At 70.9% G+C, this 41,633-nt stretch carries 14 protein-coding genes (1 of these 14 only partly in view); 11 read left to right on the forward strand and 3 right to left on the reverse strand.

Annotated features, from left to right (window positions below):
• The 3 genes from QMO76_RS31585 to QMO76_RS31595 form a co-directional block, all read left to right on the forward strand.
• Positions 1-4,022, forward strand: the 3' portion of a protein-coding gene (locus QMO76_RS31585) for a non-ribosomal peptide synthase/polyketide synthase (protein ID WP_306365015.1). Its footprint begins 14,380 nt before the window's first position; only the last 4,022 of its 18,402 coding nucleotides appear in the window; its start codon lies off the left edge, out of view; the stop codon is at positions 4,020-4,022.
• Positions 4,022-29,527, forward strand: a complete 25,506-nt coding sequence (locus QMO76_RS31590; protein WP_306365016.1) for a non-ribosomal peptide synthetase — start codon at positions 4,022-4,024, stop codon at positions 29,525-29,527. Before QMO76_RS31585 ends, QMO76_RS31590 begins: the two co-directional genes overlap by 1 nt.
• Positions 29,528-29,609: 82 nt before the next feature.
• On the forward strand, positions 29,610-29,825 hold the full coding sequence (locus tag QMO76_RS31595; RefSeq protein ID WP_306365017.1) for an MbtH family protein: 216 nt from the start codon (positions 29,610-29,612) through the stop codon (positions 29,823-29,825).
• Between the two features lie 477 nt (positions 29,826-30,302).
• Here the strand turns inward: QMO76_RS31595 and QMO76_RS31600 are convergent, their stop codons facing one another.
• On the reverse strand, positions 30,303-31,301 hold the full coding sequence (locus QMO76_RS31600; protein WP_306365018.1) for a diiron oxygenase: 999 nt from the start codon (positions 31,299-31,301) through the stop codon (positions 30,303-30,305).
• Positions 31,302-31,750: 449 nt separating this feature from the next.
• Here QMO76_RS31600 and QMO76_RS31605 point away from each other — a divergent pair, with 449 nt between their 5' ends.
• Positions 31,751-32,053, forward strand: a complete 303-nt coding sequence (locus QMO76_RS31605) for a hypothetical protein (RefSeq protein WP_306365019.1) — start codon at positions 31,751-31,753, stop codon at positions 32,051-32,053.
• Between the two features lie 77 nt (positions 32,054-32,130).
• Here the strand turns inward: QMO76_RS31605 and QMO76_RS31610 are convergent, their stop codons facing one another.
• Complete coding sequence (locus QMO76_RS31610) at positions 32,131-33,393, reverse strand: TetR/AcrR family transcriptional regulator (protein WP_306365020.1); 1,263 nt, start codon at positions 33,391-33,393, stop codon at positions 32,131-32,133.
• 144 nt (positions 33,394-33,537) lie between these two features.
• On the opposite strand from QMO76_RS31610, the gene QMO76_RS31615 reads away from it, so the two are divergent.
• Positions 33,538-33,978 carry an SRPBCC family protein gene (locus QMO76_RS31615; protein WP_306365021.1) on the forward strand — a complete coding sequence of 147 codons (441 nt, stop codon included), beginning with the start codon at positions 33,538-33,540 and terminating at the stop codon, positions 33,976-33,978.
• Between the two features lie 91 nt (positions 33,979-34,069).
• Here QMO76_RS31615 and QMO76_RS31620 read toward each other — a convergent pair whose 3' ends face one another.
• Positions 34,070-34,663 carry a TetR/AcrR family transcriptional regulator gene (locus QMO76_RS31620; RefSeq protein ID WP_306365022.1) on the reverse strand — a complete coding sequence of 198 codons (594 nt, stop codon included), beginning with the start codon at positions 34,661-34,663 and terminating at the stop codon, positions 34,070-34,072.
• Between the two features lie 95 nt (positions 34,664-34,758).
• Here QMO76_RS31620 and QMO76_RS31625 point away from each other — a divergent pair, with 95 nt between their 5' ends.
• The 6 genes from QMO76_RS31625 to QMO76_RS31650 form a co-directional block, all read left to right on the forward strand.
• Positions 34,759-36,345: a carboxyl transferase domain-containing protein gene (locus QMO76_RS31625; RefSeq protein WP_306365023.1), complete on the forward strand. Its 1,587-nt coding sequence runs from the start codon at positions 34,759-34,761 to the stop codon at positions 36,343-36,345.
• A gap of 5 nt (positions 36,346-36,350) precedes the next feature.
• A complete protein-coding gene (locus tag QMO76_RS31630; protein WP_306365024.1) occupies positions 36,351-38,390 on the forward strand; it encodes an acetyl/propionyl/methylcrotonyl-CoA carboxylase subunit alpha in 2,040 nt (679 codons plus the stop codon).
• Positions 38,387-39,547: an acyl-CoA dehydrogenase family protein gene (locus tag QMO76_RS31635; RefSeq protein WP_306365025.1), complete on the forward strand. Its 1,161-nt coding sequence runs from the start codon at positions 38,387-38,389 to the stop codon at positions 39,545-39,547. The genes QMO76_RS31630 and QMO76_RS31635 overlap by 4 nt, the downstream gene beginning before the upstream one ends.
• Positions 39,544-40,029, forward strand: a complete 486-nt coding sequence (locus tag QMO76_RS31640) for a MaoC family dehydratase (protein WP_306365026.1) — start codon at positions 39,544-39,546, stop codon at positions 40,027-40,029. Before QMO76_RS31635 ends, QMO76_RS31640 begins: the two co-directional genes overlap by 4 nt.
• Positions 40,026-40,874 (forward strand): CoA ester lyase, encoded by an 849-nt coding sequence (locus QMO76_RS31645; protein WP_306365027.1) that lies wholly within the window; start codon positions 40,026-40,028, stop codon positions 40,872-40,874. The genes QMO76_RS31640 and QMO76_RS31645 overlap by 4 nt, the downstream gene beginning before the upstream one ends.
• A gap of 6 nt (positions 40,875-40,880) precedes the next feature.
• Positions 40,881-41,633 (forward strand): AMP-binding protein (locus QMO76_RS31650; protein ID WP_306365028.1); only part of this gene is annotated, 753 nt, incomplete at its 3' end.

Here is a 41,633-nt window from a genome sequence, read left to right on the forward strand (position 1 = left end):
TGACCGTCTCCGAGGTCGAATTCGACAACGACATAGCGCAATTCGATCTGCATTTGTTCGCCGTCGACGAATACGGCGAGGCCGGATCGCCCGCCGGTATGGCCATGACCCTCGGCTACGCCACCGACCTGTTCACCGCGGACACCGCCCGGCGGGTGGTGGACGCACTGACCCGGATGCTGGCGGCGGTCGCGGCCGTACCGGACACCGCCGTCGGCGCTGTCGACCTACTGGGACCCGAGCTGCGCCAACGGATGCTGCGGGACTGGAACGACACCGCGCATCCGGTGCCCGCGACCACGCTCCCCGCTCTGGTCGACGCCCGGGTGGCGGTCGCCCCGCGCGCGCTCGCGCTGGTGGACGCCGACGGGAACTCGCTGGACTACGCCGCATTCGACGCGCGTGTGAACCGGCTGGCCCGCTACCTCATCGCCCGCGGCGTCGCTCCCGAGCGCACCGTGGCGCTGGCCATGCGGCGCGGCGTCGATCTGGTGGTCGCCATGTACGCGGTGGTCAAGGCCGGCGGCGCGTACGTGCCGATAGACCCCGACCATCCGGGCGACCGCATCGCCGACATCATCGACACCGCCGCACCGGTGTGCCTGCTCACCACCGCCGCCGATGGGCTGCCCTTCGACACGGATCGCCCGGTGCACGAGGTCGACGCGCTCGACCTCACCGCGCTGTCGCCCGAGCCGGTCCGCGACCACGAGCGGGTGCGCCCGCTGCGTGCGCACAACCCGGCGTACCTCATCTTCACCTCCGGCTCCACCGGCAAGCCCAAGGGCGTCACCGTGTCGCACGCGGCGATCAGCAACCAATTGCACTGGCTGCGGCACACTTTCGAGCTCGGTCCCGGCGATCGGGCGCTGCTCAAGACGCCCGCCACCTTCGACCTGTCGGTGTGGGAGTTCTGGTCGCCGCTGGTCACCGGCGGCAGCCTGGTGGTGTCCGCGCCCGGCGACGAACGCGATCCGGACCGGTTGCGCGACCTGATCGAGCGGCACGGCGTCACGGTGCTGTACCCGGTGCCGTCACTGCTCGCCATGCTGTCGGCGGGTGGACCGCTGCCCGCCCCGGTGCGCGCCGTGCTCACCATCGGTGAGACCCTGCCCGTCGCCACCGCCGCCGAATTCCTGGCGAAGTCCGGCGGCGCGAGGCTGTTCAACCTGTACGGCCCGACCGAGGCCGCGGTCTCGATCACCGCGCACGAGGTCCGGGCAGCGACCGGGCAGCGCGTGCCGATCGGCGGACCGGCGTGGAACAGCCGCGGGTACGTACTCGACGGCCGCCTGCGGCCCGTGCCGGTGGGCGTACCCGGCGAGCTGTACCTCGCGGGCGATCAGCTGGCCCGCGGTTATCACGGCCTGCCCGCTCGCACCGCCGACCGCTTCGTCGCCGACCCGTTCTCCGGCGGCCGCATGTACCGCACCGGCGATATCGTGCGCTGGCGCACCGACGGCGAACTGGAGTACCTGGACCGTGCCGACTTCCAGGTGAAGATCGGCGGCCACCGCATCGAACTCGGCGAGGTGGAGACGGTGCTGCGCCGCTGCGACGGGGTGCGTGCCGCCGTGGCGGTGGCCCGCCCGGTCGCGGCCGGAAACCGACTCGTCGCCTATGCGGCCGTGCCGCAGGCGCTTCCGGAGCAGCGCGACGAGAAGGCCGCGGCGCTGCGGTCGGCCCTCGCCGGTGCGCTGCCCAGCTATATGGTCCCGGCCGCCGTGGTCGTGCTGGACAGCCTGCCGCTCAATCCCAACGGCAAGGTCGACCGGGCCGCGCTGCCCGATCCGGCGCTGCCGGAAGCGGAGCACCGCGATCCGGCGACCGTCACCGAGAAACTGGTGGCCGCCGCGTTCGCGGAGGTGATCGCCACCGACGCGCGCATCGGGCTGGATACCGACTTCTTCGCGCTGGGCGGCAATTCGCTGATGGCGACCCGGCTGGCCGCTCGCCTCCGCGAGGACCTGGACGTGCGGGTGCCGGTGGCCGCGGTATTCGAGGCTCCGACGGTCCGCGGCCTCGCCGACCGGCTGAGCACCGCCGAACCGGGCGCGGCCCGCCCGCTGCCGACACGGCGCGTCGGCAGCGGCCCCGCACCGCTGTCGCTCGCCCAGCAGCGCATGTGGGTGCTCAACCGTTTGCGGCCGAACGCCGCGGCCTACAACGTGCCCGTCGCCATCCGGCTGACCGGCGCCTTGGACGGGCGGGCGCTGACCGCGGCCGTGCGGGATGTGCTGGGCCGCCACGAGATTCTGCGCACCCGCTACCCGGAGATCGGCGGCGAGCCGGTGCAAGAGGTGCTCGCCGTGACCGACGTCGCATTCGATCTCACGCCGATTCCGTTGGCGCACGACGAGCTCGACGCGCGGCTGGCCGAGTTCGTCGGCGAGGGCTTCGATGTCACCGCGGCCGTGCCGGTGCGGGCTCGTCTGTGGCGGATCGCGCCGACCGAGCACGTGCTCGTCGTGGTCCTGCACCACATCAGCGCCGACGGCTACTCGGTCGCGCCCATGACCCGCGATCTGGTGCTCGCCTACACCGCGCGTCTGGGCGACGCCGCTCCCGCGTGGGAACCGCTGGCGATCCAGTACGGCGACTTCAGCGCCTGGCAGCGGGAGCTGCTCGGCTCGGACACCGATCCCGACAGCCTGCTGTCCCGGCAGCTGGCGTTCTGGACGGCCGAATTGGCCGGTGTGCCGGAACAGTTGCCGCTGCCCACCGACCGTCCCCGCCCGGCGCGGCGCGAGATGCACGGCGACGCGCTCGAGATCGAGGCCGGGACGGATCTCACCGCCCGCCTGGCGGTGGTGGCGCGCGATCACGGCGCGACCCTGTTCGGCGTGGTGCACACCGCCTTCGCGGTGCTGCTGTCGAAGCTGTCCGGCGTGCGCGACATCGCCATCGGCGCACCGGTCGCGGGCCGCGGTGAACGGGCGCTCGACGACCTCATCGGCATGTTCGTCAATACGGTCGTACTGCGCACCGAGGTGGACGCCGCGCTGCCGGTGGGCGAGCTGCTGCGGCGGGTGCGCGACCGCGATCTCGCGGCGTTCGCCCACGCCGATGTGCCGTTCGAACGGGTGGTGGAGGCCATGGGCCGCACCCGGTCCAGCTCATCCTCGCCGCTGTTCCAGGTGATGCTGACCTTCCAGAACATGCCCACCGGGAAGGTCGCCCTGCCCGGTGTGGAGGTGGAGGTGCTGGAACCCGAACTCGGCGAGACCAAGTTCGACCTGCATCTCACCGGCATGGAGCGCTACGACGTGCGCGGCCGGGTGACCGGATTGCGGCTGCGGTTCGCCTACGCCACCGACATCTTCGACGCCGCCACCGTCCGGCTCCTCGCCGACCGCCTGCTGCTCGTACTGCGGGCCATCGCCGACGATCCCGCCGCCCCCGTGCGGGCCGTCGATATCCGCACCGCGGCGGAGCGCGAGAGCCGTACCGCTGTGGAGCGCAAGAGGCGTACCGCGGCGGGCCGCGAGAGCGGTGCTGTGGCGGGCCGCGAGAGCGGTGCTGTGGCGCGGCGCGAGAGCGGTACTGCGGTGGGCCACGAGAGCGGTACTGCGGCGGAGCGGAATCGGCGCGGGGCGAATGCCGCCGCCGTGGCCGACGCGGAGTCCGGAAGGCAACGCGCGGAGTATCCGGCGGAGCTCCCGGCGCTCGTCGCGGCCGCCGCCGCGCTCGCACCCGATGCCATCGCGCTCGCCCACGGCGAGCACCGCATCACCTATCGCGCCCTCGACACCAAGGTCGCCGCCGTGGTCCGCGCCATGGGCGCGGCGGCGAAGCCGGAGGCAGTGGTACAGGTCGCCCTCGCCGGACTGGCACCCGGCATCGTGGCCGCCCTCGGTGCGGGCGGCCTCACCCAGGCTCTGCACACCCTCGCCGGGGATGCGCGCGGTCTGGTCCTTCGCTCGGCAGGTCCGCCAGCGGTCGCGTCAGGCCCGGAGGCGGCAGCCCGCGTAACCACGCAGGGTCCCGCGAGCGCTGAGATCGATACGGAAGGAAACGTCTGATGCAACACGCGGAGTCGGTAGCCCTGAGCCGGTGCGGCAGTCACGCGGCGCTGCGCAGCGCCTATGGCACAGCGGACCTGCCGAATCTCATCGAAACGGTCGCCGCGCTCGAACCCGAGCGCACCGCCCTGCGGCACGGCGACACCACCGTCAGCTACGCGGCCCTGGCCGCCGAGGTCGGGGTGCTGGCCGAGGCCATGGGGGGTGCGCTCGAACCCGACGCCCTGGTCCAGGTGGTGGTCTCCGGCCAGCTGCCCGGCCTGATGGAGGGTGCGGAAGGCGCGTTGGCCGCCGTGCTGGAGGATCTGCTCGCCGACGCCGTCGACGCGGCCGCCGGGGTGCTGGTCCCGAACCTCGCCCCCGTCGAGACCCTGGTGACCCTGTTCCAGGAGCAGGTGCACCGCACCCCCGACGCGGTGGCGCTGCGCTGCGGCGACCAGAGCCTCACCTATGCCGAATTCGCCGCCCGCGTGCACGCACTCGCACGGCGGCTGCTGGACTACGGCGTCGGTCCCGATGTGTTGGTGGGGTTGTCGGTGCGCCGCTCCTTCGAGCTGCTGGTCGGCATGTACGCCATTCTCGAGGCGGGCGGCGCGTATGTGCCGATCGATCCGGAGCACCCCGCCGATCGCATCGCCTACGTGCTGGATGTCGCGGCCCCCGCGCTGGTGCTCACCACCACCGGCGACCGGCCGGATATCGACGCGGACGTGCCGGTGCTGTGCATCGACGAATTCGAGCGCACCGCCGGCGACACCGAATCCGATACCACCGCGCTCAGCGCGAGCCCCTATCGATCGCAGCCGGTGGGGAACAACACCGCCTACGTCATCTTCACTTCCGGCTCCACCGGCCGCCCCAAGGGCGTGGCGGTGTCGCACCGGGCCATCGTCGCCAATCTCCGTTGGCGGCAACGGCTCTACCGGCTCGACGACAGCGATGTGGTGCTCCAGAAGACGCCCTTCACCTTCGATGTGTCGGTGTGGGAGTTCTTCTGGCCGTTGCAGACCGGTGCGACGCTGGTGATCGCGGCGCCCGACGGTCACCGCGACCCCGCCTACCTGCTGCGCACCATCGCCGAACACGGCGTCACCATCACGCATTTCGTGCCGTCCATGCTGGCGGTCTTCGTCGCTGCGATCCAGTCGGCGAGCACGGACCCCTCCGCGGCCGATTCGTTGCGTGCCGTCTTCTCCTCCGGTGAGGCGCTGCCCGCCGCGACCGCAGCCGCCTTCCGCGATGTGAGCGGCGCCTGCCTGCACAACCTCTACGGTCCCACCGAGGCCGCCGTGGACGTCACCGCGCACGAGGTCACCGCCGCCGACATCGATATGGTGCCCATCGGCTCCGCCGCCGACGACACCGAATTGCTGGTGCTGGACGACGATCTGCGCCCGGTGCCATCCGGGGTGGTCGGCGAGCTGTACCTGGCGGGGGTGCAGCTGGCCCGCGGCTACGTGGCGCGGCCCGGCCTGACCGCGGAGCGGTTCGTGGCCAATCCCGAAGGCGCGCCGGGTGACCGGATGTATCGCACCGGCGATCTGGTGCGCTGGACACGCGCCGTGGACGGCGGTCCGGACGAACTGGAATATCTGGGCCGCAGTGATTTCCAGGTGAAGCTGCGCGGCCTGCGCGTCGAACTCGGCGAGGTCGAGGCCGCGCTGCTGCGGCACGCCGCGGTGGCGCAGGCGGCGGTGGTCCTGCACCGGCACGTCAGCGGAGACCATCTGGTCGGCTATGTGGTCGGTGAACGGGATATGGACACCGCGGCGGTGCTCGCGTCGACCCGAGAACTGCTGCCGGAGTACATGGTGCCGTCGCTGCTGACAGTGCTCGACGCCATGCCGGTGAACGCCAACGGCAAGCTGGACCGCCGCGCCCTGCCGGAACCCGTGTTCACCGACAGCGTCACCGCGTACCGCGAGCCGGAGACGGCCGCCGAACTCACCGTGGCCGCGATCTTCGCCGATCTGCTCGGGGTCGAGCAGATCGGGGCGGACGATGATTTCTTCGCCCTGGGCGGTAATTCGCTGATTGCCACCCGGGCCATCGCCCGTACCGCCGAGGCGCTGGGCATCGCCATCGATGTGCGCGACTTCTTCGACCGTCCCACGGTGGCGGCGGTGGCCGCGCTCGCCGCCACCGTCGCTCCGGCATCGGCCCTGCCCGCCCTGGTGGCGCGACCGCGGCCCGATCGGGTGCCGCTGTCGCCCGCGCAGCAGCGCATGTGGTTCCTCAACCGCCTCGCGCACACCGAATCGGACCGCGCCGCGGACGGTTTCGATGCGGCGGCGGTCGACAACATCGTGGTGGCACTGCGCTTGCGCGGCGAACTCGATACGGCGGCATTGCGCGCCGCCGTCGCCGATCTGGTCGCACGCCACGAGATCCTGCGCACCTACTACCCGCAGACGGCCGCCGAGCCGGTCCAAGTCGTCCGGGACGATATCGCCTTCGACCTCACCCCGCGCGATATCGCCGCCGAGCTGTTGAGCGATGCGGTGCGGGCGGCGGCCGGGCGCGGTTTCGACGTGGCGGGCGCGGTGCCGGTGCGCGTCGAACTGCTCCGGATCGGACCCGCCGACCACGCCCTCGTCCTGGTGGTGCACCACATCGCCGCCGACGGTGTCTCCCTCGCCCCGCTGGTGCGCGATCTGGTGCTGGCCTACGGCGCGCGCCGCGACGGCGGCGATCCCGGCTGGGAGCCGTTGCCCGTGCAGTACGCCGACTACGCCCTGTGGCAGCGTGAACTGCTCGGCGACGAGAACGACCCCGACTCCACCGCCGCCCGCCAGCTGGCCTTCTGGACCGCCGAACTCGACGACCTGCCCGCGCAGCTGGATCTGCCCGCCGACCGGCCGCGCCCGGCCGTATCCAGCTATCGGGGCGCCACGCTGGAGTTCGCCATCGACGCCGAGCTGCGTGCGGCGATCGACCGCCTGGCCGCCGACGGCGGTGCGACCCCGTTCATGGTGCTGCACGCCGCGCTGGCCGCACTGTTGGCACGACTATCGGGGACCACCGATATCGCCATCGGCACCCCGGTCGCCGGGCGGGGCGACCGGGCGCTCGACGACTTGGTCGGCATGTTCGTCAACACCCTGGTGCTGCGCACCCGGGTGGCGGCGGGGTCGTCCTTCACAGATCTGGTCGCGCACGCGCGGGAGCGGGATCTGCGCGCCTTCGCCCACCGCGACGTGCCGTTCGAGCGTCTGGTCGAAGTGCTCAATCCGGCCCGCGCCCGCAACCGCCACCCGCTGTTCCAGGTGGCGCTGTTCATGCAGAATCTCGGCGCGGCCACACCCGTGCTGCCCGGCCTGGACACCGCGCCGGTCGAATTCGACTCCGATTTCGCGAAATTCGACCTGAACCTCACCGTCTCCGAGCGCGATGCCGGATACCGTGCCGAATTCACCTATGCCACAGATCTTTTCGACCGCGCGACGGTGCGGGAGTTCGCGGCCAAGTTCCTCCGCCTGCTGCGTGCCGCCGCCGCGCATCCGGATCGCTCCATCGGTGACATCGACATCCTGGACGCGGGCGAGCTCGACTATGTCACCTCGAGCTGGAATGCCACCGGGCACAAGGTCACCGAACGGTTCCTGCACGAGGGCTTCGAGGCCCAGCTGCGCCGCACCCCCGCCGCGGTCGCCGTGATCTCCGGCGACACCGAGCTCACCTACACCGAGCTCACCTACACCGAACTGTCCGAGCGGGCCAACCGCCTGGCCCGGCTGCTCATCGAGGCGGGGGTCGGACCGGAATCGCTGGTCGTCCTCGCCATGGCCCGTTCGGTCGAACTCGTCATCGCCATGTACGCGGTGCTGCGCGCGGGTGGCGCGTACGTGCCCGTCGATCCGAGCCACCCGGCCGACCGCATCGCCCATATCCTCGCCACCGCCCGCCCGCGCGTGGTGCTGACCACCACCACCGACGACTTCATCCTCCCCGAGGGTCTCGAGGCTCCGCTGTACCGCGTCGACGACCTCGACCCCCGGGCGCACTCGGCCGCACGGATCACCGACGCCGAACGCCGCGCCCCCCTGCACCCGGACCATCCGGCCTACGTTCTGTTCACCTCCGGCTCCACCGGAGCGCCCAAGGGCGTGGCCGTGAGCCACCGCGCCATCGCCAACCAGATGGCGTGGATGCACGCCGAGTACCGAGTACACGCCGCCGACCGCTACCTCCAGAAGACCGCCGCCACCTTCGACGTCTCGCTGTGGGGCTACTTCCTGCCGCTGCGCGCGGGCGCGACCGTGGTGCTCGCCGATCCCGACGGGCATCGCGACGCCCGCTATCTCGCCGAAACCATCGCCCGGTACGGCATTACGCTCACCGACTTCGTCCCGTCCATGCTCGCGGTCTTCGCCACCCACGCGCATCCGGGCGAACTCGATTCGCTGCGCGAGGTCTTCGTCGCGGGTGAGGCGTTCCCGCCGGAGACCGTCGCCGCCTTCCGCGCGGTGAGCGACGCCGGACTGCACAACCTGTACGGCCCCACCGAGGCCGCCGTCACCGTCACCCATCGTGAGGTGGACGAGCCGGGCGACCAGCCGGTGCCCATGGGTGAGCCGGAGTGGAACACCCGGGTCTATGTGCTGGACGCCCGGCTGCGTCCCGCGCCGATCGGCGTACCCGGCGAGCTGTATCTAGCCGGTGCGCAATTGGCGCGCGGCTATCACGGGCGGGTCGATTTGACCGCGGATCGCTTCGTGGCCAACCCCTTCGGCAGCGGCGAGCGCATGTACCGCACCGGCGACCTGGTGAAGTGGTCCACCGCGGGGGAGCTGATCTACCTGGGCCGCACCGACTTCCAGGTCAAGTTCCGCGGCCAGCGCATCGAACTCGCCGATATCGAGACCGCGCTCGCCGCCGCACCCGAGGTCGCCCAGGCGGCGGTCCGGTTGGTCGGCGCCGATTCCGGCGACTATCTGGCGGGCTATGTCGTGCGCACCCCCGGGGCCGAGCTCGATGTCGACCGGCTGCGCGCCGGCCTGACCCGGCGACTGCCCGCGTACATGGTCCCCACCGTCATCCGGGAACTCGATGCCCTGCCGCTGGGCGCGAGCGGAAAACTGGACCGCCGGGCACTGCCGATTCCGGTATTGGCGGCCGAGCGTTTCCGCGCTCCCGTCGACGCCGTCCAGCGTCTGGTGGCGGATGTCTTCGCGGAGGTGCTGGGGCTCGAGCGCGTCGGCCTGGACGACGACTTCTTCGCTCTGGGTGGCAGTTCACTCACCGCCACCCGGGTGACCGCGCGGATCGGTGCCGAACTGGATGCGCGGATACCGGTCCGCGTTCTCTTCGAGGCCCCCGCGGTGGGCGAGTTCGCCACCGCCGTCGGTGCGCTCGCCGAGACCGCGTCACGGCCCGCTCTCACGCCCCGCGCCCGTCCCGATCGGGTGCCGCTCTCCCTGGCGCAACAGCGGCTGTGGTTCCTCAACCGCCTGGAGAGCGAACAGGGCGGGTCCGGTCTCTACAACCTCCCCGTGGTGTTGCGCCTGCGCGGCCGCCTGGACGTCGTGGCGCTGGAGCGCGCCGCCCTCGATGTGCTGACCCGTCACGAATCGCTGCGCACCTGCTACCCCGACAGCGAATCCGGTCCGTACCAGAGCGTGCTGGCCGTCGCGGAGGTGGGGCTGAGCCTGAGTCCGGTACCGGTGGCCGCCGCCGAGGTGTCCGAGGCCGTGGCCGCCCTCGTGCGGGCCCCGTTCGATGTCACCCGCGAGCCGCCGTCTCGCGTCGCACTGCTGCTGGTCGACCGGGCCGAGGACACCGCATCGGCCGACGAGTACATCCTCGTCGTGGTGCTGCACCACATCGCCGGTGACGCGCTGTCGATGCCGCCCCTGATCCGAGATCTGGTGCGCGCCTACACCACTCGACGCGCGAACCAGGCTCCCGATTGGGAACCGCTCGCCATCCAGTACGCCGACTACACGCTCTGGCAGCGCGAATTGCTCGGCTCCGACACCACCCCGGGCGACCTCGCCCACGAGCAGCTGGGCTTCTGGCGCGACACCCTCGCCGACCTGCCCGCCCAGCTGCCGCTGCCGACCGACCGACCGCGACCAGCGCAACCGCGAAACACCGGGGGAGCGGTCGAGTTCGAGGCGGGGGGCGACGTGCTGTCCGGGCTTCGGGACATCGCCCGCGCCCACGGCGCGACCCTGTTCATGGTGGTGCACGCCGCCTTCGCCGCCACCCTGTCCCGACTCGCGGACACCGGTGACGTGGTCGTCGGCGCGCCGGTCGGCGGGCGCGGTGACCGTGCACTCGACGACCTGGTGGGCATGTTCGTCAATACCGTGGTGCTGCGCACCCGGGTGGATGCCGCGATGCCGTTCGCGGACTTCCTGACTCGGGTGCGCGATACCGATCTGTCCGCCTTCGCACATGCCGACCTGCCGTTCGAACGCCTGGTGGACGATCTCGTCACCGACCGTTCCACCGGCGCGCATCCGCTGTTCCAGGTCATGCTCAGCGTCACCGACGACGACGCGGCGGCGCGGCCGGTCCTGCCCGATCTGACCGTCACCCCCGTCGAGATCGCCGATGCCACGGCGAAATTCGATCTGCACCTGGTGGCGGGCGAACGCTCCGGCGGCTTCGGCGGCAGCCTGCGCTACGCCGCCGAACTCTTCGACGCCGAGACCGCGGCGTCCTTCGCCACCCGCTTCGTCCGGGTGCTGCGGGCCGTGATCGCCGACCCGCGAGTCCGGATCGGCGATATCGACCTGCTCGGCACCGCCGAACGCGCCCTGGTGTTGGCGCAGTGGAACGACACCGCGCACCCGCTGCCCGATGGTGCGACCCTGCTGTCGCCGTTCGAGGCGCGGGCCGCCCGCAGCCCCTTCGCCACCGCGGTCGTCCACCAGGGCATCAGTCTGACCTACGGCGACTTCGCCGCCCGGGTTCACCGCCTGGCGCGCCACCTGGTCGCTCGCGGCGTCGGACCGGAAACCCTGGTCGCCCTGGACCTGCGGCGCTCCGTCGACCTGGTCATCGGCATGTACGCGGTGCTGGCCGCCGGCGGCGGCTATGTGCCGCTGGACCCCGACCACCCGGCCGAGCGCCGAGCCCATGTGATCGAGACCGCGGCACCCGTCTGCGTGCTCAGCGCCGACGACGGTCCCGGTTTCCCCGGTGTGCCCCGTCTCCGCATCGACGAACTCGACACCACCGGCTACGACGACGCGCCGCTGACCGACGCGGACCGGCTGGCCCCGCTGCGCCCGCACCACGTCGCCTACGTCATCTTCACCTCGGGCTCGACCGGCCGCCCGAAGGGCGTGGCCGTCCCGCATGCCGCCGCGCTCAACCAGATTCGCTGGATCACCACCGAATACCGGCTCGGTATCCACGATGTGGTGCTGCTCAAGACCCCCGCTACCTTCGACGTCTCGGTGTGGGAGCTGTTCGGCCCCTTGGCGACCGGAGCCCGGCTGGTCGTGGCCGCGCCCGACGGCCACCGCGACCCCCGCTACCTGGCCGAGGTGATCGCGGCCGAGCGGGTCACCATCACCTCCTTCGTCCCGTCCATGCTCCGGGCCTTCGCCGAGGAGGCCCCGCCGCGCGCGGTCGACTCCGTGCGCGCCCTGCTGGTCGCGGGTGAGGCGTTGACCGCCGACACCGTCGCCGCCCTCCGCCGCCTCGGCGCCACCCCGCTGCACAACCTGTACGGCCCCACCGAATTCACCGTGCACGCCACGTCCGCGCCGGTCCCCGCCGAGGTGGACGGTCCGATCACGATCGGCGGCCCGGTCTGGAATGCCCGTGTCTACGTGCTGGATTCCCGTCTGCGGCCCGTCGCCCCCGGGCTCGTCGGCGAGCTCTACCTCGCGGGGACCCAGCTCGCCCGCGGTTACCTCGGCCGCGCCGACCTGACCGCGGATCGCTTCGTGGCCAATCCCTTCGACGTCGGCGAGCGCATGTACCGCACCGGCGATCTGGTGCGCTGGAACCCGGACGGCCAGCTGATCTACTTGGGCCGCAGCGACTTCCAGGTCAAAGTGCGCGGTCTGCGCATCGAGCTCGGTGAGATCGAGGCCGCGCTCACCGCCCAGGATTCGGTGGCCCGAGCAGTGGTCACGGTACGCAACGACCCCCCGGCCGGCGATCGGTTGGTTGCCTACGTCGTCCCCGCGCCCGGGCAGTCCGCGCCGGGGGCGCAGGGTGGGCACGCACCGGATGCCGCCACCCTGACAGCGGCATTGTCGCTGTCGCTGCCCTCCTACATGGTCCCGTCGACGTTCGTCCGCCTCGACGAGCTCCCGCTGAACGCCAACGGCAAACTCGACCGCGCCGCGCTGCCCGCGCCCGCCCCCGAGGAACGCGAGTTCCGCACCCCCACCGGACGTTCGGAATGCCTCGTCGCCGCGGTCTTCGCCGACGTCCTCGAACTCACCGCCCCGGTCGGCGCGGATGACGACTTCTTCGCCCTGGGCGGCAACTCGCTGATCGCCACCCGGCTGGCCGCCCGTCTCGCCAAGCGCACCGGCGTCCCCGTCCCGCTGCGGACGATCTTCGACAACGCCACCGTCCGCGCCCTGGCGGCCCGGATCGACGCCGCCGAGCCGACCACCGCAGCACCCGTGGCGCTGCCGCCGGTCACCGCCCGGCACCGCGGCGACACCATCCCGCTGTCGATCGCCCAGCAGCGCATGTGGTTCCTGAACCGCTTCGACGCCCGCGGGGGCGGCTACAACATCCCCTTCGCCCTCCGCCTCACCGGTCAGCTCAACGTTTCCGCGCTGCGCCGCGCCGTCGCCGACCTCATCGCCCGCCACGAGACACTGCGCACGCTGTACCCGGAATACGACGGCCAGGCCACCCAACTGATCCTGCCCCCGGACACCCGCCTGGTGGACCCGGTGGCGGAACCGGTCACCGCCGGGGAACTCCCCGATCTGGTGGAGGCATTGGCGCGCACCACCTTCGACGTCACCGTCGAGGTGCCGTTGCGCGTTCGCCTGCTGCGGCTCACCGATGCCGACGAGCCCACCCACCTGCTGCTGTTCGTCATCCACCACATCGCCGCCGACGGCTGGTCCTTCGCGCCGCTCACCCGCGACCTCGCCCACGCCTACGTCGCGCGCTGCGCCGACACCGCGCCCAACAGCGCACCCCTGCCCGTGCAGTACGCGGACTTCGCGCTCTGGCAGCGCGAGGTGCTCGGCAGCGCCGACGCCGCCGATTCGGTGCTCGCCCGGCAGCTGGACTACTGGAGCAACCGGCTCCGCGGCGTGCCCGAGGTGCTGGTCCTGCCCACGGACCGCCCCCGCCCGGCCGTCGCGACCAACCGGGGTGGCGAGGTGAGCGGGAGCCTGGACGCCGACCTGCACGCGGCCACCGTCGAATTCGCCAATGCCGCTCGTGCCACCCCGTTCATGGTGCTGCACACCGCACTGGCGGTGCTGCTGGCCCGGCTCTCGGGCACCCGCGACATCGTCATCGGCACGCCCGTCGCCGGTCGCGGCGACGAGGCGCTCGACGACCTGGTCGGCATGTTCGTCAACACCCTGGTGCTGCGCACCGACATCCGCCCCGACGCCACCCTCGCCGAACTGCTGGCACAGGTGCGCGATACCGATCTGGCCGCCTTCGAGTACGCCGCGGTGCCGTTCGAGCAGCTGGTCGAGGTGCTGAATCCGGTGCGCTCCCAAGCGCATGCGCCGATCTACCAGGTCGGGTTCACCCTGCAGAACCACAGCCGGCCCGAGTTCCGGTTGGCTCGCCTGGCCATCGCCGCCATCGACGCGGGGGTGCGCCCCATCCAGTTCGACCTGGACTGGACCCTCACCGACCGCTACGACACCGCGGGCGCGCCCGCGGGCATCGACATGCACCTGCACTACGCCGTCGACCTGTTCGACGAGGCCACGGCGCGCGACTTCCTCGCCGCCTTCGAACGGGTGCTGCGCGCCATGATCGCCGATCCGCGGTGTGCGGCAGGCGATGTGGAGCTGCTGTCGGTGGCCGAGCGGGGACTGCTGCTGGCCGACCGCAATGCCACCGTCCGGCCGCTGCCCCGCGAAACCCTCGCCGACCTGCTCGACCGGCGGGCCCAACTCGATCCGGACGCCGTCGCCCTCCGCTTCGAGGGCGACTCGCTCACCTACGCCGAACTGGCCGGGCGGGCGAATCGGCTGGCGCGCGAGCTGATCGCGGCGGGTGTCGGCCCGGACGACATCGTCGGCGTCACCGCGCACCGCTGCTTCGACATGGTGATCGCGCTCCATGCCGTCGTGCAGGCGGGCGCGGCCTATCTGCCGGTCGATCCGGAGCATCCGGCCGAGCGCATCGCACACGTCCTCGCCACCGCGAACACCGCGCTGGTGCTGACGGTCGGTGGCGTCGACCTGCCCCTGGTCGACGGCGTGCGATACCTCGACATCGCCGCGGTGGAGCCGTCCACACCCGCCGGACCGGTCACCGACGCCGAGCGCCGCGCCCCGCTGCGCCCCGACAATCTCGCCTACGTGCTGTTCACCTCCGGCTCCACCGGTCTGCCCAAAGGTGTGGCGACCAGCCACGCCGCCATCATGAATCAGCTGCGTTGGCTCGAGAGCCGGTACGGGGTCACCCGCGACGACCGGATCATGCAGCGTGCGCCGCTCACCTTCGACGTCTCGGTGTGGGAATGCTTCCTGCCCGCACTCGTCGGCGCGCCGCTGCTGATCCCGCGGCCCGGCGGCCATCAGGATCTCGACTATCTGGCCGGGCTCATGCGCGACTTCGGCGTCACCATCGCCGAACACGTGCCGTCGGTGCTGGCGGCGCTCATCGCCGAAGGACACGGCGACGCGCTGCGCTCGTTCCGCCATCTGCACACCGGCGGCGAGGCGCTGCCCGCCGAACTGCTGACCCTGCTGCGCGAGCACGTCGGCGGCGCGGTGCACAACGCCTACGGGCCCACCGAGGCGGCCATCTCCGCCGTCTACCACGAATTCGGCACGAGCGACGCCGACCACGAGGTTCCGATCGGCCGGCCCAACTGGAACACCCGCGCCTATGTGCTGGACGCTCGGCTGCGCCCGGTGCCGACCGGCGTCACCGGCGAGCTGTACCTGGCCGGCGCGCAGCTGGCCCGCGGCTATCAGGGCCGCGGCGCGCTCACCGCGGAACGCTTCACCGCCGACCCCTTCGGCGTACCGGGCAGCCGCATGTACCGGACCGGCGACCTGGTGCGCTGGAATCGGGACGGGGACCTGGTGTACCTGGGCCGCAACGACTTCCAGGTCAAACTGCGCGGCCAGCGCATCGAACTCGGTGAGATCGAGGCGGCGCTGCTGGCGTCGCCGGGTGTCGCCCATGCCGCCGTACTGCTGGCGGAAGATACGGCGGGCACCGAATGCCTGGTCGGATACATTGCCGGAGAGGGCATTTCCGCCGACATCGTGCTGGAGCAGGTCCGCGACCTGCTACCCGGATACATGGTGCCCGCGCACCTGGTGGTGCTGGACGACATGCCGCGCACCAGCGTCGGCAAACTCGATCGCAAGGCGCTGCCCGCCGTCGAGTTCACCGCCGCCGCCACCGTTTTCCGTGCGCCCCGGGAAGGCGCGGAATCGGTGCTCGCGGCCCTGGTGGCGGATCTGCTGGCCAGCGGCCCCATCGGTGCGGACGACGACTTCTTCGGCCGCGGCGGCAATTCGCTGCTCGCCATGCGCTTGGTGGCCCGCGCCAACGCGGCGCTCGGCTGCGATCTGACCGTGCGCGAGGTCTTCGACGCGCCCACCGTGGCCGAACTCGCCGTGCGCGCCGTTCGCGCCGACCGGCAGGCGGTGGCGCTGGCGCCGCGGCCACGTCCGGAGCGAATCCCGCTGTCCCTGGCGCAGAATCGGATGTGGCTGCTCAATCGCCTGGACCCGGGGTCGCCGCTCTACAACATCCCCGCCGCCCTGCGGCTCACCGGAACCCTGGATATCGACGCCCTGCGCGCCGCCGTCATCGACGTCATGGCACGGCACGAGGCGTTGCGCACGCTGTTCCCGGCGGACGCCGACGGCCCGCGGCAGGACATCCTCCCCGTCACCGCGGTGCCCGCGCCCGACCTCACACCCGTCGACGCCGCGGACCTGCCGAGCGCGGTGGCGGCCGTGGCGGGACGCGGATTCGATCTGCGCACCGAACTGCCGGTGCGCGTGGCCCTGCTGCGTGCCGATCCGGACGAGCACGTGCTGGTCGTGGTGACCCATCACATTGCCGCCGACGGCGTGTCCACCGGACCACTGGCCCGCGACCTCATGGTGGCCTACGCCGCGCGCGTCGAGGGGAACCGGCCGCCGTGGCGGCCGCTGCCGGTGCAGTACGCCGATTTCACGCTGTGGCAGCGGGAAGCGCTCGGCGACGCCGACGATCCCACCTCGGCGTTGGCCGCCCAGATCGCCCACTGGCGTGCCGAGCTAGCCGGGCTGGCCCCCGTACTGGAGCTGCCGACCGACCGCCCGCGTCCGCCGGTGTGGACCGGCCGGGGCGCGGCGCTGCTGTTCGAGCTGTCCGCCGACACCACCGCGGCGATCACGGAACTGGCCCGCCGACACGGCATTTCGACCTTCATGGTGGTGCACGCCGCCTACGCGGTGGTGCTGGCGCGCCTGGCCGGAACCGACGACGTCGCCATCGGCACCCCGATCGCCGGGCGCTCCGAACAGGCCCTCGACGACCTGGTCGGCATGTTCGTCAATACGTTGGTCCTGCGTACCCCGGTGCGGTCGGATGCTACCTTCGCCCAGTTGCTCACCACCGTCCGCGACGCCGACGTACGGGCCTTCGCCCACGCCGATCTGCCGTTCGAGCGGTTGGTGGACGAGCTGAATCCGGTGCGTTCTCGAGCTCATTCGCCGATCGTGCAGGCGCTGCTCACCTTCGAGCACCGCGACGACACCGTCGTGCGGCTGCCCGGCCTGGAGGTCTCCGGCTTCCCGATCGAGAACACCGCCGCCCAGTTCGACCTGTCGCTGGCCTGCACGGAGATCGCCGCCGAGGACGGCCGCACGGCGCTGTCGGTGGCGCTGCGCTATGCCACCGACCTGTTCGACGCCACCACCGTGTCCGCCTTCGCGCAACGCTTCCAACGGGTGCTGCGGACCGCCGTCGCCGATGCCACCGTGCGGGTCGGCGATATCGAACTGCTCGCACCCGAGGAACGCGAACTGCTGCTGTCCGAGCGCAATGCCACCGCGGTCGGGCTCACGGCCGGACGAACCGGGTACGCGGCCCTGACCCTGGCCTCGCTCTTCGAGGGCCAGGTCGCGCGCACGCCGGACGCGATCGCGGTGACCTACGGCAACACCAGCCTGGAGTACGCCGAATTCGCCTCCAGGGCGCGAAGACTCGCCCGCTTCCTGATCGCCGAGGGGGTCGGCCCGGATACCTTCGTGGCCCTGGCCATGCGCCGCTCCATCGACCTGGTCGTCGGCATGTACGCGGTCGTCATGGCCGGTGGCGCGTACGTCCCGCTGGACCCGGACCACCCGGCCGAACGCACCGAGTACATCCTCGAAACCGCCCAGCCCGTATGCGTTCTCACCACGTCCGCCACCCCCGCCCCCGCCCCCGACGGCGACCCCCCGTCGGTTCGCGGCGCGTCCCGGTTCTGGACTGACGGAGCGGGGGAGCGAAGCGGAGGAGCGGAGGAGGGAAGAACCGGGACTTCCAGCGCCGCGAACCCGCCCGGAGCGCAGCGGAGGGCGAATATACACAGCATCGACAAGCTCGACCTGTCGGTGTACGCCGACACCCCGATCACCGATGCCGATCGCCGGTCCGCGCTGCGGTCCGGCAGCACCGCGTACGTGATCTTCACCTCGGGGTCGACCGGTCGCCCCAAGGGCGTCGCGGTCTCGCACGCCGCCATCGTCAACCGCCTGGTGTGGATGCAGTACGAGTACCGCATCGGCGCGGGCGATGTGGTCCTGCAGAAGACCCCGGCCACCTTCGACGTCTCGGTGTGGGAGTTCTTCTGGCCCTTGCAGATCGGCGCTCGTCTGGTGCTGGCCGCGCCCGACGGTCACCGCGATCCGGCCTATCTGACCGAACTCATCGCCCGCGAGGGCGTCACGGTCGCCCACTTCGTGCCGTCCATGCTCGCCGTCTTCGTCGCCGCGCTGGACGCCACCGACGATTCCACCGACGGCGACGCGCCTCGAACCCGCCCGGAGCGCAGCGGAGGGCAGATCAAACTCAACCAGGTGTTCGCTTCCGGTGAGGTGTTGCCGTCCAGAACCGCGCAGCGGCTGCGGGAGCTGACCGGGGCCCGGCTGCACAACCTGTACGGCCCGACCGAGGCCGCCGTCGACGTCACCTATCACGAGGTGACCGATGCCGACGTGGATACCGTCCCGATCGGCGTTCCCGTCTTCAACACCCGGGTGTACGTGCTGGACGCGCGCTTGCGCCCGGTCCCGGAAGGCGTCGCGGGCGAGCTGTACCTCGCCGGGGACCAGCTCGCCACCGCCTACGTGGTGCGACCCGAGTTGACCTCGGATCGGTTCGTGGCCAACCCGTTCGGCGACGGCGCCCGCATGTACCGCACCGGCGACCTGGTGAAGTGGAATGCCGACGGTGAGCTGGAATACTTGGGGCGCACCGACTTCCAGGTGAAGCTGCGCGGTCTGCGCATCGAGCCGGGGGAGATCGAAGCCGCCCTCGGCGAGGTGGACGCCGTCACGCAGGCGGTGGTCGTGGTGCGCCACGACCAGCGCACCGGCGATCAGCTGGTCGCCTACCTCACGGCGGCCGGTGACATCGACCCGCAGCGGGTGAAAGCCGCAGTGGCGCGGCGGCTTCCGGCGTACATGATGCCGAACGCCATCGTGGTGCTCGACGAGCTGCCGCTCAATGCCTCCGGCAAGCTGGATCGCGGGGCGCTGCCCGAACCGTCCTTCGCGGCCGAGGTCTACCGTGCCCCCACCACCGTGGCGGAGCAGACGGTGGCCGCGGTCTTCGCCGAGGTGCTCGGTCGCGATCGGATCGGCCTGGACGACGACTTCTTCGAACTCGGCGGCAACTCGCTCATCGCCACCCGGGTGGTGGCTCGACTCTCGGCGGCGCTCTCGGCCGATATCGAGATGCGCGCCGTCTTCGAAGCCCCCACCGTGGCGGCGCTGGCCGCCCACGCCGCCGCCCGCACCGGCACCGCCCGCGATCGTGCGCCGCTGACGCCGGCCCCGCGGCCGGAACGGATTCCGCTGTCCCCGGCCCAGCAGCGCATCTGGCTGCTGAACCGCCTCGAGACCACCGCCGCCGTCTACAACATCCCCCTGGTGGTGCGCCTGTCCGGCATGCTCGACACCACCGCACTCGGATCGGCCGTGGCCGATGTGGCGGCGCGGCACGAGGTGCTGCGCACCAGCTACCCCGACACCCCGGACGGTCCGGTGCAGCGGATACGGCCGCCGGATTCGGTGCCGGTCGACCTCGTCCCGGTCGACTCCGATCCCGCGCGGCTGACCGACGACATCGCCGCCGTCGTGGCCCCCGGCTTCGACGTCACAGCCGACCCGCCGTTCCGAGCAGCGCTGCTGCGGTTGGCCGCCGACGACCACGTGCTGGTCTTCGTCGTCCATCACATTGCCGCCGATGGCTGGTCGTTGGCTCCGCTGGCCCGCGATCTGGTCACCGCTTACGCCGCTCGGGCACGCGGCGCGGCTCCGGACTGGATGCCGTTGCCGGTGCAGTACGCCGACTACGCGCTGTGGCAGCGTGCCCTGCTCGGCGCGGACGATGATCCCGAATCGCTGGCGGGACAGCAACTCTCGTACTGGCGGCGGCAGCTGACCGAACTGCCGGAGGAACTGCGGCTGCCCACGGACCGCCCGCGCGGCACCAGGCCGTCCTTCCGCGGCGGCAGGTTCCCGTTCACCGTGGACGCCGAAACCCACGGCGCACTGGCGGAATTGGCGCGCGAACACAACGCCACCCTCTTCATGGTGGTGCACGCCGCGCTGGCCGTGCTGCTGGCCCGCCTGTCCGCGAGCACCGACATCGCCATCGGCACCCCCGTGGCGGGCCGGGGCGAGGCGGCACTGGACGACCTGGTCGGCATGTTCGTCAACACCCTGGTGCTGCGTACCGACGTGCGCGGCGACGACACCTTCCACGCCCTGCTGGACTCGGTCCGCGACACCGACATGGCGGCGTTCGCCCACGCCGACCTGCCCTTCGAGCGGCTGGTGGAGGCCGTGCGCCCGGCCCGCGCCAGCGGCCGCCATCCCCTGTTCCAGGTGGCGCTGACCTTCCAGAACTTCGCCGCGACCACCGTCGAACTGCCCGGTGTCATCATGACCACCCTGGACGCGGCGGGCGACGACACCGCCAGATTCGACCTGTCGGTCGCCCTGCGCGACCAGGTGACGGCGGCGGGCGCGCCCGCCGGTATCGACGGCGAGATCACTTTCGCCCGCGACCTTTTCGACGACGAGACGGTGGCGACGCTGGCGGAACGCTTCCTCCGGCTGCTGGCGGCCGCGGCCGCGCGTCCGGAGACCGCGGTGGGTGATCTGCCGCTGCTGTCGGCGGACGAGCACGCCTCGTTCACCGCCGTGCCCGCCGCGACACGTGCGGCGCTGCTGCCGGAGATCGCGGGCCGCGGCAGTATTCACGGCTACGAGCGGATCGCCGTGCGCGCCGAGGGCGGCGAGATCACCTATCAGCAGTTGCACGAGGTGAGCAATCGCCTGGCCCGGCTCCTCGTTTCCCGGGGCGTGGGTCCGGAGCGGCGGGTGGCGGTGGCCTTCCCGCGCTCGGCCGACGGCGTGATCGCCGCCCTGGCCGTGGCCAAGTCGGGCGGCGCGTTCGTGCCCGTCGACCCGGCCCACACCGCCGACCGCGTGCGCTACGTGCTCGCCGACGCCGCGCCGGTACTCGGCGTCACGCTCGCCGAATTCGCGGCGGAGCTGCCCGCCGATCTGCCGTGGCTGCTGCTCGACGATCCCGCCGTGGTGGCCGAGTGCGCCCGCTACGCCGCCACCGACCTGACCGATGCCGACCGGCCGTCCCCGCTGCGCGTCGAGCACCCGGCCTATCTGATCTACACCTCCGGGTCCACCGGAAAACCCAAGGGCGTCACCGTCACGCACGCGGGACTGCGGCCCCTGGTCGATCACGCCGTGGTGCGGTACGGGCTCACCGCCGAGGACCGGATGCTCCAGATCCGCATCCCCGTCGCCGACCCGTTCGTCCTGGAATGGCTGTGCGCCTTCGCGACCGGCGCGACCCTGGTGATCGCGCCGCCGTCGGTGTACGGCGGCCCCGAACTCGCCGAACTCGTCCGGGACGAGGGGGTGACCCATGCCCTCGTCCCGCCCGGCGTGCTGGCCACCATGGATCCCGCCGGACTGGACCGGCTGCGCGTGCTGCACGTCGGCGGTGACGTCAGCACCGCGGAACTGGTGGCCGCGTGGCAGCCGGGCCGCACCTATCTGAACGCCTACGGGCCCACCGAGACCACCATTGTCGCCACCTACGCCGAGCTGGCTCCCGGGCGGCGCGTCGGTATCGGCGCACCGATTCCGGGCACGGCCGCGCTGGTGCTGGACGAGCGCCTCGCGCCGGTGCCGCCGGGCGTGGCCGGGGAACTGTACCTGTCCGGTCCCGGTCTCGCGCGCGGCTACCACAACGCACCCGGCCTCAGCGCCGGTCGGTTCGTCGCCGACCCGTGGGGTGCGCCCGGCTCGCGCATGTATCGCACCGGAGATCTGGTGCGCCGGGTGCCGGGCGCACTCGGCGGCTGGGAGCTGGAGTACCTGGGGCGCACCGACTTCCAGGTGAAGGTGCGTGGATTCCGGGTCGAGCTCGGCGAGATCGACACCGTGCTCGCCGACCACCCGGCCGTGGAGCGCGTGGTGACCGTCGGCCGCGCGGATCAGCGCGGGCAGACCGTGCTGGTGTCGTATGTGGTTCTCGCCGAGGGGGATGCGGTGCGGGTGCCGGACCTGCGCGACCACGCGGCCCGCAGCCTCGCGCCCTACATGGTGCCGTCCGCGATCGTGGTGCTCGATGCGCTGCCGCTCACCCCCGCCGGAAAGCTCGACCGGCGGGCGCTGCCCGAGCCGGAGATCCACGCTCGTGAATTCCGTGCGCCCGCGACGCCGCTGGCGGAGCTGGTCGCGCAGGTCTTCGCCGAGGTGCTCGGGCTGCCGCCGGTCGGCGCGGACGACGACTTCTTCGACCTCGGCGGCAATTCGCTCATCGCCACCCGGGTCACCGCCCGGCTGGGGGAGCGGTTGGGCCGGCGGGTTCCGGTGCCGACCCTGTTCGAGGCTCCGGTCGTGCACGCGCTGGCGGCCCGTCTCGTCGCGGACGACATCGCGCCCGCGCTGCCCGCGCTGACCGCCGGGCCGCGTCCGGCACGGATTCCGCTGTCCCCGGCACAGCAGCCGATGTGGCTGCTGAACCGGCTGGACCCGGAATCCCCGGCCTACAACATCCCCGCGGCGGTGCGGATTCTCGGCGAACTCGACCATGCCGCCATGCGCGCCGCCTTCGCCGACGTGGTGGCCCGGCACGAGACGCTGCGCACCGTCTTCCCGCTCGACGCCGACGGCGAGGGGCATCAGGTGATCCTGCCGCCGCACACCGCGCTGTCGCCGGACGTGGAGCCGGTCGCCGGCGCGGTGGCCGCCCGGGTGGCCGAGATCGCCTCCGCCGGTTTCGATGTCACCACCGAGGTGCCGCTGCGGGCGGTGCTGCTGCGCGAGGCAGAGCACAGCCACGTGCTGGTGGTGGTGCTGCACCACATCATCGCCGACGGCTTCTCCATGAATCCGCTGCTGCGCGATATCGTCACCGCCTACCTCGCCCGCCGCTCCGGCGGCGGCCCGACCTGGACGCCGCTGCCGGTGCAGTACGCCGATTACACGCTGTGGCAGCACCGGGTACTGGAAACCGTCGCGGCGGCGGAACTCACGTTCTGGCGTGAGACCCTCGCCGGACTGCCGGACGAACTGCCGCTGCCCACCGATCGGCCCCGTCCGGCGCTGTCCTCGCGGCGCGGCGCGGTGGTGCGCGGACGGATCGGCGGCGGTGTCGGAGCCCGGCTGGACGGTGTCGCCAAGCGGCACGGCGTGACACCGTTCATGGTGTTGCACGCCGCCCTGTCGGTGCTGCTGGCCCGGATGTCGGGCACCGACGACATCGCCATCGGAACGCCGGTGGCGGGGCGCGGTGCGAGCGCGCTGGACGGCATGGTCGGCATGTTCGTCAACACCCTCGCGCTGCGCACCCGGATCGACCGCCCGGACCGCACCTTCGCCGAACTGCTCGCCGCGACCCGCGCGGCGGACGTGGCCGCCTTCGCCCACGCCACCGTGCCGTTCGAACGGGTGGTGGACGCCCTCGGCGTCGAACCCACCCGAGCCCGGCATCCGCTGTTCACCGTCAGCCTCAGCTATGTGAACCTGGACTCGCGCACACACGCGGTGCCGGGTCTGGTGCTGGAGGGTGTCGACTTCGACGACAGCGTCGCCAAATTCGACCTGACCTTCACCATCGGGGCGGCGCTCGACGCCGACGGCCACCTCCCGGTGGAGTTGACCTACGCCACCGACCTCTACGACGCGTCGACGGCGGCCGAACTGCTGCGTCGCTTCGGCCGGGTGTTGGGCGCGGTCACCGCCGACCCGCGACGCCGGGTCGGCGAGATCGAGATTCTCGCCCCCGCCGAGCGCGCCGAGATTCTCGCCCGCCGCGGTCCGCGCGCGACCACACCGCGCACCCTGGCCGAGATCATGCGCGCGGCCGTGACCCTGAATCCGGAGGCCACCGCCCTGGTGCACGCGGGACGGGAACTGAGCTACCGGGAACTCGACGAGCGCTCCTCCCGACTGGCCCGGCTGCTCATCCGCGCCGGGCTCGGGGCGGAGGACGTCGTCGCCGTCGCCATTCCCCGGTCCATCGACTCCATGGTGGCGCTGTGGGCGGTGGCGAAGGCCGGGGCGGTCTTCCTGCCGGTGGATCCCACCTATCCGGCCGAGCGCATCACCCATATGCTCACCGACTCCGGCGCGCGGATCGGCATCACCGTCACCGCCGCGGCGGCCGAGCTGCCCCCCGGCGTCGAGTGGCTGGTGCTGGATGCCGACGCGACCGCGGAACGATTGCGGCACATCGGCTGTGCACCCGTCACGGACGACGAACCGGTGCGCCCGGTGACCGTCGGCAATGCCGCCTGGATGATGTACACCTCCGGCTCCACCGGGAGGCCCAAGGGCGTGGTGGTCACCCATGCCGGCATCGCCGGGGTGGCCGCCCTGCACCTGGAGCGCTGCCCCACCACGGCCGCCGCCCGCGTCCTGCACCGGGCTTCGCCCAGTTTCGACGCCTCCCTCATGGAGGTGCTCATGGCGCTGCCGGTGGGTGCGGCGCTGGTCATCGCGCCCGCCGATGTCTTCGGCGGCGCGGAGATGTCCGAACTCCTTCGCGCCGAGCGGGTTACGCACGCGCTCATCACGCCGTCGGTGCTGCACACCCTCGACGCGGACGCGCTGTCGGGACTGCGGCACCTGTCGGTGGGCGGCGAGGGCTTCGGCCCGGAACTGGTCCGGCGCTGGGGGCGGGATCGGGAACTGTACAACTCCTACGGCCCGACCGAGGCCACCATCACCACCCATATGAGTTCCGCGCTGCGCCCCGGCGATCCGGTGGTGCTCGGCGGACCGGCCGACGGTCTGTCGGCCGTGGTCCTCGACCACCGGCTGCGGCCGGTGCCGGACGGCGTGACCGGCGAAATGTATCTGCGGGGGCCGGGATTGGCGCGTGGCTACCACCGCCTGCACGGTCTCACCGCGAGTCGCTTCGTGGCCGATCCGTACGGCGCGCCCGGCGAAAGGCTCTACCGCACCGGTGATCTGGTGCGCTGGACCACCCGTTCGGTCGACGGAGGCACCGCTCCTGCGCTGGAATACCTGGGCCGCACCGATGATCAGGTGAAGGTGCGCGGTCTGCGCATCGAGCTCGGCGAGATCGACACGGTGCTGACCGCGCACCCGGCGGTCGACAGCGCGGTGACGATCGGCCACCGTGATGCCACCGGCGAGATCGCCCTGGTGTCCTACGTGGTGCCCGCACCCGGTCACACCGTCGACGCGGATGCGCTGCGCGCCTTCGCGGCCCGTTCGCTCATCGCCTACATGGTGCCCGCCGCCATCATGGTCATCGACGCCATTCCGCTCACCCCGACCGCCAAGCTGGATCGGAAGGCGCTGCCGGAACCGGTATTCCGGGAAGCGGCCTACCGGGCTCCGGTCACCGCCACCCAACGGCGCGTCGCCGAGACCATGGCCGGGCTACTGGGCCGCGCCGTCGACCGCGTCGGTCTCGACGACGACTTCTTCGCCCTCGGCGGCAATTCGCTGAGCGCGGCGAAGCTCTCGGCCCGGCTGTCCACCCGCCTCGGCGCACCCGTGGCCATGCGGACCGTCTTCGAGCATCCCACCGTCGTCGCGCTGGCGGCGGCCGTGGCCGCCGCCGGTCCGGTGGCGGCGGAACCGGTGCTCGCGCCGCGTACCGATCGCGGCCCGGTGCCGCTGTCCCCGGCGCAGCAGCGCATGTGGTTCCTCAACCGCTTCGACACCGCCGGTGCGGCCACCGCCGACGGCACCGCGGCGGCCTACAACATCCCCCTCGCCATCCGGCTCACCGGTGACCTGGACATCGCCGCCCTCACCGCCGCGCTGTCCGATGTGACGGCCCGCCACGAATCGCTGCGCACGGTGTACCCGCTCACCGATTCCGGTCCGGTGCAGGTGGTCGTGCCCGCCGAGCGGGCGCCCGTGCCGGAGCTGACGCCGATTCCCCTCGCCGCGGCCGATATCACCGCCGCCGTCACCGAATTCGTGGGCGCGGCCTTCGACGTCACCGCCGAGATCCCGCTGCGGGCGCGGCTCTACGCGGTGGCCGAGGACGACCATGTGCTCGCCGTGTCGGTGCATCACATCGCCGCCGACGGCGCTTCGCTGGCACCGTTGGCCCGCGATGTGGTGTCCGCCTACGCGGCCCGTCGCGCCGGTGCGGCGCCAGCGTGGACGCCGCTTCCGGTGCAGTACGCCGACTACTCGGTGTGGCAGCGGGCCCGGCTCGGCGCCGAGGACGACCCGCACTCCCTCGCGGCCCGCCAACTCCGGTTCTGGACCGAGACCCTCGCCGGCCTGCCCGACCAGCTGTCACTGCCCACCGACCGGCCGCGCCCGGCGGTGGTGTCCACCGCCGGACGGCAGGTGGAGTTCACCATCTACGCCGAAACCCATGCCCGACTGCTGGAATTGGGACGTGCGCGGGGCGCGACGCTGTTCATGGTGGTGCACGCAGCCTTCTCGCTGCTGCTGTCGCGCCTGTCCGGTGACTCGGCGGTCGCGGTGGGCACGCCGGTGTCCGGCCGCGGGGCGGACGCCCTCGACGATCTGGTCGGCATGTTCGTCAACACCCTGGTGCTGCGGGCGGATATCGACCCGGCCGTGGGCTTCACCGCCCTGCTGGACCGCGTGCGCGCCACCGACCTGGCCGCGTTCTCGCACGCCGACGTGCCCTTCGAGCGGCTCGTCGAAGTACTGAACCCGGTGCGCTCCACCGCGCGGCACCCGCTGTTCCAGGTGGGGTACTCGTTCAACACTGTCACGGGCGGCGAGTTCGCCCTCGACGGGCTCACCGTGCGCCCGGTCGCCTACGACACCGCGGTATCGCGTTTCGACCTGCATCTGGTGGTGGCCGACCGGTATCACGCCGACGGCACCCCCGCCGGGCTGGACGCCGCCGTCACCTACGCGACCGCGCTGTTCGACGAGGGCACCGTCGCCGGACTCGCCTCCCGTCTGCAGCGCCTGCTCGGCGAGATCCTCGCCCGGCCCACCGCCCCGGTGGGTGAGCTGGAGCTGCTCGCGCCCCGGGAACGGGTGCACATCCTCGAGCACTGGAACGACACCGCCGCCGAGGTGGACGACCGATCCACGCTCGCCTCGCTGCTCCAGGCCGGTGCGGCGGCCGATCCGGAGGCCGTCGCACTGGTGGCGTGGACATCGCACGGCCGCGAGGTGCTCACCTACGCCGAACTCGGCGCCCGGGTGAATCGCCTGGCGCGGCACCTGATCTCGCTCGGCGTCGGACCCGAGGCGCGCGTGGCGCTGGCGCTGCGGCGCTCGGTCGATCTGGTGGTGGCCATGTACGCGGTATCGGTGGCCGGCGGTGCGTACGTGCCGGTGGACCCCGACCAGCCCGCCGATCGGACCGACTACATCCTCGAGACGGCGGCACCGGTCTGCGTACTCGCCGACGCCTGCTATCGCACCGCGGTCGCCCCACTGGTGCGCGTCGACGACCCGGTGCTGGAATCGCTGGCGGCCGAGCCGATCACCGATGCCGACCGGCGTGCGCCGCTGGCGGCTGCCCACACCGCCTACGTGATATTCACCTCCGGTTCCACCGGCCGTCCGAAGGGCGTGGCGGTGCCGCACGGTGCGGTGGTCAACCAGTTGCTCTGGAAGCGGGACGAATTCGGTCTGAACGCCGCCGATTCCATCCTGCTGAAGACGGCCGCCACCTTCGACCTCTCGGTCTGGGAGTTCTGGTCGGCCGCCGTCTGCGGCGGTCGCCTGATCATCGCCGCTCCCGACGCGCACCGCGATCCCCGCGCCCTCGCCGAGCTGATGGCGCGGGAGGATGTGACCACCCTGCACACCGTCCCCGCCATGCTCGACGCCCTGCTCGCCGAGGCCCTGCCGAGCTCCCCGCGGCGCGTCCTCGCCATTGGAGAAACACTCGATTCCGCGCTGGCGCAACGTTTCCGCCGCGAACATCCGGATACCGAGCTGTTCAACCTGTACGGTCCCACCGAAGCGGCGGTATCGGTCACCAACCATCGCGTGACCGCCGCCGACGAGCTGTCGGTTCCCATCGGCCGCCCGGAGTGGAACAGCCGGGTCTATGTCCTGGACGCGCGCTTGCGACCCGTTCCGGCCGGTGTCTCGGGTGAGCTCTACCTCGCGGGAGCCCAGCTGGCCCGCGGCTACCTCGCGCGTCCCGATCTCACCGCGGACCGCTTCGTGGCGAACCCGTTCACCCCGGGCGAGCGCATGTACCGCACCGGCGACCTGGCGGCATGGAACGCCGAGGGCGAGCTGGAATACCGCGGCCGCACGGACTTCCAGGTGAAGATCCGCGGCTTCCGCATCGAACTCGGCGAGATCGAGGCGGCGCTGGCGTCGCTGCCCGAGGTGGCTCGGGCGGCGGTGCTGGCGAAGTCGGACTCCCACGCCGGTGACCGGCTGGTCGCCTACGTGGTTCCCACCCGGCCGCGCACCCCGAGCGTGGAAGCCGCCCTGGACATCCCACGGGTGCGCGCGGCGCTGACGGCGGCCCTGCCGTCCTACATGGTCCCGGCAGCCTTCGTGGTCCTGGATGAACTACCGCGCACCGCGAACGGAAAGCTCGACCGTGACGCGCTGCCGGAGCCGACCTTCGCCCCGCGCGAATACCGCGCCCCGCGAACCGATCCGGAGCATCAGATCTGCGCTGCCTTCGCCTCGGTCCTCCCGGTGGCGCGGATCGGTCTGGACGACAACTTCTTCGAACTCGGCGGAAACTCCCTGCTCGCCGTGCGTCTGGCCGCCGAGCTGAGCGAGGCACTGGCCGAACGCATCCCGGTATCGGTTCTGTTCACCGCCCCCACCCCCGGTGAACTGGCCGCCCGTCTCGCTCACCCGCACCCCGGCGCTCTCGATCCGGACTCGGCCTTCTCGGTGCTCCTGCCGTTGCGTCCGACCGGCGGCGGCGCCCCGCTGTTCTGCATCCATCCCGCGGGCGGCATCGCCTGGTCCTTCGCCGGTCTGGCCGCGCACCTCGATGCCGACCGCCCCATCTACGGCCTGCAATCCCCGACCCTGGCCGCCGATACACCCCTGCCCGATTCCATCGACGAATGGGCGGCGGAGTACGCCCGTGAGATTCGCGCCGTCCAGCCGGAAGGCCCGTATCACCTGCTCGGCTGGTCGCTGGGCGGAGTGCTGGCCCACGCCGTCGCGGTCCTGCTCCAGGACCAGGGCCAGTCCGTCGCTACCCTGGCCATGCTGGACAGCTCCCTGGAGGTCACCGCCGACGAGCCGACCACCATTCCCGTCGCACAGGTTCTCGGCGGGCTGCTCGCCGATCCGGGCGATATCGACGATGCTTCCCCCGCGGTCGTGGCCGAACGCCTTGCCGCACTGGGCGAGCCGTTCTCGGCGCTGGGGGCGGATCGGATCGCGCGCATCATCGACGGCGGCGTGCGCTCGCTCGCCCTCATCGCCGAGCACCGTCCCCGCCGCTTCAAGGGTGATCTGCTGTACTTCGCCGCCGCCGGCGACGATCCGAGCGGCGCCTCCGGTGTCTCGACCTGGTCCGACGCCATCGACGGTGTGGTGCACAACCATGCCGTGCGGGCCACCCACTGGCGGATGACCGCACCGGAGGCCCTCGCCCACATCAGCCGCGTGCTGAACGCGGTCCGCAGGCAAGCCGGGCCGCGCTAGCCGCCTGCTCCGACGCCGCACGGCCGCGATCCGGCCGTGTGGCCGGCTCCACGCGAAAACCCCCGCTGAGAAAGGCAATCCGATGAGCAATCCCTTCGACGACGAAGACGCGCAGTTCTACGTGCTGGTCAATGAGGAGGCCCAGCATTCGCTGTGGCCGGTGTTCGCCGCCATTCCCGGCGGCTGGACCATCGCGCACGGTCCCGCCGACCGGCAGATCTGTCTGGATTTCGTCGAGTCCCATTGGACCGATATGCGCCCGCTCTCGTTGATCGAGGTCATGGCGGAGAACGAATAGACCTGTCGGAAAAAGACTTTTCCGAACAGTGGAAAGAAAGGAATCACCCATGGACGGCGTAGACCTCAACGCCCTGATCGCCGCGCTGCTCGCTCTGATCGGCAGCGGGTCCAGCCTCAACTACGACCCCAACGCCGCCTGAGCACGTTTCACGGCAGACCGATCCCGAAAGGAAAACCCATGGATACCGGTAGCGGCATCGCCAGCCTTTTCCAGGCGCTGGCCCACGTACTGACCTCTGGTTCGTCGACGTCCGTCACCCCCGGCACGCCGACCCCCACCCCCACCACCTAGGAGGGGGCCGACATGGACAGCGGCAGCGCAGTAGACAACTTCTTCAACACCCTGGCCCAGATGATCCTGACCGGATCCTCGGTCTCGTTCCCGCCCACCAGCGGCTCCGCGTAACCGCCGCGGCCGCCGCGGGTCCACAACCACCCGCGGCGGCCTGGCGGACGCGGTCGGCCTCGCCCGCGCTCACGCGATCCGCGCGGCGCGGCGGGCGGGTTCGCTGCGGTAGCGGGAGCGATCCCCGTCGATGTGCAGCAGCCGCCACAGGCGCTTGGTCACCGGGTTCATCAGTCCGAGTTCGGTTGCCAGCGAACGCATGTCCCCGAAGTAGTCGGACAGGATACGGCGCGAGTGCGGCGCCTGCCAGAAGGCTTCCTCGATGACCGAGCGGGGGATGCCGAATTTGCGGGCGAATTCCGGTGGCGGGGCCATGATCTCGCCCGCCAACCAGCGCATGGCCAGTGGGAAGGCGATGCCGCAGACATTGCGGTACACCGTATTCATGGCCGGGATGTGTTCCTTCAGGAACTCGTTGGCGAAGGAGATGTGCCGCGCCTCCTCGGCGATGTGGATCTCCATGCACCGGACCACCGCCGGTGGCAGCTCGGCGCCGTCCCGGATGATGGCCTTCTGGTAGTGATCGATGGGCTCCTCGCCGCCCAGAATGCCGATGAACAGAATCGCCCAGGCGTAGCCACCGGCGACGCCGATGAACGGCGACAGCGCCCGGAAGATGGGCCGCATTCCGGGCACGTCCTCGCCGATGCGGTTCACCAGCTCCTGGAACATCTGGATGTGGTTGCACTCCTCGGTCATCTCGTGGAGGCAGTAACGGAACTCGGGAGATCCGTTGGGCAGCTTCATGATGTACTGCATCATGCCGCGGATGAGCACGCTCTCGAAGGCCGCGCCGACCTTGATGGAATTGGCGATCCGCCAGCGCCCGATCTCGATCTGCCGTTCCAGCGGCAGGCTCCGGTACCAGTCGGTGGCCCCGAGCGGATCGACGTCCGGGGAAAGCACCCAGCGGGGATCGTCCCGGTCGATGGCGAATTCCGGGGAATCCCACGCGATGTCGAGGTAAGGGTCGAAGTGCCGGTCCACCGAACCCTCCGACAGGGTCCGCAGCAGATCGCTGTAGTCACGTACCTCGGGGGTGGTGCCCGGTGCGGTGGAAAGTGTCATCGTCGCCTCCTGGTTGCCGCGCGGCGTGCCCGCGGTTCGGGGGGCACGCCGACCACGCCGGTGTGGTGCGGCTCTCTCCAAGATATGTGAGAACATGAGTTACATACAAGTACTCGATCTCATCGGCCGCCCGCTCAACTCGCCGGCTGCGTCGGAATCCACGCCGAGGTCGGGGGTGTCGGAGCCGGGATGGGCGACGCCCGCGGGATCTCCGCCGGGGCGACCGGCGGATTGTCGATCACCAGCGCCGGTCACGGAAGTCGGGCGGGTTTCGCGGGTTATCGAATCGCCGCCGTGGCGATGTCATGTTGCGGGTAATTCTCACCATTATTTGCTGGCAAATTTTTGGCAAATAAATTGATCGGAAAGACACGCCCTGACCTGCACGAAAGTTCCCTGGAAATGCGGTAGCGAATAGTTCTAGACATCGACACGAGGAGGGAAAGCCAATGGCTACGGACATTGCATCCGTCGAGCACCAGGGTTTCGCCATGCAGGCCATCGGCCGCAGGGGTGTGCGACCGGTCGTTCCCGTCGCGATGCTGGCCGATAACCCGATCGAACCCCAATCGATCGGTCTGTATTGGGACCGAGACGGTGATATCTGGCAGCGGGAGGACACGGGTTGGCGACTGATCCTCCAGAACGGAGTATCGGTCGATCCCATCTCGCTGTGGGACTGGGAGGACGGTTGCGTTCGCGACTACGCGCCCTTCATTCCCGTGTCGTCCTTCGCCGCCGCCGACGGATAGTGCTCCACCGACCGCGGACGCGGTGGCCGTCGGGCCGCACGACCCGGCGGCTCCGGCTCCGAATCGAGTGAGCCCGTTCAGGACGCCGGGGCCGCCGCTCCGAACAATGTCACGCGCATGAGGCGGATCACCCGTGCGGGCGGGCAGATCCGCGGGTCGTCGCCGAACACCCGGCCCAGATCCACCACCAGTCCGAAGGCGGCGTGCACCAGGATGCGCGCCTCGCTCTCGGACAGCTCCGGCCGCACCGCCACCAGCAACCGCACCCATTCCGCCACGATGAGCCGCTGGATATTGCGCAGCACCGTCCGCTCCTCGGGCGAGACGTGCCCGAACTCCGCGTAGTAGACGTAAGTCAGCTCACGTTCGGCGAACGAGCCGTCGACATAGAGGTCGATGAGTGTGGTCAGGGCTTCGGCGGGGCTCGACGAGGAGGCCGTCGCCGGGCCGATCGCCCCCGACACCCGATCCGCCGCCCGGCGGAAGGCGGCGGCGAGCAGATCGCTCTTGGAACGGTAGTACCGGTACACCGCCGAGGCCGCCGACAAGTCCGCGGCCGAGGCGATGTCCTCCATGCTCACATTCGGATATCCGCGCTCGTGGAACAGCTCCACCGCCTTGCGCAGCAGCAGTTCGTGTTTGAACGACTGCGGGATCTCCACCGCCCGCACCGGTTCGACGGCGTCGGCGGGCGGCGGCAATTCGCAGTCGATCACCTGGTAGCAGGACGAGAGCAGCAGTGCGGTAAGCGCTTTGGCGGGCATGGCGGCATGGTGGTCGCCGATGCTGGTGATGATGCTGAACAGCGCGGCGGCCCGCACCGCGCGGTCGTGGCCGTCCAGCTCCGGACGCACCTCGCCGATCAGCCCGCGCACGGTCGCCACCGCCGCGGTGAACTGCTCGTTCAGCGTCGCGCGGTCGGTGTCGTCGAGATAGCGGCCCTCCCAGCGGGTCAGCGCCACGGTGGCGCGATTGGCGATGGTGTCGGCGATGAGCGACTCCAGCACCTGGGTCAGCCGCTGCCGCGGTGTCCAGTCGGCGGCGTCCTCGGGGAGCGTGACCGCGGTGACGGTCAGCTGACCCAGCCGCAGCAGTTCCTCCCGGAACAGCGCGTACTTGCTCGGATAGTGCCGGTAGAGGGCGGCGGAGCTGATGCCGAGGCGGGCCGCGATGTCCTCCATGGAGACACCGTGATAGCCGAGGGAGCCGAAGGCGGCGGCCGAGGTGGCGGCGATTTGGGCGCGCCGATTCTTGGGCCGTCGGCGGATCACGCGTGCGGGCTCGGCTGCGGAAGCGTCGTCGCGTTCGGCATGGGTCTGGCGACGCTCCTCTACGTTCATGTCGCCATGGTAGCGACCAGCGCCTTTACCGCCGTGCAGGGTTCGTCATCCGAATTGTGATCTCTTCGGCGCGAGCATTATTCGCCGTCGCGGCCGATCGGCCCCGTAATCTGCATGGGCACGATCGCGAGGAACGGAGCCGCTATGCGCGGGGTGGAGGTGGAGCGCACTATTCCAGCGCCCATCACCGATGTGTTCGACTGGCTCACCGATGTCACGAACTTCCAGCGGGTGCCCTGGGTCAGACGGGTCACGCTGGTGCGCCCCGGCGACACCAATGGCAACGGGGTGGGCGCGGTGCGGCTGATAGTCACACCGCTCATGCGGCTCACCGAGGAGATCGTCGAGTACTCCCCGCCGACGCGGGTGCGCTACCGCGTGCTCTCGTCCGTGCCGCGGCTGCGCGCCCAGGACGGCAAGCTGGAACTGTCCGAGCACACCGAGGGCACGCTGGTGAACTGGTATTCCACCTTCGAGGTGGACAACCGGTGCCCGAAGCTGTCCACCTGCGCCTACCTGCCGCTGGTGCGCGGCGGATTCCACCTCGTATTGCGCACCGCCGCAAAGGAATTGCGCGGGGAGTAGGGCTCCCGGCGGGCGTCGGCGCGTCCGCGAGGTGGTCGGGGCCGGGGCGCACGGTCTACTCCAGGGCCGCGAGCTACTCCAGGGCCGCGAGCTACTCCAGGGCCGCGAGGGCCATGCGGCGCAGGATGGGGCGGGCGCGGGTGGCCATGGTGGCGGGGGCGCTGTGCGGGGTGGAGTTGATGAGGCCGAAGGTGGCGTGCGCTTGGACGCGGGCGGCGGGTTCGGGGAGGCCGGGGTGCAGGTCGCGCAGGACGGCCACCCAGACCTCGACGTACTGGCGCTGGGTGCGGCGGACCTGACGGCGGGCCGCTTCGGGGAGGTTCTCGAGGTCGCGGTCCTGGATGCGGATGAGCTCCGGGTCGCCGAAGGCGAAGTCGAGGTGGAAGTCGACCAGGGCGGTCAGCGCCGCGCGCGGGGTGGCGGCGTCGGCGACGACCGCGCGGCCGCCGTCGAGCAGGCGCTGGCTGATGCCGACCAGCAGCTCGACCAGCAGCGCTTCCTTGTTGGGGAAGTGGCGGTACACCGCGGGGCCGCTGATCCCCGCCGCCGCACCCAGGTCGTCGAGGCGCATGCCGAGGAAGCCGCGATCGGCGATCAGCCGTGCCCCGGCCTCGAGCAGCTGCTGTCGCCGCTGGGCTTTGAGCTGCTCGCGACGGGTGAGCGTCACGGGTTCGATGCTGCTCACCGCGCACTCCCTTCATCGGATCTGGACAACTCGGTTAGTGAAGATTATCTTATTTCTCAGTTATCGGCGATTAACTGATCGAACAGGATGGCGTGATGACGGTGACCGAACGAGCCCGCACGGGCAACCGGTCCGCGCACCTGGCGCTGGTCGAGGACCTGCGGGCGCGACTGGCGGCCAACGCGCTGGGCGGACCGGAGAAGGCGCGGGAGCGGCACCTGGCCCGCGGCAAGCTGCTGCCCCGGCAGCGGGTGGATCAACTCCTGGATCCGGGCTCGCCGTTCCTGGAGCTCGCCCCGCTCGCCGCCACCGGCATGTACGACGACGAATGCCCGGGCGCGGGCGTGATCGCGGGCATCGGCCGGATCGCGGGCCGCGAATGCGTGGTGGTCGCCAATGACGCGACCGTGAAGGGCGGCACCTACTACCCGCTCTCGGTGAAGAAGCACCTGCGCGCCCAGGAGGTCGCCGCGCAGAACCATCTGCCCTGCGTCTACCTGGTCGACTCCGGCGGCGCGTTCCTCCCCAGACAGGACGAGGTCTTCCCGGACCGCGAGCACTTCGGCCGCATCTTCTTCAACCAGGCCACCATGAGCGCCAAGGGCATCGCCCAGATCTCCGCTGTCATGGGCTCCTGCACCGCGGGCGGCGCGTACGTGCCCGCCATGAGCGACGAGACCGTCATCGTCCGCGATCAGGGCACCATCTTCCTGGGCGGCCCGCCGCTGGTGAAGGCGGCCACCGGCGAGGTGGTGACCGCGGAGGAACTCGGCGGCGGCGAGCTGCACTCCAAGGTCTCCGGTGTCACCGACCACCTCGCGGAATCCGATCAGGACGCACTGCGCATCGTCCGCGACATCGTGGCGACCCTCGGCCCCGCACGCGCCACCCCGTGGGAGGTCGCGCCCCCGGTCGATCCCATCGCACCGCAGGATGAGCTGTACGACGTCGTCCCCACTGATCTGCGCACCCCCTACGACGTGCGCGAGGTCATCACCCGCATCGTCGACGGCGGCGAATTCTCGGAGTTCAAGGCCGAATACGGCAAGACCCTGGTCACCGGCTTCGCCCGCATCCACGGTCATCCGGTGGGCATCGTGGCCAACAACGGCGTGTTGTTCGCCGAATCCGCGCTCAAGGGAGCGCATTTCATCGAGCTGTGCGACAAGCGCACCATCCCGCTGGTGTTCCTGCAGAACATCACCGGATTCATGGTGGGCCGCGATTACGAGGCGGGCGGCATCGCCAAGCACGGCGCGAAGATGGTGACCGCCGTGGCGTGCGCCCGGGTGCCGAAACTGACCGTGGTGATCGGCGGTTCGTACGGCGCGGGCAACTACTCCATGTGCGGGCGGGCCTACTCGCCGCGCTTCCTGTGGATGTGGCCCAATGCCCGCATCTCGGTCATGGGCGGTGAACAGGCCGCCTCGGTGCTGGCGACGGTCCGCGGCGACCAGCTCGACGGCAATGGACAGCCCTGGTCGGAGGAGGATAAGGAGGCGTTCAAGGCCCCGATCCGCGCGCAGTACGAACATCAGGGCCACCCCTACTATTCGTCCGCGCGGCTCTGGGACGACGGCGTGATCGATCCCGCCGACACCAGAACCGTGCTCGGCCTTGCCCTTTCGGTGTGCGGGCAGGCCCCGATCGAACCCGTTTCCTACGGCGTCTTCCGGATGTGACCACCATGATGAACAAAGCCCACCCCGTCGCCTTCGACACCGTGCTGGTGGCCAATCGCGGTGAGATCGCGGTCCGGGTCATGCGCACCCTGCGGGCCATGGGAATCCGCTCGGTCGCGGTGTACAGCGACGCCGACGCCGACGCCCGCCATGTGCGCGAGGCGGATACGGCGGTGCGCCTCGGCCCGGCCCCCGCCCGCGAGTCCTACCTGGACATCGACAAGGTGGTGGACGCGGCCGTGCGCTCCGGCGCGCAGGCGGTGCATCCGGGATACGGCTTCCTGTCGGAGAATTCGGCCTTCGCGGCGGCACTGGAGGCGGCCGATGTCGCATTCCTCGGCCCGCCCGCCCGCGCCATCGAGATCATGGGTGACAAGATCGCGGCCAAGACCGCGGTCTCCGCCTTCGGCGTGCCGGTGGTTCCCGGTATCGCGCGGCCCGGCCTCACCGACGCCGAATTGATCGAGGCGGCAACCGATATCGGCTATCCGGTGCTGGTGAAGCCCTCGGCGGGCGGCGGCGGCAAGGGCATGCGCCTGGTGACCGAGCCGGGGCAGCTGCCCGCCGCGCTGGTCTCCGCCCGCCGCGAGGCCGGTGCCGCCTTCGGCGACGACACGCTGTTCCTGGAGCGCTTCGTCACCCGGCCGCGCCATATCGAGGTGCAGATCCTCGCCGACCGGTACGGTCACATCCTGCATCTGGGCGAACGCGAATGCAGCCTGCAACGACGGCACCAGAAGGTGATCGAGGAAGCGCCCTCCCCGCTGCTGGACGCCGCCACCCGCGCCCGCATCGGCGCGGCGGCCTGCGCCACCGCGCGCAGCGTGGACTATGTAGGCGCGGGAACCGTGGAGTTCATCGTCTCCGCCGACAAGCCCGACGAGTTCTTCTTCATGGAGATGAACACCCGTCTCCAGGTCGAGCACCCGGTCACCGAGATGGTCACCGGCGTGGATCTGGTGGAGTGCCAGCTGCGCATCGCGGCCGGGCAGAAGCTGTTCGTGAACCAGGACGACATCCAGCTGACCGGGCACGCCATCGAGGCTCGCGTGTACGCCGAGGATCCGGGCCGCGACTTCCTGCCCACCGGCGGTACCGTGCTGGCGCTCGCCGAACCGGACGGCACCGGCGTGCGGGTGGATTCGGGCTTGCGCGTCGGCACCGTGGTCGGCAGCGATTACGACCCCATGCTGTCGAAGGTCATCGCCCACGGCGGCGATCGCCGTGCCGCGCTGGCCAGACTCGATGCCGCCCTGGCGGATACCCAGGTGCTGGGCGTGCGCACCAATGTCGACTTCCTGCGCTTCCTGCTCGCCGACGCCGATGTGGTCGCGGGCGAGCTGGATACCGCGCTGCTGGACCGCCGGGCCGGTGACTTCGTGCCGGCCCCCGTGGTGGACAGCCAGTTCATCGCCGCCGCGAGCTACCTGTGGCTGCGCCGCTGGCTGCACGCGGCTCGTGACCCGTGGGAGATCCCCACCGGCTGGCGGATCGGCGGCACCGCCCCGACCGTGCTGCGGCTCAGCGGTGGCGATCGGACCGCGCACGTATCCTTCACGGGCAGGCCCGAGCGCGCCGAGGTCCGGGTGGAGGACGGCGAGAAATCCACGCTCACGGTCGAACTCGACAGCGACGCGCTGGACGGCGGGCAGTGGCTCACCCTCGTCCTGGACGGGGTGCGCACCCGCCACCGGATCGCCGAGCGGCACGGCCACCTCTGGCTCGCCGACCGCACCGGCGTGGCGCAGTTGCGCGAGGTGGCCGAGGCCGACGCGCGCGGCGGGGTCGAACACGTCGGCGACGCCGAAATCCTCAGCCCGATGCCCGGTTCGGTGATCGCCGTGCCCGTCACCGCCGGTGCGGAGGTGACCGCGGGTAGCACCGTCGTGGTGGTCGAGGCCATGAAGATGGAGCATTCGCTCACCGCCCCCATCGACGGCCGCGTCGAACTGCTGGTCGGGACGGGCGATCAGGTGAAGGTAGATCAGCCGCTCGCGCGCGTGGTGCCCGTGAGCGAGTCAGTTTCGGAAGGACACAGCGCATGACCGACTTCCTCGCCACCGGATCGCTTCCGGACGAGTACCGCGAACTCGCGCACACCGTGCGGGATTTCGCCAACCAGGTGGTCGCGCCGGTCGCGGCGAAACACGACGCCGAGCACAGCTTCCCGTACGAGGTCGTGGCGGGCATGGCCGAGATGGGCCTGTTCGGGCTGCCCTTTCCCGAGGAGTACGGCGGCATGGGCGGCGACTACTTCGCGCTGTGCCTGGCCCTCGAGGAACTGGGCAAGGTCGACCAGAGCGTGGCCATCACCCTGGAGGCCGGTGTCTCGCTGGGCGCCATGCCCGTCTACCGCTTCGGCAACGACAAGCAGAAGCAGGAGTGGCTGCCGCAGCTCACCAGCGGTCGCGCCCTGGCCGCCTTCGGGCTCACCGAACCGGGTGCGGGCAGCGACGCGGGCGGCACCCGCACCACGGCCGTGCGCGACGGCGACACCTGGGTGATCAACGGCTCCAAGCAGTTCATCACCAACTCCGGCACCGATATCACCCGGCTGGTCACGGTGACCGCGGTGACCGGCCAGTTGGAGGGCAAGAAGCGGATCTCCACCATTCTGGTGCCCACCGACACGCCGGGGTTCGTGGCCGAACCCGCGTACAACAAGGTCGGCTGGAACGCCTCCGACACCCATCCGCTCAGCTTCACCGATGTGCGGGTGCCCGCCGAGAATCTGCTCGGTGCGGAGGGTCGCGGCTACGCCAATTTCCTGAGCATTCTGGACGAGGGCCGGATCGCCATCGCGGCGCTGTCGGTCGGCGCGGCCCAGGGCTGCGTGGACGAGAGTGTGCGCTACGCCGCCGAACGTGAGGCGTTCGGGCAGCGGATCGGCCGGAATCAGGCCATTGCCTTCAAGATCGCGCGCATGGAGGCCCGCGCGCACGCCGCCCGCACCGCCTACTACGACGCCGCCGCGCTGATGCTCGCCGGGAAACCGTTCAAGAAGCAGGCCTCGATCGCGAAACTCGTCGCCAGCGAGGCCGCCATGGACAATGCCCGCGACGCCACCCAGATTTTCGGCGGCTACGGCTTCATGAACGAATATGCTGTGGCGCGGCACTATCGCGACAGCAAGATCCTGGAAATCGGTGAGGGCACCACGGAGGTGCAGTTGATGCTGATCGGGCGAGAGTTGGGATTGTGAGCGCCGAGATCCGCCGCGTCGTGCAGCGCGGCCTGTGGTTCGACGAGTTCGAGACCGGTGTGCTGTACGAGCACCGGCCGGGCCGGACCATCACCGAGGCCGACAATGTGCTGTTCACGACGCTGACCATGAATACCCAGGCGCTGCACCTGGACGCGGCGTTCGCCGAGGCGTTGCCGCCCTTCCATCAGCGTCTGGTGAATTCCATGTTCACCCTGTCCACACTGGTCGGTCTGTCCGTCGCACAGTTGACGCAGGGCACCATTGTCGCCAACCTCGGCTTCTCCGACATCGCCTTTCCGAAACCGCTTTTCCACGGCGACACGCTGTATGCCGAGACCACGGTCACCGACAAACGGGAATCCGAGAGCCGCCCCGGGGAGGGCATCGTGACATTCGCGCATACCGGGCGGAACCAGCACGGCGATATCGTCGCCACCGCGGTCCGGAAGACACTGGTACGGAAGCAGCCGACCACATGAGCAGCCCTGGGACGAGTTGGGAGATGCCGGGACCGGCGTGGCTGTTCTGCCCCGCCGATCGGCCCGAGCGGTACGTCAAGGCCGCCGCCGCGGCCGATGTGGTGATCATCGACCTCGAGGACGGCGTCGCCGCGGCCGACAAGCCCGCGGCCCGGGAGGCGCTGATCGCGACGCCGCTCGATCCCGACCGAACCGTGGTCCGGGTGAACGCCGCGGGCACCGTCGAGCACATGCTCGATCTCGACGCCGTGGCGCGCACCGAGTACCGGCGCGTCATGCTGCCCAAATGCGAATCGGCGGAACAGATCACCACACTCGCCGACTACGAGGTGATCGCGCTGGTGGAATCCCCGCTGGGGGCGCTGGCGGTGGGCCGGGCGGTCATGGCGCGCAATGCCATCGGCGTCATGTGGGGCGCGGAGGATCTGATCGCGGGTCTGGGCGGCAATTCCAGCCGGCACGCCGACGGGAGCTACCGCGATGTGGCCCGGCACGTGCGCTCGCAATCGCTGCTGGCGGCCAAGGCGTACGGCAAGTTCGCACTCGACTCGGTGTACCTCGATATTCCGGATCTCGACGGGCTCGCCGCGGAAACCCTCGACGCGGTCGCCATCGGATTCGACGCCAAGGTCGCCATTCATCCCGGCCAAGTGCCGGTCATCCGCCGCGCCTACGCTCCCACCGAAGCGGAGCTCGACTGGGCGCGACGGCTGCTCGAGGAAGTACCGAACCACCGCGGGGTCTTCACCTTCGAAGGCAGGATGGTGGACGCACCCGTGCTCCGGCACGCCGAGCGCATCGTGCGCCGGGCACAGGGTGCCGACAGCGCGGGTTTCGCGTCGTAGGAGGTAGTGGTGGAACCGCAGTGGGTACCGAGCGAAGCGGATATCGAGGCGGCCCGGATCACCGATTTCGCACGGTTCGTCGAACGGCGGCACGGGGTTTCCGTGCCGGACTATCCGGCGCTGTGGCGGTGGTCGGTCGATGATCTGTCCGGATTCTGGAAGTCGTTGTGGGAGTACTTCGATCTCGGCGAGGTGCCGGGCGAGGTACTCGCGTCGACGGACATGCCGGGGGCGCAATGGTTTCCGGGTGTACGACTGAACTACGTCGACCAGGTGCTGCGCCAGGCGCGCACCGATCGTCCCGCGATCCTGTCGGTGAGCGAGGACGCCGAGATCGTCGAGATCTCCTGGGCCGAACTGGTTTCCCGCACCATCGCGTTCGCGCACACCCTGCGGGAGCTCGGGGTGCGGCCCGGAGACCGGGTCGTCGGCTACCTGCCCAATATCCCGGAAGCGGTCATCGCCTTCCTCGCCACCGCGAGCATCGGCGCGGTCTGGAGCGCCTGCGGGCAGGACTATTCCGCCCGCGCCGCGCTGGACCGGCTCGGGCAGTTGGAACCGGTGGTGCTGGTGACCGCCGACGGCTACCGCTACGGCGGCAAGGAACACGACAAATGCGAGGAGATCGAGGGCCTGCGCGGCGGACTGCCCTCGCTGCGGTCGACCGTGCTGGTATCGCGACTGGGGCGCTCGGTGCCCGGGGCGCTGCCGTGGGACTCCATCGAACTGGGGCAGGCCGACGCCGACGCCAAGGGGCGT

This window comes from Nocardia sp. CC227C, assembly GCF_030767025.1.
GTDB lineage: Bacteria > Actinomycetota > Actinomycetes > Mycobacteriales > Mycobacteriaceae > Nocardia.

What these genes read in the sequence shown, in the direction of transcription:
- QMO76_RS31590 (WP_306365016.1), top strand. Translation starts at nt 4,022, where the DNA reads ATGCAACACGCGGAGTCGGTAGCCCTGAGCCGGTGCGGCAGTCACGCG.
- QMO76_RS31595 (WP_306365017.1), top strand. Translation starts at nt 29,610, where the DNA reads ATGAGCAATCCCTTCGACGACGAAGACGCGCAGTTCTACGTGCTGGTC.
- QMO76_RS31600 (WP_306365018.1), bottom strand. Translation starts at nt 31,301, where the DNA reads ATGACACTTTCCACCGCACCGGGCACCACCCCCGAGGTACGTGACTAC.
- QMO76_RS31605 (WP_306365019.1), top strand. Translation starts at nt 31,751, where the DNA reads ATGGCTACGGACATTGCATCCGTCGAGCACCAGGGTTTCGCCATGCAG.
- QMO76_RS31610 (WP_306365020.1), bottom strand. Translation starts at nt 33,393, where the DNA reads ATGAACGTAGAGGAGCGTCGCCAGACCCATGCCGAACGCGACGACGCT.
- QMO76_RS31615 (WP_306365021.1), top strand. Translation starts at nt 33,538, where the DNA reads ATGCGCGGGGTGGAGGTGGAGCGCACTATTCCAGCGCCCATCACCGAT.
- QMO76_RS31625 (WP_306365023.1), top strand. Translation starts at nt 34,759, where the DNA reads ATGACGGTGACCGAACGAGCCCGCACGGGCAACCGGTCCGCGCACCTG.
- QMO76_RS31630 (WP_306365024.1), top strand. Translation starts at nt 36,351, where the DNA reads ATGATGAACAAAGCCCACCCCGTCGCCTTCGACACCGTGCTGGTGGCC.
- QMO76_RS31635 (WP_306365025.1), top strand. Translation starts at nt 38,387, where the DNA reads ATGACCGACTTCCTCGCCACCGGATCGCTTCCGGACGAGTACCGCGAA.
- QMO76_RS31645 (WP_306365027.1), top strand. Translation starts at nt 40,026, where the DNA reads ATGAGCAGCCCTGGGACGAGTTGGGAGATGCCGGGACCGGCGTGGCTG.